54 protein-coding genes and 1 pseudogene (2 of these 55 cut by a window edge) are annotated in these 56,770 nt (G+C 58.1%); 33 read left to right on the top strand and 22 right to left on the bottom strand.

The features are described from left to right. From G3N95_RS12440 to G3N95_RS12410, 7 genes and pseudogenes are all read left to right on the top strand, one after another. Window positions 1–879: the 3' portion of a membrane dipeptidase gene (locus G3N95_RS12440; protein ID WP_205970282.1), read on the top strand. It extends 582 nt beyond the left edge of the window; 879 of the gene's 1,461 nt are visible here — the last part of the coding sequence; its start codon lies beyond the left edge, outside the window; it ends in the stop codon at window positions 877–879. A 193-nt stretch (window positions 880–1,072) separates the two neighbouring features. Next, window positions 1,073–1,456: a hypothetical protein gene (locus G3N95_RS12435; RefSeq protein ID WP_205970281.1), complete on the top strand. Its 384-nt coding sequence runs from the start codon at window positions 1,073–1,075 to the stop codon at window positions 1,454–1,456. A 207-nt stretch (window positions 1,457–1,663) separates the two neighbouring features. After that, window positions 1,664–2,057, top strand: a pseudogene (locus G3N95_RS12430) (aminotransferase class V-fold PLP-dependent enzyme); the annotation flags it as partial. A gap of 88 nt (window positions 2,058–2,145) precedes the next feature. After that, window positions 2,146–2,916, top strand: coding sequence for a ferredoxin--NADP reductase (locus G3N95_RS12425; RefSeq protein WP_205970280.1), 771 nt, complete (start codon window positions 2,146–2,148; stop codon window positions 2,914–2,916). A gap of 145 nt (window positions 2,917–3,061) precedes the next feature. Next, window positions 3,062–4,483, top strand: coding sequence for an MmgE/PrpD family protein (locus G3N95_RS12420; protein ID WP_205970279.1), 1,422 nt, complete (start codon window positions 3,062–3,064; stop codon window positions 4,481–4,483). A 68-nt stretch (window positions 4,484–4,551) separates the two neighbouring features. Next, window positions 4,552–4,914, top strand: a complete 363-nt coding sequence (locus G3N95_RS12415; protein WP_205970278.1) for a hypothetical protein — start codon at window positions 4,552–4,554, stop codon at window positions 4,912–4,914. 4 nt (window positions 4,915–4,918) lie between these two features. Continuing rightward, complete coding sequence (locus tag G3N95_RS12410; RefSeq protein WP_205970277.1) at window positions 4,919–5,665, top strand: SDR family oxidoreductase; 747 nt, start codon at window positions 4,919–4,921, stop codon at window positions 5,663–5,665. Between the two features lie 53 nt (window positions 5,666–5,718). Here G3N95_RS12410 and G3N95_RS12405 read toward each other — a convergent pair whose 3' ends face one another. The 3 genes from G3N95_RS12405 to G3N95_RS12395 form a co-directional block, all read right to left on the bottom strand. After that, window positions 5,719–6,048: a hypothetical protein gene (locus G3N95_RS12405; protein ID WP_205970276.1), complete on the bottom strand. Its 330-nt coding sequence runs from the start codon at window positions 6,046–6,048 to the stop codon at window positions 5,719–5,721. A gap of 172 nt (window positions 6,049–6,220) precedes the next feature. Continuing rightward, entirely contained in the window at window positions 6,221–6,532 is a 312-nt protein-coding gene (locus G3N95_RS12400; protein ID WP_205970275.1) for a hypothetical protein, read from the bottom strand. A gap of 151 nt (window positions 6,533–6,683) precedes the next feature. Further along, window positions 6,684–7,022 carry an H-NS family nucleoid-associated regulatory protein gene (locus G3N95_RS12395; RefSeq protein ID WP_205970274.1) on the bottom strand — a complete coding sequence of 113 codons (339 nt, stop codon included), beginning with the start codon at window positions 7,020–7,022 and terminating at the stop codon, window positions 6,684–6,686. A 172-nt stretch (window positions 7,023–7,194) separates the two neighbouring features. Here G3N95_RS12395 and G3N95_RS40870 point away from each other — a divergent pair, with 172 nt between their 5' ends. Beyond that, window positions 7,195–7,791 carry an H-NS family nucleoid-associated regulatory protein gene (locus tag G3N95_RS40870; protein WP_205970273.1) on the top strand — a complete coding sequence of 199 codons (597 nt, stop codon included), beginning with the start codon at window positions 7,195–7,197 and terminating at the stop codon, window positions 7,789–7,791. A gap of 104 nt (window positions 7,792–7,895) precedes the next feature. Continuing rightward, complete coding sequence (locus G3N95_RS12385; protein WP_205970272.1) at window positions 7,896–8,885, top strand: helix-turn-helix domain-containing protein; 990 nt, start codon at window positions 7,896–7,898, stop codon at window positions 8,883–8,885. Window positions 8,886–8,981: 96 nt separating this feature from the next. Here G3N95_RS12385 and G3N95_RS12380 read toward each other — a convergent pair whose 3' ends face one another. Continuing rightward, window positions 8,982–10,199: an FAD-dependent monooxygenase gene (locus G3N95_RS12380; protein ID WP_205970271.1), complete on the bottom strand. Its 1,218-nt coding sequence runs from the start codon at window positions 10,197–10,199 to the stop codon at window positions 8,982–8,984. Window positions 10,200–10,370: 171 nt separating this feature from the next. On the opposite strand from G3N95_RS12380, the gene G3N95_RS12375 reads away from it, so the two are divergent. Both G3N95_RS12375 and G3N95_RS12370 read left to right on the top strand, forming a co-directional pair. Further along, window positions 10,371–11,318: a LysR family transcriptional regulator gene (locus tag G3N95_RS12375; RefSeq protein ID WP_205970270.1), complete on the top strand. Its 948-nt coding sequence runs from the start codon at window positions 10,371–10,373 to the stop codon at window positions 11,316–11,318. A 142-nt stretch (window positions 11,319–11,460) separates the two neighbouring features. Continuing rightward, a complete protein-coding gene (locus tag G3N95_RS12370) occupies window positions 11,461–12,612 on the top strand; it encodes a branched-chain amino acid ABC transporter substrate-binding protein (protein WP_205970269.1) in 1,152 nt (383 codons plus the stop codon). A gap of 20 nt (window positions 12,613–12,632) precedes the next feature. Here G3N95_RS12370 and G3N95_RS12365 read toward each other — a convergent pair whose 3' ends face one another. Further along, entirely contained in the window at window positions 12,633–13,319 is a 687-nt protein-coding gene (locus G3N95_RS12365; RefSeq protein ID WP_205970268.1) for a TetR/AcrR family transcriptional regulator, read from the bottom strand. A gap of 181 nt (window positions 13,320–13,500) precedes the next feature. Here G3N95_RS12365 and G3N95_RS12360 point away from each other — a divergent pair, with 181 nt between their 5' ends. The 8 genes from G3N95_RS12360 to G3N95_RS12325 all read left to right on the top strand — a co-directional run bounded on the left by G3N95_RS12360 (window position 13,501) and on the right by G3N95_RS12325 (window position 20,705). After that, the gene (locus G3N95_RS12360) at window positions 13,501–15,015 is read left to right on the top strand and encodes a CoA-transferase (RefSeq protein ID WP_205970267.1); all 1,515 of its coding nucleotides are present in this window, start codon (window positions 13,501–13,503) and stop codon (window positions 15,013–15,015) included. Window positions 15,016–15,058: 43 nt separating this feature from the next. Then, complete coding sequence (locus G3N95_RS12355; protein ID WP_205970266.1) at window positions 15,059–15,835, top strand: enoyl-CoA hydratase/isomerase family protein; 777 nt, start codon at window positions 15,059–15,061, stop codon at window positions 15,833–15,835. Between the two features lie 23 nt (window positions 15,836–15,858). After that, window positions 15,859–16,527, top strand: coding sequence for an amino acid ABC transporter permease (locus G3N95_RS12350; RefSeq protein WP_205970265.1), 669 nt, complete (start codon window positions 15,859–15,861; stop codon window positions 16,525–16,527). Between the two features lie 7 nt (window positions 16,528–16,534). Continuing rightward, window positions 16,535–17,185: an amino acid ABC transporter permease gene (locus G3N95_RS12345; protein WP_205970264.1), complete on the top strand. Its 651-nt coding sequence runs from the start codon at window positions 16,535–16,537 to the stop codon at window positions 17,183–17,185. A 62-nt stretch (window positions 17,186–17,247) separates the two neighbouring features. After that, entirely contained in the window at window positions 17,248–18,084 is an 837-nt protein-coding gene (locus G3N95_RS12340) for a transporter substrate-binding domain-containing protein (protein ID WP_205970263.1), read from the top strand. A gap of 48 nt (window positions 18,085–18,132) precedes the next feature. Next, entirely contained in the window at window positions 18,133–18,870 is a 738-nt protein-coding gene (locus G3N95_RS12335; protein ID WP_205970338.1) for an amino acid ABC transporter ATP-binding protein, read from the top strand. 81 nt (window positions 18,871–18,951) lie between these two features. Next, window positions 18,952–19,389, top strand: a complete 438-nt coding sequence (locus tag G3N95_RS12330) for a MaoC/PaaZ C-terminal domain-containing protein (protein WP_205970262.1) — start codon at window positions 18,952–18,954, stop codon at window positions 19,387–19,389. Between the two features lie 182 nt (window positions 19,390–19,571). Beyond that, entirely contained in the window at window positions 19,572–20,705 is a 1,134-nt protein-coding gene (locus tag G3N95_RS12325) for a porin (protein ID WP_205970261.1), read from the top strand. Window positions 20,706–21,536: 831 nt separating this feature from the next. Here the strand turns inward: G3N95_RS12325 and G3N95_RS12320 are convergent. After that, window positions 21,537–22,286, bottom strand: a complete 750-nt coding sequence (locus G3N95_RS12320; protein WP_205970260.1) for an SDR family NAD(P)-dependent oxidoreductase — start codon at window positions 22,284–22,286, stop codon at window positions 21,537–21,539. Between the two features lie 89 nt (window positions 22,287–22,375). Next, window positions 22,376–22,579, bottom strand: coding sequence for a tautomerase family protein (locus tag G3N95_RS12315; RefSeq protein WP_205970259.1), 204 nt, complete (start codon window positions 22,577–22,579; stop codon window positions 22,376–22,378). A 500-nt stretch (window positions 22,580–23,079) separates the two neighbouring features. Here G3N95_RS12315 and G3N95_RS12310 point away from each other — a divergent pair, with 500 nt between their 5' ends. From G3N95_RS12310 to G3N95_RS12275, 8 genes are all read left to right on the top strand, one after another. Continuing rightward, window positions 23,080–23,907: a transporter substrate-binding domain-containing protein gene (locus G3N95_RS12310; RefSeq protein WP_241018428.1), complete on the top strand. Its 828-nt coding sequence runs from the start codon at window positions 23,080–23,082 to the stop codon at window positions 23,905–23,907. 142 nt (window positions 23,908–24,049) lie between these two features. Continuing rightward, window positions 24,050–24,883, top strand: coding sequence for an amino acid ABC transporter ATP-binding protein (locus G3N95_RS12305; protein WP_205970258.1), 834 nt, complete (start codon window positions 24,050–24,052; stop codon window positions 24,881–24,883). A gap of 10 nt (window positions 24,884–24,893) precedes the next feature. Next, complete coding sequence (locus G3N95_RS12300) at window positions 24,894–25,565, top strand: amino acid ABC transporter permease (RefSeq protein WP_205970257.1); 672 nt, start codon at window positions 24,894–24,896, stop codon at window positions 25,563–25,565. 10 nt (window positions 25,566–25,575) lie between these two features. After that, window positions 25,576–26,241 carry an amino acid ABC transporter permease gene (locus G3N95_RS12295; protein WP_205970256.1) on the top strand — a complete coding sequence of 222 codons (666 nt, stop codon included), beginning with the start codon at window positions 25,576–25,578 and terminating at the stop codon, window positions 26,239–26,241. Between the two features lie 140 nt (window positions 26,242–26,381). Further along, window positions 26,382–27,398 carry a 4-hydroxyproline epimerase gene (locus G3N95_RS12290; protein WP_205970255.1) on the top strand — a complete coding sequence of 339 codons (1,017 nt, stop codon included), beginning with the start codon at window positions 26,382–26,384 and terminating at the stop codon, window positions 27,396–27,398. Beyond that, complete coding sequence (locus G3N95_RS12285; protein WP_205970254.1) at window positions 27,395–28,678, top strand: FAD-dependent oxidoreductase; 1,284 nt, start codon at window positions 27,395–27,397, stop codon at window positions 28,676–28,678. Before G3N95_RS12290 ends, G3N95_RS12285 begins: the two co-directional genes overlap by 4 nt. Before the next feature lie 121 nt (window positions 28,679–28,799). Further along, window positions 28,800–29,831, top strand: coding sequence for a proline racemase family protein (locus tag G3N95_RS12280; protein ID WP_205970253.1), 1,032 nt, complete (start codon window positions 28,800–28,802; stop codon window positions 29,829–29,831). Between the two features lie 76 nt (window positions 29,832–29,907). Beyond that, complete coding sequence (locus G3N95_RS12275; RefSeq protein WP_205970252.1) at window positions 29,908–30,789, top strand: shikimate dehydrogenase; 882 nt, start codon at window positions 29,908–29,910, stop codon at window positions 30,787–30,789. A gap of 159 nt (window positions 30,790–30,948) precedes the next feature. Here the strand turns inward: G3N95_RS12275 and G3N95_RS12270 are convergent, their stop codons facing one another. The 10 genes from G3N95_RS12270 to G3N95_RS12225 form a co-directional block, all read right to left on the bottom strand. Next, window positions 30,949–31,692 carry a GntR family transcriptional regulator gene (locus tag G3N95_RS12270; protein WP_205970251.1) on the bottom strand — a complete coding sequence of 248 codons (744 nt, stop codon included), beginning with the start codon at window positions 31,690–31,692 and terminating at the stop codon, window positions 30,949–30,951. Between the two features lie 296 nt (window positions 31,693–31,988). Further along, window positions 31,989–33,716, bottom strand: coding sequence for a dihydroxy-acid dehydratase (locus G3N95_RS12265; protein ID WP_205970336.1), 1,728 nt, complete (start codon window positions 33,714–33,716; stop codon window positions 31,989–31,991). A 118-nt stretch (window positions 33,717–33,834) separates the two neighbouring features. Further along, window positions 33,835–35,166, bottom strand: coding sequence for an MFS transporter (locus tag G3N95_RS12260; protein ID WP_205970250.1), 1,332 nt, complete (start codon window positions 35,164–35,166; stop codon window positions 33,835–33,837). 229 nt (window positions 35,167–35,395) lie between these two features. After that, entirely contained in the window at window positions 35,396–36,514 is a 1,119-nt protein-coding gene (locus tag G3N95_RS12255; RefSeq protein WP_205970249.1) for a tyramine oxidase subunit B, read from the bottom strand. A 64-nt stretch (window positions 36,515–36,578) separates the two neighbouring features. Further along, window positions 36,579–37,853, bottom strand: coding sequence for an enolase C-terminal domain-like protein (locus G3N95_RS12250; protein ID WP_205970248.1), 1,275 nt, complete (start codon window positions 37,851–37,853; stop codon window positions 36,579–36,581). Between the two features lies 1 nt (window position 37,854). Continuing rightward, window positions 37,855–39,264 (bottom strand): DUF4147 domain-containing protein, encoded by a 1,410-nt coding sequence (locus G3N95_RS12245; RefSeq protein ID WP_205970247.1) that lies wholly within the window; start codon window positions 39,262–39,264, stop codon window positions 37,855–37,857. 118 nt (window positions 39,265–39,382) lie between these two features. Next, entirely contained in the window at window positions 39,383–39,859 is a 477-nt protein-coding gene (locus G3N95_RS12240) for a RidA family protein (RefSeq protein ID WP_241018427.1), read from the bottom strand. Next, window positions 39,856–40,710, bottom strand: a complete 855-nt coding sequence (locus tag G3N95_RS12235) for a sugar phosphate isomerase/epimerase family protein (protein ID WP_205970246.1) — start codon at window positions 40,708–40,710, stop codon at window positions 39,856–39,858. The genes G3N95_RS12240 and G3N95_RS12235 overlap by 4 nt, the downstream gene beginning before the upstream one ends. 11 nt (window positions 40,711–40,721) lie before the next feature. After that, on the bottom strand, window positions 40,722–42,443 hold the full coding sequence (locus tag G3N95_RS12230; protein ID WP_205970245.1) for a hydantoinase B/oxoprolinase family protein: 1,722 nt from the start codon (window positions 42,441–42,443) through the stop codon (window positions 40,722–40,724). Between the two features lie 18 nt (window positions 42,444–42,461). Beyond that, complete coding sequence (locus tag G3N95_RS12225; RefSeq protein ID WP_205970244.1) at window positions 42,462–44,543, bottom strand: hydantoinase/oxoprolinase family protein; 2,082 nt, start codon at window positions 44,541–44,543, stop codon at window positions 42,462–42,464. Between the two features lie 634 nt (window positions 44,544–45,177). Here G3N95_RS12225 and G3N95_RS12220 point away from each other — a divergent pair. From G3N95_RS12220 to G3N95_RS12210, 3 genes are all read left to right on the top strand, one after another. Continuing rightward, complete coding sequence (locus tag G3N95_RS12220; RefSeq protein WP_205970243.1) at window positions 45,178–45,960, top strand: SDR family oxidoreductase; 783 nt, start codon at window positions 45,178–45,180, stop codon at window positions 45,958–45,960. A 104-nt stretch (window positions 45,961–46,064) separates the two neighbouring features. After that, the gene (locus G3N95_RS12215; protein ID WP_205970242.1) at window positions 46,065–46,937 is read left to right on the top strand and encodes a shikimate dehydrogenase; all 873 of its coding nucleotides are present in this window, start codon (window positions 46,065–46,067) and stop codon (window positions 46,935–46,937) included. A 227-nt stretch (window positions 46,938–47,164) separates the two neighbouring features. Beyond that, the gene (locus G3N95_RS12210) at window positions 47,165–48,094 is read left to right on the top strand and encodes a DMT family transporter (protein ID WP_205970241.1); all 930 of its coding nucleotides are present in this window, start codon (window positions 47,165–47,167) and stop codon (window positions 48,092–48,094) included. Window positions 48,095–48,149: 55 nt separating this feature from the next. Here G3N95_RS12210 and G3N95_RS12205 read toward each other — a convergent pair whose 3' ends face one another. The 5 genes from G3N95_RS12205 to G3N95_RS12185 all read right to left on the bottom strand — a co-directional run bounded on the left by G3N95_RS12205 (window position 48,150) and on the right by G3N95_RS12185 (window position 53,257). Further along, a complete protein-coding gene (locus tag G3N95_RS12205) occupies window positions 48,150–48,647 on the bottom strand; it encodes a hypothetical protein (protein WP_205970240.1) in 498 nt (165 codons plus the stop codon). Then, complete coding sequence (locus G3N95_RS12200; protein WP_205970239.1) at window positions 48,644–49,570, bottom strand: hypothetical protein; 927 nt, start codon at window positions 49,568–49,570, stop codon at window positions 48,644–48,646. Before G3N95_RS12200 ends, G3N95_RS12205 begins: the two co-directional genes overlap by 4 nt. Before the next feature lie 246 nt (window positions 49,571–49,816). Beyond that, a complete protein-coding gene (locus G3N95_RS40535) occupies window positions 49,817–51,265 on the bottom strand; it encodes a gamma-glutamylcyclotransferase (RefSeq protein WP_241018426.1) in 1,449 nt (482 codons plus the stop codon). 34 nt (window positions 51,266–51,299) lie between these two features. Further along, window positions 51,300–52,097 (bottom strand): peptidoglycan-binding protein, encoded by a 798-nt coding sequence (locus tag G3N95_RS12190; protein ID WP_205970238.1) that lies wholly within the window; start codon window positions 52,095–52,097, stop codon window positions 51,300–51,302. A 173-nt stretch (window positions 52,098–52,270) separates the two neighbouring features. Beyond that, complete coding sequence (locus tag G3N95_RS12185) at window positions 52,271–53,257, bottom strand: hypothetical protein (RefSeq protein WP_205970237.1); 987 nt, start codon at window positions 53,255–53,257, stop codon at window positions 52,271–52,273. A gap of 618 nt (window positions 53,258–53,875) precedes the next feature. On the opposite strand from G3N95_RS12185, the gene G3N95_RS12180 reads away from it, so the two are divergent. The 3 genes in view from G3N95_RS12180 to G3N95_RS12170 are tightly spaced (at most 3 nt apart) and all read left to right on the top strand, a layout consistent with a single transcriptional unit that may run on beyond the window. Continuing rightward, the gene (locus G3N95_RS12180; RefSeq protein ID WP_205970236.1) at window positions 53,876–54,229 is read left to right on the top strand and encodes a hypothetical protein; all 354 of its coding nucleotides are present in this window, start codon (window positions 53,876–53,878) and stop codon (window positions 54,227–54,229) included. 3 nt (window positions 54,230–54,232) lie between these two features. Next, window positions 54,233–56,629 (top strand): caspase family protein, encoded by a 2,397-nt coding sequence (locus tag G3N95_RS12175; protein ID WP_205970235.1) that lies wholly within the window; start codon window positions 54,233–54,235, stop codon window positions 56,627–56,629. After that, window positions 56,626–56,770: the beginning of a hypothetical protein gene (locus tag G3N95_RS12170; RefSeq protein WP_205970234.1), read on the top strand. The gene runs 539 nt beyond the window's last position; the window shows 145 of its 684 coding nt (coding positions 1–145); its start codon is at window positions 56,626–56,628; the stop codon falls past the right edge of the window. The genes G3N95_RS12175 and G3N95_RS12170 overlap by 4 nt, the downstream gene beginning before the upstream one ends.

The raw sequence follows: 56,770 nt of genomic DNA, 5'->3' as shown, positions 1-56,770 counted from the left end.
AGCGCACCGATGCGCGCAGGCGGCATGAATGTGATCTGCCTCGCGATTGTGACGGATACGGTGGTGACGCGTGTGTCAGCCGACCGAAAGCGCTTTGAAGCGTGGCGCACGCCGCAACCCGGGGAACTGTATCAGCTGGGTCAGACCGAGTTTGTCCGCGCGAAAGAACTGGTCGATCGCGAGCAGTTGGAAATCGTGACGAGTGCCGCCATGCTCGCGTCGACCGATCGACAGAAACCACGCGCGATCGTCGCGGCAGAGGGCGCCGATTTTCTGGAGGGCCAACTGGACCGTGTTGACGAAGCACATTCGCTCCATCAGCTTCGGCATCTTCAATTGACGCATTATCGGGTCAATGAACTCGGCGACATCCAGACAGAACCGCCTGTTCATGGCGGACTGACTGACTTTGGTGCAGACGTCATTCGCCGCTGCAATGCGCTTGGAATCGTCGTGGACGTGGCCCACGGCACCTACGATCTCGTGAAACGGGCGGCGTCCGTGACGACGAAGCCGCTGGTGCTTTCCCATACGGCGCTGGCAGGGCATCCAGGTGCGCGCAGCCGGCTGATCACGGTCGACCATGCACGCATCATCGCGGAGACGGGCGGCGTTATCGGCGTCTGGCCGAGTTCGGGGTCGTTCCACAATCTGGATGAGATGGCGCACGGCTTCAGACGCATGGCGGATGCGGTCGGCGTCGAACACGTAGGACTGGGAACGGATATGCTCGGCTTCATCTCTCCTCCCGTTTTCCGCAGCTATGAACAGTTGCCGGCGCTCGGGGCAGCATTGCTTGCTGCGGGGTTCTCGCAGTCGGAGATTGAGCAGATTCTTGGGGGCAATTATCGGCGGGTGTTCGAGGTGTCGGTGGGTTGAGGGTGGATATCATGATGTGGATTCGACGCGGGCGCTGGAACCGGAATTTGCGCAGCAACCTGCGTCATAATCGACGTGGTTTCATCTCTGCACGCGGCTGGACAAGGTAGTCGAACTCGAGTCCACGCCGTTCAAACACCGATATGTCGGGCAGCTCAACTTCCAGCTCTCCGCCGTTTAAAGCACAAGCATCATGGAAACATACAATCCTGAGCGCGCACCCGAACCTTCTTCATGGCTGGAACTGGGCGAACAGGAACGCATTGCTCTGGTCGAAGCCTGGCATCGCGCCGCACATGTCAAACTTCCGAACGTCACACTGCACGCCGTGTTCCACGCCATCGTCGAAAACCAGATAGCGATGAATGTCGAACCAGTGGTCCGAGCCATGCATCGCCTTACAGGAGGAGGGTTGACGCGACACGACGCTGTTCACGCGATCGGCTCCGTGGTCGCTACCCATCTGTTCGATACGCCGAAGAAGGCTCGGAAGGATAGTGTCGAGGCTTCGCATGCGCAGTACTTTGCCGCAGTGGATCGCCTCACCGTCACGAGCTGGAATCAGGGAGCGAAGTAGTGGACGTGACCAAAACTGCGGCTCAGTGACGGCTTTGGATTCATAGGTCGTCAATACGGCCGCCCGCCATCCGACCGCACAAACGCACTTGAGCAAAACGCGCGGCGACTCGAACTAACGCCTCACGGCGTCAGCATGTTTCATCAACGCTTCTAGAAATCGAAACCGTGACCGCCATCCGCGCGCGATCGCATCCGTAGTCAACAACTGGCGGGACGTGCCACGGACGCCTACGAGAACGCACGCGAGATCGTGCATCGCTTCATCGGCACGGCATCGCCGGAAGAGATCGTGATCGTGCGAGGAACGACGGAGGCGATCAACCCGATCGCGAAGACGTGGGGCGTCGCCAACGTCGGCGTAGGTGACGAGATCATCGTGTCGCATCTCGAACATCACGCGAACATCGTGCCGTGGCAGCAACTGGTCGCGCAAACCGGTGCGAAGCTGCGCGTGATTCCCGTCGACGATTCGGGCGAGGTGCTGCTCGACCAGTACCGCAAAAGCCACCGTGCGTCCATCGCTGGCGTTCTACAACACCTGCGATGAGGTCGATGCAATGGTGTCCGTCATCAGGTCTCTTGCAACCCGGAGCGGCCGCTGATCGGGCGACGGAGCAGTTGGGCGTAAAATCCCGCCTGTTCCGTCGCTTTCGGCGCTAACCGTCACCTCCGCTACTTCGCACCGTAATGAGCAAATTCGACACCGCTATCGTCCAGTCTGTCCATCACTGGACCGAAACCCTCTTCAGTTTCACCTGTACCCGTGAACCGGGCATGCGCTTCCAGAACGGCGAGTTCACGATGGTCGGCCTCGAAGTCGATGGCAAGCCGCTGAGCCGCGCCTACAGCATCGTGAGTCCGAATTACGAAGACCATCTTGAGTTCTTCAGCATCAAGGTGCAGGACGGCCCTTTGACGTCGCGCCTGCAGCATCTGAACGTGGGCGACACGGTGCTGATCGGCAAGAAGCCGACCGGCACGCTGCTGGCCGATAACCTCTTGCCCGGCAAGACACTGTGGCTCCTGTCGACGGGGACGGGCCTCGCACCGTTCATGTCCATCATTCGCGATCCCGACATCTATGAGCGCTTTGGGCGGGTGATTCTGACCCACACGTGCCGTATGAAGGGCGAACTCGCCTACATGGACTACATCAAACACGATCTTCCGGGGCATGAATATCTGGGCGACGTCATCAAGGAAAAGCTCGTCTACTATCCGACCCTGACGCGCGAGGAATTCGAAAACGAAGGCCGGATCACCGACCTGATTGCATCCGGCAAGCTTTTCACGGATCTCGACGTACCGCCGTTCTCTCCCGAGAACGATCGCGTGATGTTGTGCGGCAGCACCGCGATGCTCAAGGATACGACCGTGTTGCTGAAGAACGCGGGGCTTGTCGAAGGCAAGAACAGCGCACCGGGACACTATGTGATCGAGCGCGCTTTCGTCGATTGACCTGACGGGCTTCTGGTCCGCTGGCCTGGGCTCAAAATAAAGTCAGCGGCAACCCGGACCCCGCCGAGGCACTACCTATAATGTGACAGCGACTCGTCCTGTTCCCCATTAGCCCGCGAAATGCGGTATTGGGAGGTAGTGTTTCATGGAGACGCCGACATACGACCCTGGTGCGCAGTCAACTGTGGCGCAGACATTCGCCCGATTCTGCGCCGGACTCGAATACGACGCGCTGTCACCCGTCGTGGTCGAACGGGCCAAGCATTTCTTCATCGACTACATCGCTATCGCGCTGCACGGTTCCACGCTGGATTCGAGCCGACCCGTGCGCATGCTGGCTGCCTCCCGGCCGATCCCGGGCGGCGCTACGCTGCTCGGCCGGTCCGACCCGGTGCACTCCGGCTGGGCCGCACTGGCCAACGGAATGGCCGCGCACAGCATGGAGCTGGATGACACCTATCTTCCCGGTTCGATTCATAACGAGTCATTCGTCTTTTCCCCCGCACTGGCGTTGGCGGAAGAACGGGGTGTCAGCGGAAAACGCTTCATCACCGCCGTCGTTGCTGGATTCGAAGTTGCCTGCCGTGTCGCCGCCGCCCTTAAGCCGGCAGTGACGAACGCGCGCGGCTTCCATCCAACGGGCACCACCGGCGCAGTGGGCGCCGCCGCTACCGCGGCCACGCTCCTCGGGCTGGATTCAGCGCAGACTACGAATGCGCTCGGGGTTGCGTGTAGCCAGGCGGCGGGGTTGCTCGAATTCGTCACCGACGGCGCCTGGACGAAGCGCTTTCACGGCGGCTGGGCCTCGCATGCCGGCATGGTCGCGGCGGAACTGGCGCAGCACGGGATCACAGCGCCGCCTACGTCCGTCGAAGGCAAGTATGGCTACCTGCATGCTTATTCCGGCGATCCGTTGATGCAGGCGCTGCCGGTTGGCGAAGGTGAGACGCTTGCCATTGCGCAGACGGCAATGAAGTACTACCCCTGCAACTACTATATCCAGTCGATCAACGATTCCGTGCTGCAGCTTGCTGTGCGCGCGAATCTGTCTGTTGAAGCAATCGAACGCATCGCCGTTTATACGGTGCGGGCGGCCATGCCACTGGTATGCGAACCAATCGGGCAGAAGCGCCGCCCGAAGCTGATGATCGACGCGCAGTTCAGCGTGCCGTTCAACGTTGCCCTCGGCCTGGTCAAGGGACGCGTCTCTTTCGTGGACTTCACTTCGGCGGAATTCACCAGCCCCGAGATCGAGCGCCTGATGGACAAGGTCACGTGCCACGTCGATCCGGCGCTGGATGCACAGTATCCGGACGCGTGGCCTGCACGTGTCGAAGTCGAACTTGCCGACGGTCGCACGCTTGTCGCGGCCACTCGATATGCCAAGGGCGATCCACGGAATCCGTTGAGCCAGGACGAGGTGATCGCCAAGCACCGCAGCATCGTCGCCGGCGTCGTCGACGAGCGTACCGACGATGAGATCCTCGACTTCATTCTAAGTCTTGAAACCAGAGCGGATTTTAGCGAGCTGACACGCATCTTGAAGAAGTTCGTCTTGCCCGGTTAGTTTCCGGCAGATCGTTGCGGGTGTCGCCGGGTCACAGATGTGTTCGTTTGCTAGCAGAAGGAGAAGCGATGGAATGCATCGAGATTTATACCGGCAGCGACGGACATTCGCACTTCAGACGGATCGAAGCGTTCGAAGTCAGCCCGGTGTCTTTCAACGGTGTTGACGTGTCGTTGTCTTCGCCGCAAGCGTGTGAGAGCGTATTGCTGCACGAGTTCGACAGCGACTATTTCCTCGGCTGGCACAATCCGCCGTCCAGGCAGTACGTATTCGTGCTTGCAGGGGAGCTTGAAATTGCGGTGGGGAATGGGGACGCTGCGCAACGCTTTGCGGCAGGCGCCGTTTTCATTGCAGGTGATTCGCATGGTAAAGGCCATACGACGCGCGCGATCCTTGCAGGCCGCGCATTAGTCGTCAACTTGCGAGGATGAGGCGATGCTACTCGAGCATGCTTTGGCCGTAGTGACGGGCGGCAGCAGCGGCATCGGCTTTGCCACCGCCGAACGATTCGTATCCGAAGGCGCACGCGTGGTCATCAGCGGGCGTCATGCGGACAAGCTCGGCCTGGCTGCGCAGAAGCTCGGCGCGAACGCTTTGGCTGTCGTTGCAGACGCCGCAAGCCCGAAAGACATGCAACGGCTATACGAGAGCGCAGTGGGCCATTTTAAGCGCGACGTGAACGTTGTGATTGCGAATGCCGGCATATCCCGGCAAACACCCGTGCGTGAGACGTCGTGGGAGCAATTTTCCGACGTGTTCAATGTCAATGTCGGCGGAGTCTATGCGACCGTGCGTGAGTCACTGCCGTTTCTCGCTCGACCTGCATCGATCATCCTCGTTGCGTCGCTTGCGGCCAATCAGGGCACGAAGAATTTTTCCGCGTATTGTGCGTCGAAGGCGGCGGTGGTTTCGCTTGCAAAGAGCTTTGCCGCCGAATTCGTCGAACACGATATACGCGTCAACAGCATCTCACCCGGGGTTGCGGAAACGCCGATCTTCGACACATTGGGAATATCCAACGCGCAACTGCTGCAATGGTCGAACGTCATTCCGATGAAGCGGCCGGCTCAGCCCGATGAAATTGCAGCCGCCATCCTGTTTCTCGCATCTGATGCGTCGCGGTATATGACAGGCGCCGATCTTGCCGTAGACGGAGGTATGTCAGGGATCAGCCCGTTTTGATGGTGCTCACGCGCGAACCCTCAAAGCGAGGCCGCGGCGAGCGCCATTTTCGATCAATATCCGTAGCCGCCCTGGCAAGGCACATAGGCGCGTCGATAGCTGTCGTAGCAAGCGGCCGGCGCCGGTTGCGCATAGACCTGTTGCGCATAAGCCGGCTGCTGATAGACCGGTTGCTGATAAGCCGGCTGCGCGTAGACAGGCTGTGCATTCACAACAGACGTCACGAGCGCGCCGAGCACGGCGCCGCCGATGAGCGCGCCGACAATCGCGCCGCCATCGTCGCCACCGCGACCATTACCCCAGCCACCGTGCCCATGCGCGGACGCCTGCTGGGCGACTGACAAACTACCGATTAGCAACAAGACGAGCGCAGTGCGTTTCATGAGACTTCTCCGTTTTCCCGTTTGACGGGTTCATGGAGAACATCGTAAGCAAGCGCTGATGAAATAACCTATGCAATTGGTAACGGCGCATTTCCATGCTTACAAAGTCATGGTTCGGGCCGGCCGCCTGAATGATGGGGGATATGCCGCTCGCGACAGAGCGGCCCGCCGGTCAGCTACGTTTCCCTTTGAGCGTGAAGGGCGCCAGCAAAGCTTCCATGTCGAGCGGATGCCCTTGCAGGAGAAGCAGGCGCGCATGGAGCACCGTGTTTTCCAGAACCAGCTTGGCGGTGCTCAGAAGATACAGCGCATGAACGTCGGAGACTGACATACCGGTCTCCACGGTGTGGTGACGTTCAACGAGCGAACTGACGATGAGGCGCCTGAGTTCCTGTTCTCCAAACGGCAGGTCTGCGTAGTCGATCGGGTCTTCGGCTTCAACTTCACGAAGCATGTCGACAAGCGTTTCCGTACTCACTTCCATGAGTCCTCCCCGGACGAAAGGTCAAGGTCAGCGTGGCCAACAGACATCATCTTGCGCCCACAGACTACGTATTCAATTCAATAAAGTCCAGTCGATATTTAATAACCACTGCCGGTACTTGAAGGAGCCAGGCAGTCAATGATTCCCGAATTTACAGATCGCGTTGCAAGGGCTGTACGGCGGCCAGCCGGCTGCCTGCAAACGGATCCTGACTCCAGTCCACATCCGGACGCGCAGCGGCCCGGGATTGGGTCGCGCCGCGCACGGCGAAGTGTTCCATTGACTGACCGGCACTGATAGCCTGCTTGAGCCATTGAGGCATTTCGCCGTCGCCTGACCAGATCTCGCCGCTGGCGCTGCGATACCGTGCGGACCCTTGCCGAAGCTCGTCTGCGGCAATCGCCGCAGCGAGATCGTCGAGTTCGATGCCGACCTCGGACATTCTGCGGCGCAGGTAGGCGACGATACTGTCGCGTTTTCGTTCATCCATGAATTCCCCGTTTACGAATTACGCCTTGAGGCGCGTCTTTGTCAGCGCAAGCGTCATGCCTTGAGATTAACATTATCGGCGCAATGCCACCTGAAAGATCTGTCGTTAAATGGTCGATATGCACGGTTATATGGCATAGTGCGGCCATTACTAACGACGGGGGGGAATATAAATGGCAACACTCGAAAAGCTTCACACACAGATTGCGAAGCTTCAGGCACGGGCGGAAGTGCTGGTTGCAAAACAGTCGTCCGGCGTCGTCGCGAAGATTCACAGCATCATGGAAAAGCACGGTTTGACGACGGCCGATATCGAAGCGCACATCGGCGGATCGAAGAAACGCGGACGCAAGCCGGGCATCAAGGCTGCCGTCAAAACTTCCACATCGGCTGCAAAATATCGCGACCCGAAAAGTGGCGCTACCTGGACAGGTCATGGCCGGGCGCCCGCATGGATTGCCAATGCGAAGAATCGCAACAGGTTTCTCATTGACGGCAATTCTGACGCTTCGACGCCTGCGGGCCGCAAGGTCGCCACGGTCGCCAAGGTCGGGAACTATGTTCGAGGCCCGCAGGCACCGAAGTACCGCGACCCCAAAACCGGTGCGACATGGAGTGGCCGTGGCCCCGCACCCGCATGGCTGGCGAGTGCAAACGACCGTACGAAATTTCTGATTGCCGGGGCGACGGAGAGTGCGACGCAGTCGAAGTCTCCCGCAGCGAAGAAAGCATCGGCACCGGCCAGGAAGGCTGCGAGAAAGAAAGGATAACCACCTCATCGATCACCCGGTAATGAGTCGCGCGAACGCCGCCGCCAGTCTCTCGTTACCGGGTTGCACGCTTGTCGCTTTACGTTGGCACAGGGTCACTGTTCATGCTCGCGAATGGCATCGCTTACAGCCGGTTCGATGTTGCCGGGCTGCCACCGCAACAGCAGCTTCTGGCTTATTGGGAGCAGCTTGGCCATATCATCGAATTAGTGCCGTCGCGTGAGCAAGTCCGACAGTCCTTTATTTGCGTCAACGACCGCTACGATATCGGCGAATTCCGTATGAGCGACACCTATACGGATCACGTTGTTATCGAGCGCACCATCGCCCGCATTTCGCGCGATACCGCGCGCGGCATCGGATTCACCATTTTCATGGATGGTGAAACTCACTCGGCAATGACGCACGCCACGAAGCGTGAGTACACCGTGTATGGGGGCAGCGTATTTGCGACGGACCTCGATCAACCCATACGCCTTCAACGTCAGGCGTGCCGATACATCACGCTTGTCGTACCCCGCAATCAACTGGGGCACGTGTTCCCGGATCCGGGAGCGATACACGGCCGCATGCTCGACCCGAACAAGCCTGGCACGCGGCTCGTCGTCCGGCGTGCCAGGAGCCTTGTCGAGAATTTCCGGTACGTGCCGCTCGAGGACGCTCGTCGCGGGGTCGCCGACCTCGTGCAACTGATCGTCGATGCATTCGGAGAGGACGCCGGCTTGAGCGGCAGCAAGCGAGCCGTCTCACGCGCGCTGATGTTCGAAAGCGCCCGACGACATGTCCGCGCCAATCTGCATGAATGCGGACTTTCACCTGAGAGCGTGATCGAATCGTTGAGGCTTCCGCGCAGCACGATTTATCGGCTGTTCGAGCATGAAGGCGGTCTTGGTGCCTACATCCGTCACCTCCGCTTGCGCGCCGCGGCAGACGATCTCGTTCGATTTCCGACGGTCTCGATCAAAGACATCGGCTATTCAGTCGGCTTCAAAAGCGCATCCGACTTTACGCGTGCTTTTCGGCGCGTCTATGAGACGACACCGCAGGAAATGCGTCTGAACGACTACCGATATCTCCCTGCTGAACAGCGGTAACCCGCCGTTTTGGCGGCTACCCGGAAGGCACGGCGGAAACGATGGCTGGTGTCACGTTCAGATCCGCCGTGCAGACGTCAACGAAAGACGCGCAGTTCAAAGCCAGGTGCCGCCCTGACGTTCGGTCGGTTCTTGGGCGAGGGCGTCGAAATCGTGAATCCAGTCAAGATGGTGCAGCAGGCTGTCGCGTGCGCGAAGGCGGGCGTTGCGCGCCTGCGCCTCGGGTCCGTCCGGCAGATGCAACACATCAGCCGTCGATATCGACGCGTATTGCACTTTGCGCGTGCGGCCCCGCCGCAGCCGTTCATAGGCCTCCTGCGCCTCGCGCCACCGACCCGGGCCCGCTTTGGCCAGTTGCGCGGCCAGTACGACGGCATCTTCGATCGACTGATTGGCGCCCTGGCCATGGTGCGGCACGAGCGCATGCGCGGCATCGCCGATGAGCGTCACGCGGCCCTTGCTCCAGCGCCCGAGCGGAGGACGATGGAACAGACCCCAACGCTGGCTGATCGGCACCGCCGAAATCATTTGCACCACCGCCGGATGCCAGTCCTTGAACAGACGTAGCTGCTCGCCCTCGCTCGCAGGTGCGACCCACTCGCGCGAGGGCCACGGCGAAGGATGGCGCTCGACGAGCAGGAAGTTCTGGTCGCCTTTGTCGCCGATCGGATAGTGAAGCAGATGGCCTTGTGGTCCGACCCAGAACTGGATGGCCTCGGGATCGGGCAGCAGATCCATGCGTTCGGCCGGCACCACGCCACGAAAACCTGAGCAACCCGAATACAGCGCGTCGTCGTAGCCGAGCATCCAGCGCCGCGTGATCGAGCGTGCCCCGTCCGCGCCGATGACCAGATCGGCGTCGATGCGCTGACCGTTTGCGAAACTCAGACTCACACGATCCGGATGCTGCACGAGATCGGTCAGCCGATGACTGAGATTGATGCGATCGAGGCCGACCGCGTTCGACAGCACGGCTTGCAGGTCCGCGCGGTGCACGCCCCAATAGGACCCGCCGAACTGCTGGCGATAGCTGGGTTCGCCACGATGCTGTCCAATCACTTCGCCGTTGCGCCCGTCCCGGTAGATCAGCGCGGGAATTTCGGCGCACACCGCATCGAAGGGTGCACGCAGTCCCATGCGCTCGTAAAACCGCGTTGCATTCGCCGACAGTGCGACTGCCGCTCCGACCTCGCGGAGTTCGTCGGTCTGCTCGTAGAGCTGCGCGTCGATACCGTGTTCTTGCAATGCGAGCGCGAGCGTGAGGCCTCCGATGCCTGCACCAATGATTGCAATCTTCAGATCAAGCCGTTCCATGCAGTGTCTCCAGTTTTCAGACTGTGTGTTTGAGCCGGCGCAGCACGCATACTCTGCTGAAGCGGGATGCGTGGGCCTTGTCTGAATTCTCGGCACTCGTTGTCCATTTCACAATAAAATGGGCTGAATCTGCATCATCACTGAAATCAATGAGCCCGGGATACCCGTGTCATGAATCTGAGTGAAGTCGATCTCAATCTGTTGCTGCTTTTCCAACGGTTGATGCAGGAGCGGCGAGTATCGACCGTGGCCGAGCAGATGAACATGAGTCAACCTGGCGTGAGCAACGCCCTCGCCAAACTGCGTCGACGGCTGGGAGACCCGCTGTTCGTGCGTGGGCCGGGCGGAGTCGTGCCCACGCCGTTCGCGTTGAGCCTGGCAGAGCCGGTTTCACAGGCGCTAGCAATCCTGCACGCCGCACTCAATCCCGAGACCGGTTTCGATCCATTGCGCGTCATGCGCACGATAACGATCGGCATGACCGATATCGGCGAGGTCGTCTTTCTGCCCGCACTTGTCGAACGGCTATCGCGCGAGGCGCCGGGTATTTCGCTCAATACCGTCCGCGACACGAGCGTCAATCTGAGCAACGAGATGGCAGAGGGTAGGGTCGATCTCGCCATCGGCTTGCTGCCGCAACTCAAGGGCGGGTTCTATCAGCGCCGCCTGTTCGATCAGCGGTATGTCTGCCTTTTCAGGCGTGGCCATGCGTTGGAAGATGCGCCGCTCACGCTCGCTGCCTGGCGTGAAGCCGAGCATCTGGTGGTGGTGGCCGCGGGCACCGGACACGGTCAGGTGGACGATTGGTTGAAGCAGCGGGGCGTGCAGCGCCGGGTGCGATTGACGGTGCCGCACTTCATGAGTGTCGGCTATATCCTGCAACGCACCGATCTGATTGCCACTGTGCCGGAGCGTTTAGCCTTGCAACTGGCGGCACCATTCTCACTGAGCCTGCGCGCCTTGCCCTCGACGTTGCCCGCCGCGCCGATCCATTTGCTCTGGCACGCGCGAGTCCATCACGACGAAGGCAATCGCTGGCTGCGTGAGATGGTGATCGACCTGTTCGCAGACTCGGCGACGCAAACGCGCAAAACGAAGACTGTGCAGAAGAGATCGTAGTTCGAAACAGGATCTTAGGTCGGGTGGCCGGATCGGGGCAGTCTGGGGCCACCGCGTGCAACCGATGGAAAGCATGTGTCTGGCTCGTTTTGTCAGGATTAAACTTCCTGGAATTGATTTAACAAGCTCACGGAGCGACTCGATGATTTTCCGCAGTTTGATGAAGCCGGTTTTCCTTCTGCTGTGGTGTCTGGCAGCTGCTGGCGCATATGCCGACGCTTCCAAAGTGGTCAAGATCGGCATCGTCGCGCCTTTGACAGGCTTCTCGGCATCGTATGGTAAAGATGAAGAGAATGGCGCCCGTCTTGCGTTTGAAGAAGCGAATCAGGCCGGTATCGTGATCGCCGGTCAGAAGGTCCGATTTGAAGTCGACGCTCAGGACGACGCGGCAGACCCGAAAACGGCGGTACTGATTGCGCAGCGGTTTGTCGACGAAGGAGTGAGCGGTGTAATTGGTCACCATAACTCTGGATGTTCCATCGCTGCGTCGTCCATCTATCAACGGGCTGGTATTCCGCAAATATCGCCAGGCTCCAGCTCTCCTCTGTACACCGCACGGGGTCTCAATACAACGTTCCGCACGATCAGCAACGACGACCAGATGGCTGTCGTCGCTGCGAACTATTCGGTCAGGCAACTTGGCGCGAAACGGATTGCGGTGATTGACGACAGCACGGACTACGGGACGAATCTCGTGACGGAGTATGTGAAAGCTGTCCAGAAAGCGGGCGGCGACATCGTTTCGTGGCAATACACGACGACGCGATCAATCGATTTCCGAGCGATTCTCACGACGATTAAAGGTTTTAGGCCCGACCTTATTTTTTACGTCGGCCAGGATGTGCAGGCCGCGGGCCTTGTACGACAGATTTACCAGCTTGGGATCAAGGCCAGGTTCATGGGCGAAGGCGGGTTCACCAACGAGAACTTTCTTCGGCTTGCAGGGAGCAGTGCGCAAGGCATGTATAGCTGGGAATACGGATTGCCACTCGAGCGGATGCCGCGTGCTGCCGAATTGGACCGGAAGATGAAGGCGCGGTTTGGTGTCGGCATTGTGCAGTACGCGCCGCTTGCATACGACGCGTCGTGGGCACTCATTCATGCAATGCAGAAAGCCAATTCGACAGACCCGAAGATCTACACCGACGCATTGCGGACCAATACGTTCGACGGCGTGACGGGCAGTATCGGCTTTACCCGAAGCGGAGATCTGAAAAATGCTTCGGCAACCTTGTATCAGGAGCAGGGTGGCAAGTGGGCAGTACTGGCGGTCGAGCATACCCACTCTAACTGACACGTCAGCCGTTTGAGCGACTACGGTGCAAGAAGACGCAATATCGTATCGATGTTGAACGCAAGCCGCTCCGCACGTCTGTCCTTGTCAACGAAGCTGAATCCGAAAATCACCTCATTCGTGTAGCGGTTGTTGAGGTAGTAGTAGGCGATCGCGGCCAGTGTGATATGAAGTTGGCGAGCATCCACGCCCGCACGAAACTCACCCGTCGCGACGCCGCGATCGAGGATGTCCTGCAGCATGTCGATGAAGCCGACATGCAGTTCCTTGAACCGTTCCGAATGGGCGACGTGGCGCGCATGATGAAGGTTCGCGCTATTCACCAATGACATGAAGTCCGGGTTCTTCAGATAGAAATCCCATGTGAATGTCATCAGCTTTTTGATGGCTTCAGTCGGGCTCAGATGTTTCAGATCGAGCTCCGCTTCAGCTTCCCGAATCCCTCCCCAGGCTTCTTCGAGAACCGACTGGAACAACTGGTCCTTGTTCTCGAAATATTCGTAGATCAGCCGCTTGTTGACCCCAGCCCTTTCGGCAATGGAGTCGACTCGCGCACCGCCCAGCCCCTCCGCAGAAAACTCTTCCTTGGCGGCGGCAAGAATCTTTTCCTTGGTGAGCGCGGGGTTACGGACCTGCTTGGCTCGCGGCTCGGCTTGCTCACCGGCAGCACGCAGTTTTCTGGCTCGTATCGCTGCGGAAGTAGACATCTCAGAGGTTCTATTTGGGGGAATGACCAGTTTAAGGGAGGTGGACGGAGTCAAACCTATCGTTTACCCCATCCCCGATATCTTCGCTTGACATGCATTTTCGACCAGAGCACGATAATTCACAAGTAACGATCCAGTTCGGTATTTAACCAAACACTGAGTAATCCTGCTAGGAGGTAGCGTGGCTCAATGGAAAAAAATCGAGGAGGCTGTCGCTGACATCCCCGACGGGGCAACCATCGCGATCACGGGTTCGGGTGGTGGGCTGCTCGAAGCGGATGCCGTGCTGGCCGCAATCGAAGCGCGTTTTTTGCGCACCGGACATCCGCGCAATCTCACGCTCGTGCATGCGCTGGGTATCGGCGACGGTAAAGGAAGTGGTGTCGGACGCTTTGCGCATCCGGGCCTGGTGAAGCGGGTAATCGGCGGTCACTGGAGCTGGTCTCGCACGATGCAAGACCTGGCGAAGGAAGACCGGATCGAAGCGTACAGTTTCCCGGCCGGCGTGATCGCCACGTTGTTCCGGGAAATCGGAGCTGGGCGTCCGGGCGTGATCACCCGAGTAGGGTTGCGTACGTTTGTCGATCCGCGTTTTGGCGGTGGCAAGATCAACCGGTCCGCAACGGAAGATCTGGTGGAAGTCATCGAACTGGATGGAGAAGAGTTCCTGCGCTTCAAGCCGTTCAAGATCGATTTCGCGATCGTCAAAGCCTCGTCGTCCGATACCCGAGGCAATCTCACGGTTCGTCATGAGCCGGCCGACCTCGACATCTATGCCGTATGTCTGGCGGCACACAACTCCGGCGGGAAGGTTATTGCGCAGGTCAAGAAGAGGACCGAGGGCCACGTCCCGGCTCGCCTGGTTCGCGTACCGGGCATTCTGGTCGACACGCTGGTTGAAGTCGCGTCCCAGCGTCAGTGCGCGATCACTGAATACGATCCGACGCTGAGCGGCGAACAGCCGACCACGGAAGGCCAAGGAGAATTCGAATCGCCCGAAGGTATTCGCCGGATCGTTGCCGAACGGGCGGCGCGCGAAATGCAAGCGGGGCAGTCAGTCAATTTCGGCTTCGGCTTTCCTGGCGCTATCCCGGCCATTCTGGCCGACCAGAACCTCCATGGTCGCTACTGGGGATCTGTCGAACAGGGCATCCACAACGGCGACATGCTCGATGGTGTGATGTTCGGCGCTGCACGCAATGCGGACGCGATCATCCCCAGCATCGATCAGTTCGATTTTTACAGCGGTGGCGGAATCGATGTGACCTTCCTGGGAATGGGTGAGCTGGACCGGGAAGGCAATGTGAACGTATCCAAGCTGGGCAGCACGGTAGTCGGACCCGGCGGCTTCATGGACATCACGCGCGGTTCGAAGAAGGTTGTGTTTTGCGGCGCTTTCGAAACGAAGGGGCTTCAGGTCGACCGTGGACAAGACGGCGATTTGCAGATTCTGAACCCGGGCCAGGTGCCGAAACTCGTCGAGAAGGTTGCGCATATTACGTTCAGTGGCCTGCAGGCGCTCCATGAGGGCAAGGAAGTGCTGTACATCACCGAACGTGCTGTGTTCAGGCTATCGGAGGACGGCGTCCACCTGGTCGAAGTCGCCAGGGGAGTCGATCTGCAACGCGACGTCCTGGACAGAATGGCCTTCATTCCAATCATGGATGAGCAATTCACGGGAATGTCGGCGCAATAGTTTGCGCATTTGATCTTCGAGTATTCCAGGGACGTCAATCGAAATGAATGCTGAAAATGCCGTGTTGTTTCACCGTACAGAAACAACAGCAATCCTAACTTTGAACCGGCCGGCGAGACTGAATGCGCTGACGCTGGAGATGCTGCAACACATCGACCAGATACTCGAGGAGGTCGAAACCAATAACGAGATCTCGGTACTCGTGCTCAGGTCAGCAAGCCAACGCTTCTTTTGCGCCGGCGCCGACGTGAATGAGTGGGGTGCAATCGATCCGGAAAAAATGGGCAGCAGGTTCATTCGCGCGGGTAACCGCGTGATGCGAAGAATCGCTGAACTGGACAAGCCGACTATCGCTGTTCTGAATGGAAGCGCTCTTGGCGGCGGTCTCGAACTGGCGCTCTCGTGCGACCTGCGATACGCGCTGTCGTCCATTCAGATTGGATTTCCGGAGGCGGCAGTTGGCGCGATCCCCGGCTGGATGGGCTGCCAGCGCCTGGCCAATCTCGTGGGCCCTGCACGTGCGAGGGAGATGATCCTGCTGGGTACGTCGATCCCGGCCGCAACGGCGCTGGATTGGGGCGTGGTCAACGGCGTCAGCGAGACACTCGAACAACTGGATGAGCAGGTACGTGATGTCTGTGCATTGCTCGGCAAGCGCTCGGGCGTATCGATGTCGGTCGCCAAGCGGCTGCTTCGGTTAATTGAACCGTCGGGAACTGAAGCAGCGCACGAGTTTGCCGCGTCTGTCTGCAAAGCGACTCCCGATGCGGAGGAAGGCGTCGCTGCCTTTCGCGAAAAGCGAGCGGCGATTTTTCGCTAACACACGGCAACTGAGGTTCTGTCATGCACTATCAATTCGACTTCAGTGCGATAGCACAATACCGGCAACTCCTGGTCGACGGGACGGTCGAGACGCTAAAGATGTCGCTGGTCTCGATGGGCCTCGCATTGGTCGCCGGAATCGTCGTGATGCTCGCAAAGAAGAGCACCGTTCCACCCATCAGGTGGTTCGGTACCGCGTTCATCGAGATCATCCGCAACACGCCGTTTCTGGTGCAACTGCTCTTCATCTACTTCGGTCTTGCGTCGCTCAACGTCAAGCTCAGCGTGACCGAGGCGGCAGTCACGGCGCTGACCGTCAATGCGGCGGCATATGTAGCGGAGATCGTGCGCGGCGGTGTCGAAGCCATCCATAAAGGACAGTTGGAAGCGGGCGCCGCGCTCGGTCTCAAACCCTACCAGATCTTCTGGAACGTCGTCTTGCGACCTTCGATCCGATCGGTGTATCCGGCGTTGTGTAGCCAGTTCATCCTGCTCGTGCTGAGTTCGAGCATTGTCTCGTCAATCTCGGCGCCCGAATTGACTTCGGCAGCTCAGCAGGTTGAATCCGCTTCGTTCAGAAGCTTCGAGGTCTACCTCGTCGTAACAGCTATCTATCTGATGCTGTCGATCATCCTGTCCAGCATCTTCAAGATGTTCGGCCGGGTCTACTTCGCTTATCCGACCAAGTGAGGCACGAATGATTCCGGAATTTGGCATCAGCGACGTCTTCCTGCTTTTGCAGGGGCTGAAATGGACGATCGCACTGGCTGCAATTGCAGTGATTGGTGGCGGAGTGATGGGGCTGGGCATCGCGCTTCTGCGTACGTCTGAATACCCGTTCGTCCGCTGGCTGACGACGGGCTATATCGAAGTGTTTCAAGGCACCCCGCTGTTGATGCAGCTGTTCGTCGTCTACTACGGTGTTTCGCTGCTGAATCTCGACATCAGTGCCTGGGCCGCGGCGGCACTGGGGCTGACGGCACATGCGAGTGCGTTCCTTGGCGAGATCTGGCGCGGCGGGATCGAGGCTGTCGCAAAAGGGCAAAGCGAGGCGAGCAAGGCTCTCGGCCTGAAGTATTTCGATCGTATGCAAGCGATTGTGTTGCCACAGGCATTCCGTGTTTCCTTACCCGCGACGGTGGGATTCATCGTTGGCCTGATCAAAGGCACGTCGCTGTGCGCCATTATCGGTTTCACGGAACTGACGCGGGCGGGACAGGTTGTTGCCAACACCACGTTTGAACCGTTCATGGTGTTCGGGATTGTCGGTGCACTCTATTTCGGTTTGTGCTGGCCGCTCTCGAATTTTGGAACCCGGATCGAGCGGAAGTTGGCTACGGGACGGTGAATCACTGTTGTTTTAACTGTTATTGACTTTACATGCCGCGAAGGCAGATTGGGGAACGCGAAATGAAGAGCTCATTGAAGGTAGACCGCCGTAAATGCATCAAGGCACTGTGTGCTGCTCTTGCCGGCGTCATGTTGCCGCTCGCGGCCGTACATGCTGGCGAGATCGACACGTTGAAGTCGAAAGGGAAAATGGTCTTTGGCATCGTCACCGACCAGAATCCGTTTGGCTTCATCAATAGCAGTGGCAACAATGACGGCTACGACATCGAACTGGCCCGCGACATGGCCAAGAAACTGGGCCTCACGGCCGAGTTCGTGCCCGTGACTGCGGCCAACCGCATTCCGCTGCTTCTGACGGGCAAGGTCGACGCGCTGATTTGCGTCCTGGGTATGTATCCGGACCGGGCCAAGGTCGTGCAGTACACGGAGCCGTATGCCGTCATCAACGCGTCGCTGTATGCGAAAAAGGACGACAAGATCTCCGCAGTCAATGATCTGTCCGGTCAAAGCATTGCCGTCGCACGCGCCAGTTCGATGGACAAGGCGATTTCAGAGGTGGCGCCGAAGACCGCGACGATCCGGCGCTATGACGACGATTCGTCGGCAATTCAGGCGCTGCTCTCTGGGCAGGCTCAGGTGCTTTCGGGCTACAGCCACTATTTTCCGGTCTTGAACAAGGCCGCGCCCAACCAGTACGAACAGAAGATCGTACTCAGTCAGGAGTTCCTTGGCATTGCCGTGCGACCTTCCGATAAGGATCTCGCGGTCTGGATCAATACGTATCTGGACAAATCCGAAAAGGATGGCAGCTGGAACACGCTGTACAAGAAGTGGTTTGGCGTCGAGAAGCCGTCGTTGCCGAAGTCGCTGCCCAACATTCCGATGGCATCTAACTGAACCCAATACTTGTTTGGCGATTCTGTTTTTCTTGGTTCCGGAGACATCATGGATGACGTAATCCAAATGGTAGGCGTGGAGAAATGGTATGACAAAGCGCATATCCTCAAGGGAGTGAATCTGACGGTAAAGCGCGGCGAACACCTGGTGCTCTGCGGACCGTCCGGATCGGGGAAGTCAACCCTGATCCGGTGCATCAACTACCTTGAAAAGACACAGGGCGGCAAGATCATGGTCAACGGCGTCGAACTCGGCACGCACGGAAAGGGTGCGGAGAAAGTCCGGAACGACGTGGGCATGGTTTTCCAGCAGTTCAACCTGTTTCCGCATCTGACGGTGCTCGAGAACTGTATGCTCGCGCCCCGGCGCGTGCAGAAGGTCAAAGCTAGCGAGGCGAAAGAACGGGCGATGAGGTATCTGTCGCGTGTGAAAGTAGCTGACCAGGCGCACAAGTACCCTGCACAACTCTCCGGCGGTCAGCAGCAACGTGTCGCGATTGCGCGTGCGCTGTGCATGGACCCGAAGATCATGCTTTTCGATGAGCCGACGTCGGCGCTCGACCCGGAAATGGTCAAGGAAGTACTGGACACGATGATCGGACTCGCTGACGACGGCATCACGATGATTTGCGTCACCCATGAAATGGGCTTCGCCAAATCGGTAGCGCATCGCGTTCTGTTCATGGACGGAGGTCAGATCATCGAAAGCAGCCCGCCGAAGGAGTTTTTCAGCGCGCCGAGTCACCCGCGCACACAGGCGTTTCTTGCGCAAATTCTCGCGCACTGAGCGGCCGCTATATGGTCTGGCGCAACGCCTCCGGGCCTTGGTTGGCCCTTGGCTGTTTTCAGCTTTCTCCACGGACACGCGATGGTCGATTTCCCGGTTAGCGCCGGCGAGCGCTTCGAATTCCGCAAGACGATTTCCGAATCGGATGTCTATCTGTTCGCGGGAATCACGGGCGATCTATCACCCAACCACGTCGATGAAGAACAGATGAAACGGTCCCGATACGGCGGGCGCATTGCACACGGAGGCCTGCTGGTGGGCTACATGTCCGCGTGCTCGACCATGGCATCCGAGCGTTTCCGCAACTGGAACGGCAAGGTCGCGGTATCCCTTGGATACGACCGTATCCGATTTTTGCAGGGCGTCAGGATTGGAGAAACGATCGCGGTACATTACGAAGTCACGAGCATTGATCGCTATCGTCTCCGGTCAACCGCTGATGTAAAGATCACCACGTCGGATGGATGTCTTGCAGCCGTTGCCCAGCACATTCTCAAATGGGTGAATGCTGAAGAATGACTCTGCGCGGATGACTCGGCGCATGGTGGTTACACAACTATACAGGCTTGACACTTGAGGGCTTCGAGTGCGCTGCCTTACGCAAGGTAGTGCAATTTCAACCAGACACGAAGTTGACTATCTGCATCTGCGATAGGTTGCAACATATAAATAGTATTACATATGAATGTTTGGAGAAAACAATGAAGAAAGTTGTAAAAACAGGAATCGCTTTGACAGTGACCTGCCTCGCATATCAGGCGCATGCTCAGAATACGGTCACCCTGTACGGCGTCGTCGACACGGGCCTGATGTACATCCATAACAGCGGTGGCCACTCCACGCAGGTCTTGATGACGAGCGGTTCCGAATCGGGATCCCGTTTTGGTCTCAAAGGTAGCGAAGACCTTGGCGGTGGACTGAGGGCAATTTTCCAGATCGAGAACGGATTCAATTCGACCAATGGCAAGCTGGGTCAGGGCAGCCGCATGTTCGGCCGTCAGGCGTATGTCGGGCTGACCGGTAACGGCTGGGGCACCGTGACGCTGGGCCGCCAGTACGACCCTGTGGTCGACCTCGTGCAGCCCATTCAGGGCGACAACTGGCTCGGCGGCTTTTTCACGAGCCCCGGTGACATCGACAACGCGGATAACAGCGTCCGTTTTAACAACGCCGTGAAATGGGCCAGTCCAAACTGGTCAGGCCTGCAACTGGAGGCGATGTACTCGTTCGGTGGCGTTGCAGGTTCGGTTGGCTCGGGCCAAACGTACAGCGGCGCGGCGTCATACAGCAACGGTGCGCTCTCACTGGCTGCGGGCTATCTGCATATCGACAACGGCAACACGTCGCTTTCGACTCGCGGGACGACATCCGCAGACTCGCTGTTCAACAGTTCGGTCAACAATGCGTACGCCTCGTCGCGCTCAATCAATATTGCACGCGCCGGCGGCAACTATGTGCTGGGAAGTGTGACGTTGGGTGGCTACTACAGCTTCTCGCAATACAACCCCGACGCGAGTTCGACATTCACGAAGGCGGAGAAATATCACAATGGCGAAGTGTATGCAGTGTGGCAGATTACGCCTGCGCTGCTGACACAGGCCGGCTACGACTATTTGAAGTCGTCAGGCGATTCGTCCGCCAAGCAGAATCAATTTTCGATTGGTGTGGACTATTTCCTGAGCAAGCGGACGGATGTGTACGGTGTTGCCGCTTACGCACTTGCCAGCGGCCAGAACGGTGCGGGCGCAGCTCAGGCGGTGATCGGCTCGAACGATGTCGATTCGGGGTCGAACAAGCAGGCGCTCATCACGGTTGGCTTAAGGCACAAGTTCTAAGTCCGAGTATTAACCGTACGGCGTGATACATCGCCAGACGACGCGATCTTTCACTCACAGCTGGATCTCCACGGGATGATGCCCGTTTCATCCCGTACCGTCACATACCCACGGTACGGGATTTTTTTCACGCGCGATATCAGACGGCGAACTTGCCGTCCGTTAGTCATCGGCGGACATAGAGGAATGCGATTGTGCGGATGGACGAGGTTGCGCGCCAGAATGCAGCGCCTGTCGATCATTCAGTTTGGCTGCGCGTATTCGCATGACGGACGCAGCATCTATTGCAATAGCGACTTGCTCGACGCTAGATCCCACGGAGAAAGAGAATTCAAGCTACGGCTTTCTTCGTGTAATGGGATGTTGCGCCGGACAACAAGCTTATCAGTGTCGTGGGCAGCGATACGCCCAGGTTTCGACAAACGTCACGTCATCACAGTCAGGCCGCTGAGGTAGGAACGGGCGCCGCCCGGGGGGCGTCTCGTCAGCGATGACGACCAGTTTTGCCGAAATCATTCGACTGGTTCTTAATATCCGCAGGATAGTTCCCGGTATCCACATTTCAGCGTAACGACGGATGAATTTGTTCCAGGCATATGACTGCATCGCTATCTCCGACTGAATCTAAAGGTAGAGCCGATTTCAAAAGAAAGGATATCTAATGGCGGGGAACCCATCGTGATAGAGACAGAATTGCGTGTCAATCTATAACGACGCCGACGCTCGCGTCGAATCGGGATGGGAACATATGGCTGACCGATCATGTTTAGAACATCCCGCGCAGCAGAACTGTCGATTGCGTTCTATGTGATTCCAATCTGACTTGAGATCTTAGATGAGGCCGCCGTTGACATGGAGTGATTGACCTGTGATGTAGCCGGCATCGCGGGACAGGAGGAACTCGATAGCCGCTGCAATCTCCGTCGGCTGTCCCAGCCGCTGCAGCGGAATCCGTGCAGCAGTCTCGGCCATCTGTTCGTCTGTGAGCCTGTGATCCGTGCCGGGATCTTTGTGCACAAACCCCGGCACAACACAGTTGATCGTGACGCCACTGCCGCCAAAATACAGGGCGAGACTCCGCACGGCCGTTTCAAGCGCACCTTTGGATGCTGCCGACAGCGGAGCCTGGAAAAGGTCGGTGCGAAAGACGTGAGCATTGATGCTTCCAACTGCGACCATGCGTCCGGCCGGTGATTGCACAAGCAGCGGTGCGGCGGTTCGCGCAAGCGCGAAGAAGCTGTACACGTTTCCCTTGAACGCGTAGTCGAGGTCAGCAAAGCTCCCCTCATCGAAGCTCTTCATCACCGGAAATCCAGCGTTTGCGACGATCGCATCGAGTCGGCCGAATTCCTCTCGTGCTGCACCGATCAACCGGTCGGGAAGCCTTTCGTCCGACAGATCGCCCAATACTGTAACGACCCTACACCCTGTCGAAGCTACGGCAGCGGCAACTTTCTCCAACTGATCGCGCGATTTCCGGGCGTGCAGGACAAGGCCCTGGTAAGCGCCCGCAAGTCGTAAGGCAGTCGCAGCACCAATGCCCGACGAGGCACCAGTGACTAGTACGGTTCTTTCGTCCATTCATCCGGTCCTGATCAAGTCTTGTCAACTTGCCCACGTCAGAACAAATACGTCCACGCGGACGAGGGGATTCCGTCAATGATGTTCTTTCACGACGTCGACTGTGCGACACCGTTTCCGACGATACGGCCGCCGACGGCCCAGTTGGTTGGCGCGACCTCGGCGAATACGATCTGCACGTCTTTTGGCGCGCATTCGGCAATACGAGCCGTTTCCCTCGTGAGGGCTTCGGCCAGTGCAACTTTCTGCTCGGGGGTTCTTCCCGAAAGCATTTCGAGTCGAATAATTGGCATTGAGTCTTCTCCTGCTGAACTCGTGGGTGATCTTTAACAGGCACCGCTGCGGCATAGGGCCGTTCGATTGTCGCAAGCAGCTAGCTGCAACCGTACGGAACGGTCACACCATCCGTCTCTCCGGCAATAGGACGACCTAATGTCGACAATCGTTGCATTTCAACGTGCATCATGTCAAGAAAATGGGTTGTCCTGGCTACCTGACGTTTACCCCTGGAATTGCTCGAACTCCCTTGTACACGGGCGATACGTCGAGACACGACGTCACCGATCATTTATTTTTGCGTTGACATTGTCGGCATTAGATCGACAAGATGCCGTACAACGAGTCGACGGAAATTTCTCGACAAAGTTGAGATCGTGTGCCACTTGGAGGCGAACAGGAAACCAGGTGTTACGCATTCCTGGCGGGGACGACGCCACACGAACAGCACGGCGATCTGGACGCCGATTTTTATCAACCGGAATTAGGTAACAGTGTGAGGTTCAAGATGATTCGGATGACTGAGCTGGTTCGTAATGCGCTTGTATGTGTTGCTGTATCAGGTTCGCTTCTTGTTGCCGCAACATCTGCTAACGCTCAGGATGCCAATACATGGCAGAGCGTCAAGAAGGCGGGTGTCTTGCGCTGCGGCGCCGCGGTTTCCCCGCCGTATGTCATGCGAAATCCGAGTACCGGTGAATACAGTGGAGCCTTTTCCGAGTTGTGTCGGAATTTCGGCGAGAAGGTGCTGAAGGTAAAGGTCGAGTTCGTCGATACGAACTGGGACAACATTGTCGCGGGATTGCAGTCCGACAAGTGGGATCTGTCTCTGGCTCTCAACGACACTCTGGAACGCCGGAAAGCCATTTCGTTTTCGACCGCTGTCACTCCATACAATGTGACGCTCGTCTACAACAAAAACAACCCGAAGGTGCCGAAGGACATTCACACCTATTCTGATTTCGACAAGCCGGGATTTACAGTGGCGGTAATGTCGGGGACCGCTCAGGACAAGGCCATCTCGGGGGTGCTGAAACAGTCGCAGATTCTGCGTTTGCCCGGTGTGGATGAAACGCGTCTTGCGCTGATGTCGAAACGTGCCGACATGGTGGCGGATGACGTCTCGACCAACATGCTCCTGACGACGGCACATCCAGATTGGGCGGTCGTCTTTCGTCCTAATCCGCCGCTTGCACAGCAACAGATCTGTTTTGGTGTCCACAAAGATATTTCGGCAGCCGATCTCGACGTCCTCAACAATTACATCAATCAGCAGGTCAAATCCGGCAACGTCGATCGCCTGATCGACACCTCGGTTAAAGCGGTACTTGCACAGAGCAAGTAGGCCATTACAGCGTGTGGAGAGGTGGCGGAAGCTAGCGCCATCTCCTGCCCGGTCCGCTTCAGCGACTGGGAAGTCGCCGGCATCCGGGCAGGGCATTGCAACCTTGAGCGCGCTCCCCACGCGCGTCGCGGGAGAAACGTTGATGTTATCGTCTCAGATCAAGATCGTTGAGTCATACACCGCACCGGATAATCGCCCGGCAGTTGGCACGGCGCCTTCCCACTTTGTCAGGTTGCGTGACGTTTATAAATCGTACGGTGAAAAACTTGTTGTGATGAACCGTATGAGTCTCGATATGCGCGCCGACGACCGTCTGGTCATTATCGGCCCGAGTGGCAGCGGCAAAAGCACGCTGCTTCGCGTCATGATGGGCCTGGAAAGCATCCAGGGCGGAGAGATCGGCTTTCTCGGCAAGCCGTACATTCACGGCACCGACTCGGCCAGAGCACGCAAGATCGACCTGAAACTGCAGAAGCAGATCGGGATGGTGTTCCAGCACTACACGCTATTTCCGCATCTGTCCGTGCTCAGCAACCTGATCCTCGCGCCTGTGAAGGTGGGGGGCCTTTCCCGGACGGAAGCGACGGAGCGCGCGAGGATGTATTTGGCGCGTCTTGGACTTGAAAGCAAGCTGCACGCGTATCCGAGCCAACTCTCGGGCGGGCAGAAGCAGCGCGTCGCCATTGCTCGAGCATTGATGCTGGAACCGAAGCTTATGCTCTTCGACGAGGTCACTTCGGCACTCGATCCGGAAATGGTCGTCGAAGTGCAAAACGTGATGCTTCAGCTTGCCGAGCAAAAAATGGCGATGATGATCGTCACGCATGATATGCATTTCGCCCGTGATATCGCTACGCGCGTCGTTTTCTGTGCCGACGGTAACGTCGTGGAAGAAGGCGCGCCCGCGGAAATGTTCAAATGCCCGAAGGAAACCCGGACACGCGATTTTCTGCAGAAAGTTCTTCACCTTGAGTGAGGTCGAAACCATGAACTATCACTTCGACTTCGACTTCCTCGCGGGCAGTGCCGGGAAACTCCTTGAGGGACTGCGTGTGACGCTGGAGCTCGCTGTTGCGGCGAATGCGATGGGCGTTGTGCTCGGCTTCCTCCTGTGCCTAGTCGTCATGAGCCGTTCGGCATTCCTGCGCTGGCCTGCGCAACTCTTCATTGAGTTCTTCCGCTGCACGCCGCAACTTTTGCAGATCGTCTGGTTCTTCTACTGCATCCCGATGATGGTCGACGTGTTTATCGATCCCATCACGCTAGGTGTACTGGCGCTTGGCCTGAACCTGACCGCGTTCAATGCGGAAGCCTATCGCGCCGGCGTGCAGGCCGTGCCGAAGGAGCATCTGGACGCATGTGTCGCGCTCGGGCTGAAATCATGGCAGCGCACTATCTACGTAGTACTTCCGCAAGCGCTGCGCAGTGCGATGCCCGTGATGATGACGAACGGCATCGGCACGCTACAGCAAAGTGCGCTTGTCGCGATCGTCGCTGTCGCGGACCTGATGTACGTTGGCAAGAGTCTCGCAACGGAGGCGTACCGGCCGCTCGAGACCTACACGGTGGTCGCGTTCATCTATTTTGCGCTGTCTTTGCCTATCGCGCGGCTGGTCCATATCATCGAGCGCCGGCAAGACACTGCAATGCAGCGCTAAGAGGAACATCATGCATCTCGATTTCTCGGTGGTTCTGCCTTACTGGCTGGTTCTCATTAAAGGGCTTGGACTCACGTTGGCCTTCACGTCAACCAGCGCGGTACTTGGCGGCGTGGGGGGCTTCGTGCTCAGTTTATTGCGAATGTCCCCTGGGCGTTTGATGACGCTGGCGACGACCTTATACGTAGAGTTCTACCGCGGCACGCCGCTACTGATCCAGTTGTTCTGGGTGTACTTCTGTTTTCCGATCGTGTTCAGAGTGAACATTCCGCCGTACGTTTGCGTGGTCATCGCTCTGGTGCTTTACATGACGGCGATTACCAGCGAGACATTTCGCGGGGCTCTCAAATCGATTTCGGCCGAGCAGCACGATGCCTGTATTGCGTTGAGTCTGACACCGCATGCGAAGATTCTCTACGTCATCTTTCCGCAGGCTCTGCTGCGGGCCATCCCGCCATTGCTCTCGAACATCGTGAGCCTGTTCAAAGAGAGCGCGCTTATTTCGTCGGTGGGCGTCGCCGACCTGATGTTTGTCGGCGAGAACATTTCGAACAGCACGGCGAGGCCAATCGAATTTCTGACCATTGTCGGCATTATCTATTTTCTCGTGGCCTTTCCATTGACCCGGCTGGTAGGCGTGGTCGAAACGCGCTTCCTGAGGCGGTTCGCCTATTGACGAAGCCTTGGCGTGCTTAGGTCACGCATTTCGCCGATCAGGATCGAAGCCGGCAACAGCCTGATGGATGATCGCCTGTCCATCGCGACATTCGCGTTAGACAGCAGGGTAAAACAGCTATTTCAAAGAGGTACATAAATATGTCCAGGTACACGTTCAAATGCATCGAGGGTCATACGGAAGGTATGCCGGTACGCATGGTGATTGAAGGCGGCCCGGAACTCCACGGCGCAACCATGAACGACAGACGCCTCTATTTCATTGAAAAGCATGACTGGGTCCGCCGTTCGCTGTCGCTTGAGCCGCGCGGTCATGGTCATATGTCGGGCACGATCTTTTATCCGCCGCTTACGGCCGATGCCGATTTCAGCCTGCTCTTTATCGAATCCTCCGGCAGCCTGCCGATGTGCGGACATGCAACGATCGGCTCGGTCTCGTTTGCACTGGAGACGGGGCTCATTGTTCCGAAGCAGCCCGGACAGGTCATAGTCGATGTCCCGGCGGGCAAGGTGAAAGCGAATTACACGATGGCGGACGGTCGGGTCACATCCGTTCGTTTCACGAATGTCGCCAGCTTCCTGCTTCATCGGGACATTGAAATCACGCACTCGCATTTTGGCAAGCTGCGGGTCGATATTGCGTATGGGGGCAACTTCTATCCGATCGTCGAAGTGCAGGACACGTACCCGGGATGCGAGCATTTTTCTCCGGACCAGTTGCTGAAGTGGGGGCGTGAGACGCAGCGACTCGTCAACAAAGCGCTGGATGTGGTTCATCCGGACAATCCGCTTATCCGTGGCGTTAAGCACTGCATGTGGACGGGAAAACCAGTGGCGGCCGATTCCGACGGTCGTTCGGTGGTCATTGCAGGCGACACGATCGTTGACCGCTCGCCGTGCGGCACGGGCACGTCTGCGCGCGTGGCGCAGCGATTCGCCCGCGGTCTGCTCGGAGAAAGCCAGCCGTTCAGGCATGAAAGCCTGATCTGCAGTCGGTTCACTGGCCGTGTCGAAGGACGGACGCGACTGGAGAGCGGGCTGGAGGCCGTGTTTCCGAGCATTGAAGGCCGCGCGTGGATCACGGGACGCGGCGAGCATTACGTCGAGGATGGCGAACCGTATGCACACGGCTTCAGCCTGCAGGAGTTCACGAAGTGAGCGCCGTACCTGTCCAGGGAGCGGTTTCCAACGCGGCCGTCGCGCGAACCGTTGTGATCGGCGGCGGCATTGTAGGGGTGTGTTGTGCGCTTTATCTCCAGCGAAATGGTTTTGCCGTCACGCTGGTCGATCCTGCGGCGCCCGGCGATAGCACGGCGAAGTGGAGTTGTGGGCAGATGGCGGTCAGTGAAATCATTCCGCTGTCGAAGCCTGGAATTCTGATGAAAGTGCCAGGGTGGCTCATGGATCAGAATGGCCCACTCGCCATGCGGCCGGGGGCGTTGCCCGGCATTTTGCCCTGGTTCTTTCGGTTCATGTCCTGCGCGCGGCAATCGAAGATCGTGGATATCGCGCAATCGCTGTCATCGCTCACGCGAAACATCTACGCCGACTACGCACCTCTGCTGAGTGAGTGCAGTGACAAGGCGCTGATGGGTGAGCGACCGATCATCGAGGTCTTCAACGACTCTGCCTACTTTGAGCGCGAACAGCCGCATCTCGAACTGCGCGCATCACTCGGATTCAAGGCACAGCGCCTCTCGCCCGCCGAGATCGGCGATCTGGAGCCTGCATTGAAAGGCCGCTTTGCGCATGGCCTGCTGTTTCCGGACTGGCGCTCGGTGGGCGACACAGAAGGCTTCGTTGCGGCGTTGACCGAGAGTTTTCTTGCGCGGGGTGGCCGTCGTATCCGCTCGGAGGCCAGGCGCATCGATGAGCAGGGTGGACGAGCGTGTGGCGTGACGCTCGGCGACGGCGACGCTGTTGCTGCCGATCACGTTGTGGTGGCTGCCGGCACCGGGTCGCGTCGCTTTTTCGATGCGCTTGGCGTACGCGTTCCGCTCGAAGGCATTGCAGGCTATCAGGCGCTTTTGCCGGATTCTGGTGTCGAGATCAGACATTCCATCATCTATGCCGATGGCGGGTTCTGTTTTACTCCCATGACGCGCGGACTGCAGATTGGCGGAACGATTGAAATCGCCGGCCGGGGAGCGCAGCCGAATTTCCGGCGTGCGGAAATCATCCTTGAGAAAGCGAGGCGGATCTTGCCGCAACTTCGTACCGATGGCGTCGAGTTTGGAGTGGGTTATCGCCCATTCCTGCCGGACACGAAGCCGATTATTGATCGTTCGCGACGACTCGAAAATGTCGTGATGGCCTTCGGACACGGGCAATTGGGTTTGACGCTCGGTGCGACCACGGGACGACTCGTCGCTGATCTGGTGAGTGCACGCACGCCGGAACTCAATATGACGCCGTTTAGCGCTTACCGTTATGCATGAAATTCGCGGTGGTGCCACGTCGCCATTTGCGCACTGAAATTCGCGGTCCTTCTCCGTCCGGCTTGACGAAATGACGGCGAGAGAAGAATCAGGTCTGGAAGGTCAATACAGGTAGGCAATCATGCGCTGGAAGAAGACGCTGCAACTCGTCGACGTACACTGCGAAGGTGAAATCGGCAAGGTCATCACAGGGGGTGTCATTGATATTCCCGGTAAGACGATGCTCGACAAGATGAACTATATCAACGAAGTCGACGACAGCTTGCGGCGACTGGTTGTCCTCGAGCCTCGGGGTTGTCTGCAGATGTCGGTGAACCTGCTGCTACCGCCGACCCGTCCCGAAGCGGATGCCGGTTTCTTCGTGTTGCAGTCGGACAAGGCGCATCCGATGTCAGGCAGCAATTCGATCTGCGTCGTTACCGCGCTGCTGGAACTGGGCATGGTGCAGATGCAGGAGCCGCAGACGACGGTGGTGCTCGACACGCCCGCGGGACTCGTGACGGCTCGGGCGACGTGCCGCGACGGACGCTGCATCAGCGTTTCGCTGGACATGGTCCCGGCATTCGTCGAATACCTCGATTTCGAGGTCGACACGCCGGAGTTCGGGAGAATTCGCGCAGACATTGCATTCGGCGGGGTTTATTACGCCCTTGTCGACGTCGACCAGGTTGGGTTGACCATTGCGCCAGAAAACGCACGACAACTGGCCGAGCGTGGCGTGCAATTGAAGGACATCATCAACGGGCAGGTCCATATCGAACATCCGCTGTATCCGCAGATCAACGAGATTGCGTACGTGATGTTCCGTAATCGCGTCAGCGACGATATCTACCAGACCTGCACGACACTGCCGCCGGGCCGCGTGGACCGCTCCCCGTGCGGTACCGGCAGCTCGGCAAACCTGGCCACGCTCGCAGCTCGTGGTCAGGTACGCGTCGGAAGCGTCTTGACTTCGCGATCGACAATCGGCGGGGAGTTCCAGGTCGAGATGCTCGGCACGACCGAAGTCGGCGCTAAAGCGGCAGTCTTGCCGCGCGTTCAGGGACGAGCCTGGATCTATGGCATTCAGCAACTGGGCGTCGACCCGGATGATCCCCTCGCGGCGGGATTCATGCTCAGCGATACATGGGGCGAAGGAATCGGCTCGAAGTGAGAGGTTACCGGGGTTTATATGACATCTCATCGACGGGGTGTCGGAACGACGTATGAAATTTTGGAGTACAAACGATATGACTATCACTGGAAAGACTCGCGTTTTCTATACGATTGCTGATCCAATCTCGCAGGTTCGTACGCCTGAAGTATTCAACGAGGTACTGCCTTTGTGCGGTATCGACGCCGTCATGGTGCCGCTGCAGGTCGCGGCATCGGACCTGTCGGACGTTGTGCGAGCGCTGTTCCGTTCGCCGACTACGGCCGGAATCGTGCTGTCGATCCCGCACAAGCCGGGTGCAGCGGCGCTTGTCGATCATTGTTCAAAGGCTGCGGCAACCGCGAATGCTGTCAACGCGATTCGCAAAAATGCCGCCGGGGAACTCGAGGGCGATCTGTTCGATGGGCTGGGCTTCGTCAAGTCCCTTGAGCGGTATGCGATGACATATCGCGGCAAGCGAATTCTGCTGATCGGCGCGGGCGGCGCCGCCTCGGCTATTGCGACTGCGCTCGCCTCTGCGGGGCCGTCGGTGCTGGCTATGTTCGATCCAGATACGACCAGGGCCGACCAACTCGCTCATTCAATCGAGGCACAGTATGGCGTCCAGACGATGGTGCCGCCTTCCAACGATCCCGCCGGTTTCGACCTGGTGATCAACGCCTCTCCGTTGGGACTGAAGTCAGACGATCCCCTGCCCGTGCCGCCCGAACGGCTTGATCGTTCTGCGCAGGTTTGCGACATCCTGATGAAGAATCAGCCCACCCCATTGCTACGCGCTGCAATGGCAAGGGGTAACGCGGTCCAGCCGGGCTTCGACATGCTGATCCTCCAGACGCCTTTCTTTTTCGATTTCTTCGGCTTTCCGGAGGCTGGCAACATGTTGCGTCGCGACGATTCCGTCGTGCGAACGCTGCTCTTCCCCGATGAGGTGCTTGAGATGATGAAGCCCGCGGCCTGAAAGGCCAGTCGCGATGCATGTCTCAGGTAGTCAGAGATGCGACCAGGGTGGGCATGTTTTCTCGCGCTGGTTGCGTAGAGTGGGCAGCGGACAGGCAAGTGTGTGCGGTCATGCTGCCTGCACAATATCGTGCGGTTGCGGATACAGAGGCTGTGTCGCCTATTCGGTCTCAGCCAACTGAATGTTCAAGGGCATTCCAGCAGTCAGATTGCGATTCAGGAAATTCATAAAGCGCCCTCGAAACTGCATCGCATGGTCATGGGCGTATTCCTCTGCACGGTCTGCATCGCGCGCCTCAATCGCGTTGACGATATCGGCGTGACCGGCCGCCATCTTTTCTACGCTCAACTCTGAACCCAGCGCTTCGTACTCAAAGTGAAGATGAAGCATTCGTCTTCCTTCATCCAGCAGTCGACGATACAGATCGGCAAAGTAAATGTTGCGCCCCGCCTTGGCGATGGCCATATGAAACTCATAATTTTTGTCGATCATCGATAGACTGTCGTACGTCTTGATACTGGCGGCGACTGCCTTCTCGTATGCCTTCTGCTTTTCACGTATCACTGCGAGATCCGAGGCCGTCCGGTGTAAAGCCGCGAGGCGCGTAGTCACCCGTTGGAGCAGATCGAGGGCATCGAGAAACTCCGGGATACGCCGGTAATCCATGGGCGTCACTACCGTGCTCCGATTCGGCAGGATCTGAACCAGACCATCGCCCGAGAGGCGCACCAGCGCTTCCCGTATCGGCGAGCGGGAGAGGTTGAACCTTTCCGCGAGACCAATTTCATCGAGCGGCGTGCCCGGAGCGAGCTGCATTCTAAGAATCTCGTCGCGCAGTATTCCGTAGACACGGACCGCGCCCGTTTCTTTCACCGGCTGAGTTTCAGTTGATGCCTTTGCCATGGTTCGTCCCAATCATTTCGTGCGGTACTGGCAAAAGTTCATGCCTTCCCGGTTCCGGTTATTTATTGTCGACGATATGCCGACAATGTCAATGCCAACGCTGAAAGGGCTGCATCAATTCCGCGCCCTCACGTTGACTGACGGCGTTCAACGGGCGTGCCAATGCCGACATGATGCCTTGAACCATTCTACATGTTGCTTTAGTGTGACGATTTCCAATCGCTGGAGCTGATCATGCCGTTTCCGCTGCGATCGGGGCCGGTCGCTGCCTTGTTCGGCGCCTAGCAGCATGTGCGCTAGAACGGACGTCGCAGCGGCGCGGCGTTACCGCTGCTGCCCACGAGAAAGTCGAAGTCGAGCCCCTTGTCCGCCTGCAGCACGTGCTCAATGAACAGCCTTTCATAACCGCGAGCGCTGGATGCCGGCGACAGTCGGAGTTCAGTGCGCCGGCGCTCCAGTTCCTGATCCGGAACCTGCAACTCCACGACACCGTGTTCGACGTCGAGGGAAATCAAGTCACCGTCCTGGACGAGCGCAAGCGGTCCGCCGATGGACGATTCGGGCGAAACGTGCAACACGACAGTTCCATAAGCCGTTCCGCTCATTCGTCCATCCGAAATTCGCACCATATCGGTGACACCCGCAGCTAGCAATTTAGCCGGCAGCCGGATATTGCCCAGTTCGGGCATGCCGGGATAGCCCCGCGGCCCGATTCCCTTCAGTACGAGGACGCTGTCGGCGTCGACGTCGAGGTTCGGATCGTCGATCCGCGCATCCAGATCTTCGACGTCGTTGAAAACAACCGCACGTCCCGTATGCTTGAGCAGCCGTGGGCTGGCCGCGGATGGCTTGATCACCGCGCCACCCGGCGCGAGATTGCCGCGCAGAATGCGCAATGCGTTTTGTGGCTTGACCGGCTCGTCGAGGCGTGAGATCACAGCCGTATCAGTCGACTGGATGCCTTCGAGGTTTTCGCCAACGGTCGTTCCCGAGACAGTGAATGCGTCGAGGTGCAGTTTGCTTCGCAGTTCGCCCATGAGTGCACGTACGCCGCCAGCGCCGTAAAATTCCTCCGCGAGAAACTTGCCGTTCGGCAGCACGTTCGCCATCAGCGGAATGCCGGCGCAGTTCTTTTCGAAATCATCGAGCGTCAGTTCGATGCCGACGCGTCCGGCGAGCGCGATCAGGTGAATGATCGCGTTTGTGCTCCCGCCGAGCGCGGCGTTGACGCGGATCGCGTTTTCGAGTGCGCGACGGTCGACGACTTTTGAAAAGGTCAAATCCTCGCGGACCATTTCGACAATCCGGCGGCCGGCCAGTTGCGAAGAGCTGTAGCGCCGGCTGTCTACAGCCGGAATAGCCGCAGTACCGGTCAGACTGAGGCCAAGGGCTTCGGCAATCGAACCCATCGTCGATGCCGTACCCATCGTGTTGCAGTGTCCATTGCTGCGCGACATGCCGTATTCGGCGTCGAGAAACGCTGCCTTAGACATCCTGCCGCCGCGATAGTCGGCATGCATTCTGAAGATGTCGGTACCGGAACCCACGGTCCGGGCTCCGACGCGTCCGCTGATCATCGCGCCGCCATGCACGAGAATGGTCGGCAGGTCGATGCTGGCAGCACCCATCATGTAGGCCGGCGCCGTGTTGTCACATCCGGACAGTAAGACCACGGCGTCTAGCGGATTTGCGCGAAGTGTTGCCTCGAGTTCCATGCTCATCAGGTTTCGGAAGAGCATGCCGCTTGGCCGCATCAACATGTCACCGATGGACATGGTCGGAAATACCAACGGATATCCTCCCGCCTCGAGCACGCCCTTGACGACCGCGTCGGCGATGCCCGTTAGATGTGCGTTGCATGGAACCAGATCAGACGCTGAATTGGCGATCCCAATGACGGGACGCCCTTCGAACATGTCGGGAGGGGCACCGCGGGCCTTCAAATGAGTTCGGTGTTCGAAGCCCGTGTTATCGATGCGTTTGAACCATGCTTCACTGCGAAGCGACCGCACTATGCTAGTCATGCTGACCTCATCAAATATCGGAAACAACGGGGCGAACAGCGCCCTGTACCCAAGAAGAAAATCCCGTGAATAAGATGAAAGAACTCATTCGCTCGTCTGGATGCGTATTCGCACCGGATCAGGCTGGCTCGCGAAGCGATGATTCGACCTTGTCTGCCGGATACGAAAGGGCCAGGATGCATCCGATCAGCATGCACACTCCGAACCCGTAAAGCCCCGCACTCTGGGAGTGAAACTGGTCTCTCAGCCAACCGAGAACAGAGGTGCCGATAAATCCGCCCAGGTTTGCGAGCGAGGTGATCATGGCGATGCCCGCGGCTGCCCCGGTTCCCTTGAGAAAGGTCGGCGGTAGCGTCCAGATCACCGGTATAGTCGCAGCGGCACCCGCGTTGATCAGCGAGAACAGTAGTACCGTCATACCCGTGGTGTGCGGCATGACTGCCGCCAGAAACAGCCCGCAGCCTGCCACGAGGCACGGAACGGCCATATGCCATCGACGCTCGCTCGCGCGATCGGAACTCCATCCACAGAGCAGCATGCTGATCACGGCCGCCGCGTTGGGAATTCCCATCCACAGGCCGATCTCGAATGGATCACGTACGCCTGTATCGCGAAGTATCGACGGTAGCCAGAAGCTGGTGGCGTATACGCCGATCATGATGCATACGTCGATAAGGCCGAGGATCCATAGCCTTTTGTCAGTGAACACGTGGGGCAACGACGACAGTCTCTCTCCGCCCACGTGGTCATCGAGGCTTGCAAGCAGCGTTTGTTTCTCGCCGGTATCGAGCCATGGGGTTTTTTCAATGCTGTTTGGAAGCCACCAGAGGACGAATCCGCCGAGCACTACCGGGGGCAGCGCTTCCAGAAGGAATAGCCACTGCCAGCCACCGAGTCCGCGCACGCCATCCATGACATTCATGAGCCAGCCGGAGATCGGGTTGCCGATCAGGCTCGACAGCGGAATCCCGATCATGAACAAGGCCACGACGCGAGCCCGTCGATTGTAGGGAAACCACTGTGAGAGATACAGCAGGACACCCGGGACAAATCCCGCCTCGGCGACACCGAGCAGGAAGCGGACGACGTAAAACTGGACCGGCGTTTTCACCAGCATCGTCGCGCCCGACAGGATTCCCCATGTGATCATCACGCGCGCGATCCAGACTTTGGCGCCGACCTTTTGCAGGATCAGATTGCTCGGTATCTCGAACGCAATGTATCCAGCGAAAAAGAGTCCCGCTCCAAGGCCGTAGATGCTGTCGCTGAAGCCAAGCGCGTCAAGCATCTGAAGCTTTGCCAGACCTATGTTGATCCGGTCCAGATAGGCGGCAAAGTAGCAGAGAAAGAACAGGGTGATCAGGCGTACGGTGACCTTTCGATACAGACCATCGTGATTGGCCTCGCCGAGCGCGAACGTGCCTGTCTGATTTGCGTGGTCGATTGACATGGAGTGGATGCGATAAGGATAGCGGTCGTTAGTGAGTCGAAACGTGATGGGTAGTGGTCCTGCTGCGACTTCCGTTTCGACTGAAGCAGCCGCAATCCGCGCAGGACCGACCGCGCGGATTGCGGGCTGCGTTAGCAGACACATGCAGGCAAACCAATCGAGACGACGCGCGGCCAGATCCGAGAAAGTGAGCCCACGGTAAGCCCGCACGTCATCTCGGCGAGTTCCATCACATGCTGGGCTTTTCCCACAGATTCAACGACTGGCCGATGCCCTTCTGTTGCGCGATCTGGTACATCTCGAAGCCCCAGCTGATATCGAAGACAGCCATCCCGCAGGCAATGAAGATCACGCGCTCTTTCGCGTTTTCACGGCCCGGCTTGTCACCGTTCACGACGTCACCCAGACCGGTCGAATCCGTCAGTGCCGGCAGTTTCCCTGCGTCGATCAGGCGGTAGAACGGGCCGCCGATCACCCCGCCGTAGTACGCGTCCTTGTTGCCGGACGCGATAGCGTCTTCAACATACGCTTCTTGCAAAGGCGTGTGATCGAAGACGATCTTGCAGTTCGTCAGGAAGGACTCGTCGGTATTGAACGGACCGGACACCAGTAGCGTGGCGCCTTCCTTGATCCATTCGTCCTTGAAGTAAAGCGGCTTCAGGCGTGACGCTGCGATCGTGATGACGTCCGCATCGCGGAAGCCCTTTTCGGCCTCATCGACGCCGATGGCCTGGATGCCGTACGTTTTCTCGACCCAGCCGGCGAATTCATTCGCCTTGTCGAGGAAGACGTCGAAGCAGATGACCTTCTTCACCGAGCCGAGCTGGGTCATGATCGCAGTGAAACACGCCTTGTTGATCGGACCACAACCGATGACCGAAACGGTTTGCGCATCCCTGTTCGCGAGGTGCTTCGCGGCGACGCCCGGCACCGCGCCCGTGCGTGCGGCGCTCAGGAGATTGGCCGACATCAGGGCCAGCGGTGCGCCTGTGTCTTTGTCGTTGAGCATCATGGTCAGGATCGAACGCGGCAATCCCTTCTCCGCATTGGCGTGGTTCGATCCGTACCATTTGTTTCCGCAGATATCGAACCGCCCGCCCAGATATCCCGGCATGGCCGCAAAGCGGCGGTCCGGGCCCGCCACGGGCATGTTGGGGAATCGGGTTTCTTTCGGGAAGACGATATTCATGCCGTGGTTGTTGTGATTGGGCCCCCCCATCAGATAATCGCCTTTGCCGAGAAGGCTAAAGGTTTCCTCGCAGACGGACACGCAACGCGCGGCATCCAGCACACCGGCTTCGATCATGTCGGGCTCTGAAAGATAGACGAAGTCAATTTTCGGGTACATATGGCTAACCTTTCTTCAAAAGGAGAGTGAGTGATAGACAGTGCGTCTGCGCGGATTCGCCGCTTCAGAATCTGAGAAGTGGAGCGATGTCGTAAAGGCGGCAACCTGGGCTTCGAGCGTTTGCCCGCATCAGGAAATTGAGCTTTTCAATGCGCTCTCCTGAGCGCGGCGCGCCGTTCTTCTGGAACGGAACCTCCAGACCCACCGAGAAATCCATCACGACATCGTCGACCACGCCACCCGAGCGGCCCGACGGGACCGCAATCATTCCGTGAGCGGTGGCATAGCGGTAGGCATCCATTGCTTCGGTGATCGTCCCCACCTGATTGGGCTTGAGGATGAAGCCATCGACGGCGCGCGTTTCGTGTGCTTTACGGAGGAGTTCGCGGTTAGTCACCGTGAGGTCGTCGCCCAGAACGATGGTGCGGGTAAGCTGCTTTACCGCTTTGATGTAACCCGTCCAGTCGTTTTCATCGAGCAGATCCTCGATGAAAACCAGATCGAACTTTTCAGTCAGGAGTTGCGCATAGTCGATCAGTTCGTCGGATGACACCTGCTTACCCTTCAACAGGTAGGTGCGTGATTCCTTGTCGTACATCTCGCTTGAAGCACAGTCGAGCGCGAAGGCGATCTTGCCGGTATAACCACAGTCATCGATCGCTTTCTGCATCAGCGTCAGAACGACCTCGGGATCGTCGGATGGCGCGGCATAGCCATAGGAACTGGCCACCTGTGGCTTGTGTCCCAGATACGCGGTCAGTACGTCGGCGAGTTTCTGGAACACCGCGACGGCCATTTCGATCGATGTATCGACACTACCGGTTCCGTACGGCACGATCAGAAACTCGTTGAACGCCTGAGTGAACCCCTCGTATCGTCCGCCGTTGACGACGTTGAAGCAGGGAACAGGTACCGTCCAGATGTCGCGACCTGCAATGTGCTTGTAAAGAGGAATCGAAAGCGCATCCGCTGCCGCCCGAAACGCCGCAATGGATACCGAATAGATCGTGTTGCCGCCCAAGCGTCGCTTGTCCGGCGTGCCATCCAGAGCAATCATCTTGTCATCGATGGCGCGCTGATCGAACACGTTCATGCCGATCAGTGCCGGTCCGATGACATTCACCGCGTTGTCGACGGCCTTGTGAACACTGAGCCCCTTGTATGTGGACGGGTTGCCGTCGCGCAGGACGAACGACTCGTGCATGCCTACCGATGTACCCGTGGGCGCCGCGCCGAGACCGATTGCACCGCCTTCGGTGCGAATCTCCACTTCCACAGCTGGGCGGCACTTGCAGTCTATGATCTGCTGTGCCCGAACCGATGCGATCCGGTCTTCCATGTTACTCACCCTCCTTCAATGCCGGAACGTAAAGGATGTTCAGGTCACACAGATTGGTGCCTGTGTTACCCGTAAAGACGGTAGAGCGGATCGCTTCGAGCGCTTCAAAGCAGCTGTGCTCGCGCAGGGCCTGATACAGGCTGATGCCTTTGTCCGACGCGGCCTTCAGACTGGTGGAATCGGTGATGCCGCCCGCAACTTTGGCGGTGCCGTCCGTGCCTTCGCTGTCGATGGACAACAGGCACGCACCTTTGGTCTTCGCCGCCGTGATGGCGAAACTGACGGCCATTTCCTGGCCAGGACCGCCGTGCCCGCGGATCACGCTGTTGTCCTCGATAAGCGTCGTTACCTCGCCGGAACTGAGCAACACACACGGGGCCTTGACCGGATTTCCATAGGTCTGGATTTCTCGCGCGATCGATGCGAAAAAGGTGCCGGCGTCACGGCTTTCACCTTCGAGGAAGGACGACACGATCACTGCGGGAATGCCCATCTCTTCACACACGTGCTTCGCGTAAATGCACGAGTCGGGCAGCGTGTTGAGAAGGAAGTATGTGTTGTCGGGAAACGCTTTGGGCGTCTCTGACTCAGGTCCGGCGTTCATCAGATAGTCGACAACGCTTTTCGGCAGCCGATCGGCGACGTTGCGATTGATGATCGTCGCGCGAGCGTCGTCCAGCGTCGTCATGTCGGGGCCGATCGGTGTGCTCTTGTAAGCTGAATAGGGCACGGCGATATCGCCGGTGGCGGGCGAGCCTACGGCATCGCTGATACCGAAGCCGATCAGTTCGGCGCCCACGGCCTGGATGCGCTTTGCCAGCATCCCGCCGTTCAAGGCCGAGATATGGCGGCGCACCGCATTGATTTCGTAAATGCCCGCACCCGATTTAAGCAGCACGTCCGTCGTATCGATCTCATCCTGCAGACTGATGCCGTCGATAGGACACGACATGAGCGCCGAACTGCCGCCGCTGATCACCGCGATGAACAGATCCTCGGGTCCGGCCTGGTCGACGATCTCGATGATCCTCTTCGATGCCCGATGGCCTTCTTCGTTTGGTAGAGGATGCCCGCCAACGTACACTTCCGTCCTGTTGAACCGGTCTGATTCTTCGTGGATCTTCACGATGGCGATGCCCTGGGTCAGGCGGTCGCCCAGCACGTGATCCACCGCCATCGCCATATGATTGCAAGCCTTGCCGGCACCGATCAGGTAGACGTTGCGCTTGCGCGATAGATCCCATGAGCGCGTCCCGATGTGCAACACGCTGCCTTCCATGCGCATGATGTTCCGGATCCGCTGATAGCTGTCGAGCTTCTCCAGTGTCCGGTCTGCGATCTCAAGCACAACGCGCCTTGAGTCCAGGTCGCCTTGTGAGAGGACTTCATCTGAATTTCGGATTTTCTTCATGGCACTCGATGTGTTTCTTTGAAAATCAACGTCGTACTACTAACCGATAGATATACCGCTTGCTTCATTCGCTACGGTGAGAGTGGAGCCGGATTGAACCCGCTCCACTCGCTGCACGCTATCGGGTAGACAGTTCGAAAATGGCGTCGACCTCTACGGCTACGTTACGCGGCAGGGAATTGCATCCGACTGCCGCACGCGTGTGACGGCCTGCGTCACCGAGGATTGCAATCATCAGATCCGACGCACCGTTGAGAACCTTCGGATGGTCCTTGAATTCAGGTGCGGCATTGACGAATCCGCCAAGCCTGACGCAACCGACAACCTGATCAAAGTCTCCGCCGACCGCCTGATTTACCTGAGTCAGAATGTTGACCGCGCATAACTTTGCAGCAGCCTGCCCGTCCTCAAGAGAAAGATCCGTACCAAGCTTGCCGACGTATCGATCAACCCCTCCGGAGACGGGAACCTGACCCGATACATAGAGCAGGTTTCCAACGCGCTTTGTCGCAGAGAAATTCGCGCCCGGTGTCACGGGAGGCGGAAGCTCGATACCGGCTTCGCGCAACCGTTGCTCAAGACTTGCACCCATCATGCACCTCCACGTGAACGGGAACCCAGCGTCTGAACGTACGGGCCGCATCGCTCGACAGCGACACGCGTCGTCTCCTCGGGCGGGCGTTCCCACCAGTCGAGTTCGGAAAAGATCTCAAGCTCGAACGGGCCCGTGTAGCCGATGTCATCGAGCCATCCCTTGATTCGCGGAATATCGACGACACCATCGCCGACCATGCCGCGATCGCGCAGATTGCGCGTCGGTACCAGCCAGTCGCAGTAGTGGAACGTGAGGATCCGTTCGGGGCCTGCACGTCTCAACTCGGCCTCGAATACAGGATCCCACCAGCAGTGGTACACGTCGGGCACCAGGCCGGCTGCGTCGCCGAGTTCATCGCACAGGTCGTTCGCGACCCTGATCGAATTGAGGACGCTGCGATCGCCCGCGTACATCGGGTGCAGGGGTTCGAGACCGAGCTTGACGCCGACTTCCCGTGCGTGTGGCGCGAGTGCGAAGAGCGCATCGCGAACTCGCGCGCGCTGGCCTGCGATGTCCTTGCTGTCGAGCGGCATCCCGCCGACGACCATCATCAGGCAGCCCGCGCCGATTTCGGCAGCTGCGTCGAGCAATCGACGGTTGGTGTCGATCGCTCCGTTCATATTGCTGTGAACCGAAACGTTCAGCCATTCGCTCGTGCACAAAGACGGTACCCACATTTCCGCTTCGCGGAGATGCTTGCGGGTCTGCGCGACGCCATAGTCTTCAAGGAATTGCCGCCACACGGCGATGCCGTTCACACCCTGTTGCCTGTACCCTTCGATGGCCTGAGGCATCGACCATTTTGGTGTCGTGATCTGGTTGATCGCGAATCGCGAAAGATCATAGTTCATGTCAGTCCCCGTCATACCTGAGTGCCGCGTAGTTTCGCGGACGCGTCGCGATCGAGCTGCTCGCCCTTGAAAGCAACCTTGTGGAAGGCCTGGGCGTAGTCGCGTGTGATCTTTCCATTGGCAAGGTCCGCCTCGATCAGATCGAGTGAGCGCTTCACCGGATCGCCGTAGCCACCACCGCCGGCCTGTTCATGACGGACGGTCGCGCCTCGATGCAGCGTCATCGTGAACTTGCTCGGCAGCGGCTTGGTTTCTCCGTCGGTCTTCAGATAGTTCGACGACGGTGCGCCCGCGCATCCACCAAAAAGACCATAAGGGGCATGGTCGCTGCGATCGGAACGAACCTGCGCGACGACTTCTTCGGCGAGAATCCGGTATTCGCGCACGAGGCCGAGACCGCCGCGATATTCGCCTGCTCCGCCCGAGTCCTGAGCGAAGCCATACGCTTCCATGACGATCGGGTAGCGCGCTTCGAGCGTCTCGATCGGCATGTTCGACATGTTCTGGGATGGATTGGTCACACCCTCGATACCGTCCTTGTTGAAGCGTCCACCCCACGCGCCGTTGATCATGTCCACCAGAATGAACGGCTCGCTGGCCTCCTTGTCATAGCCGCTCAATGCGATCACCGTGTTGCCGCCTTCTCCGGCGGCCATGACCTTGGTAGGCGCGATTTGCGCAAGCGCGCCGAACACGGTGTCGACCACACGGTAGCCAGTGAGCGCGCGAGCAGCGACGGGAGCGGGCAGGCGCGGATTGAGAATGGAGCCTTCGGGCGCCGTGATGTCGATGCATCGATAGACGCCGGCGTTGTTCGGGACATCCGCTTCGAGAACGCAGCGGATCGCCAGGTAGGTCGCCGACTTCACGAACGACAGCGTCGAGTTGATCGCACCTCGCACCTGCGGCGAAGAGCCGGCAAAGTCGACGGACACGCCCGAACCCTTCACCGTGATCGCACATTTGATCGGGATGGCATCCGCGGTAAAGCCGTCGTTGTCGATATAGTCCGTGAACTCGTAGACGCCGTCGGGCCATGCCGCGATCGCCTGACGGGTCAGACGCTCACCATAGTCCAGCAGCTCGTCGAAATACTCGCGAAGTTCTTCCTCGCCGTAGCGGCGGATCATCTTCACGAGCTCGCGCTCGCCGATGTTGCACGTGGCCAGTTGCGCGTCCAGGTCGCCCATGACGAGGTCAGGCAGACGGACATTCTTCTTGATGATGTTCACCAGGGTCTCGTTTGCTTCGCCTCGCGTGTACAGCTTCGTCGGCGGAATACGCAGGCCTTCCTGGAAAATTTCGGTGGAATCGGCAGCGTTGGAGCCCGGAACGCGGCCGCCCACATCGCAATGGTGTGCAATGACGACGGAGAAGCCCTGCAGCCTGTCTTCGAAGAAGATCGGCTTGAACATGAAGATGTCCGGCAAGTGCATGCCGCCTTCGTACGGATCATTGAAGATGATCACGTCGCCGGGTTGGACATTGTTCGAATACTTTTTGATGACGACATCGACGGCGTCCGGCACCGCACCGAGGTGCAGTGCGACGGTCTTGGCCTGGGCGAGGATGCGGCCGGCCGCGTCGCACATCGTCACGGAATAGTCGAGGACGTCGCGGATGATCGGTGAGCGTGCAGTACGCATCACGGCAAATGCCATGTCGTCGACGATCGTATCGAGCGCGTTCTTGACGACAGCAAAGGTAATGGGATCGACTTTACGTTGTGCCATGTTCTACTCCGTTGGGTTTCAGTCAAGCGACGCGATGACGCTGCCGACCTTGTCAGTGCTGACGCGCCAGCCTGGCGGAATGACGATCGTCGTATCCGAGCTTTCGAGAATGACGGGACCGACGATTTCCTTGTCCAGCAGAGCGCGCGGGACGATCGGCGTATCGACCCAGCCGGATTCGCGGTTGAAATAGACCTGTCGATTGCTTCGCTTGTGGACTTCCGTCGAGTTAGCGGCGCTACGAATGTCGCGGAAATCAAGCGTTTTGGTTGCAATGCCGCGTGCGAGCAGTCGAACGTTCGCGCATTCGATCGCATCATTCGATGCATAGCCATAGATCGCCGTGTAGGCTTCCCGGAAGCCTTTCCGCAACGACTCGCGGCCTGCTTCGTCCAGCGTGTCGGGAATCGCGACGGGGATTTCATAGTCCTGGCCGCGGAACCTCATATCGAGTTCGAACACGTACTGGATACGGTCGGCCGTATAGCCTTCACCCGCAAGAGCCGCGGCGGCATCGTCACGCATGGACGTGATGTGCTGGGCAAGGGCGTCGAGGTCGAACGTGTCGAGAGGATGGAGGAACGGGCGGACAAAGTATCGCTCCACTGCGCCTGCGAGCATCCCCATGGCCGTGAAGACGCCGGGCGCCGCAGGGAACACGACACGCTTCATTTCCAGCGTACGGGCAAGATCGCAGGCGTGAACGGGACCCGAACCGCCGAACGCCATCAGCGTGAAGTCGCGTGGATCGACTCCGCGTTCCACCGTCACCGCCTTGATGGTGCGCGCCATGTTCACGTTGACGACTTCGCGGATGCCGACCGCGGCCTGTTCGATCGAGATCCCGAGCGGCTTGGCGAGCGTTTCTTCAATTGCGCCGCGAGCAGCCTTCAGATTGAGTTCCATTGTGCCGCCGGCAAGCTTCTGCGGCAGGAACCCAAGTACGGCGTTCGCGTCGGTCACGGTCGGGCGTTCGCCGCCGATGCCGTAACAGACGGGACCAGGATAGGCGCCAGCCGAAATCGGACCCACGTTGAGCAGACCCCCTGCGTCGATCCATGCAATCGAGCCCGCACCGCTGCCCACCTCGGCGACGTCGATCGTCGGGACGCGCATCATGTAACCGCCGGCCTTGATGAAGCGGCTCGGCGTCGAGATACCTGCGCGGAACTCGTATTCATTCGTGCGTGCCAGCTGCCCGTCATGAATCAGGGATGCCGAGGCCGTGGTGCCGCCCATGTCGAACACGACGAGGTCGGTATCGTGGCGCGCTTCGCCGAGGCGTCCGGCGCCGACGACACCAGCAGACCGGCCGGACGAGATGAAGAAGACGGGTGTGTCTTGCGCGATGCGAGCGCTGGAAAGACCACCGTTCGAATTGCTGACGAGGAGCGGTGCGTTCACGCCGATACGCTTGAGGCCGCTTTCAAGACGCTGGAGATAGGTGCGCAATGCTGGCAGGACATAGGCATTGACGACGGTCGTCGACGTACGCTCATACTCGCGAAGTTCCGGCAGCACCTGGATGGACGCAGTGACGCTGATCTCCGGAAACTTGTCCTGGAAGGCGGCGAGGGCGGCGGCCTCGTTCTCCGCGTTCTTGTATGAGTTGATGAAGCAGATCGCCACGGACTCTACGCCTTCGCTCCTGAAAAACTCGCCGGCTTTGAGCACCTCATCGATCGGCGTTGGGCGATGTACTTCGCCGGATGCCAGTGTGCGTTCGTCGACTTCGAGCCGATAGCGGCGTTCGACGAGGGGAACAGGTTTATCCCATGTCAGATCGAACATGGTCGGCGTGCGAACGCGGCCAATTTCGAGCACGTCGCGAAATCCCTTCGTGGTGATCAGACCGGACTTCGCTCCGACTTTCTGGAGCATGGTGTTCGATCCGACTGTGGTGCCGTGCAGAACTTCGGTGACATCGTCGGTCTTGAGACCCGCCTGCTTCAGGATGCGTTCGACCCCTGTCAGTACCGCTTCCTCAGGTGCAGCGGGAGTTGAAGAAACCTTTGTGAAGGTAACTTGACCTTTGTCGTCGAGAAGCACGAGGTCAGTGAAAGTGCCGCCGATATCGACGCCGATGCGTGCGCTTGCCATAGTTTCATCCGTCCAATATTTGCCGAATTGATGCCTTTGGTGACCGGTATCCGCGTCAGGAGGTCAAGGTGAAATTCCCCTGAATGCGTCGTCGGCCACCGCCGCGTTTCGCGATTACCTCGAGAGATTCACTGCCACGTACGACTGCGCAACGCCAAGCCGCGGCGCCTTGCCATGTGTTGCCATGGCCAACCGGTAGCCGGGCGTGTAGGGCGGGGCGAACTCGGTGTGCCCCTCATCAGCGAGCGCTGCGGCAAGTGCGGTAAGAATCCACTTAAAAAACTTCACGACGGTCCTCCATGCGTTAGTCATCGCTGTGGACTTATTGTCGATCAAATGCCGACAATGTCAACCTGTCAGAAATCGGAAAGCATGGGGATATCTGCTGGAAGGCTTGTGTGGTAAGGGATTGAAGGCGAAATAGTGGAAAACACCAGGGCTTTTTTCTCGTTAATTCACCAAATCGTTACTTGACTTTTGATGGTTCGAGTGGAACGATTGTCGACATGTAGTCGACGTGTGATCGGCAAATTTTCCGAAGCAAAGCGGCTGCTGCGCTATCGATCGAAGGCATCGATGGCAGCCTGCACCAGCCCGTTTGAAAGCGGTGACAACCATTAATTGAGGTTCAGACATGGCAACGAATTCGAAGCTGGTCGTTGTAACGGGTGGCGCGAGTGGAATCGGTGAGGCGACGGCACGCCGCTTCGCAGCTTCTGGCGCGAAGGTCGTCATTGGCGATCTCAACGCGGAGCGAGGCAAGAAGGTCGCTGCAGATCTGTGTGAGTCGGGAATGAAGGCCGCTTTTTACCCGTTGGATCTCGGCGTCGATGAATCGATCCAGCTGTTTGCGGAGAATGTCCTCAGAACTCACGGCGTTCCCGATGCGCTGGTCAACTCGGGCGGCATTCTTCAAAACGCGGTGCGTTTGCTTGAGATGAACGTCGCTGAATTCGATCGGCTCTTCGACGTCAATGTGCGAGGCACTTTGATGATGTCGCGGGCATTTGGCGCGGCGATGTGCGATGCGGGAGCGGGCACGATCATCAACCTGTGTTCGTTGACGACATTCAGGGCATCGGCGCAGATCGGCTACGCGGTCGGGAAAGCGGGCCTGAAAATGCTGACGGAAGTCATGGCGGCCGAATGGGGTCCTAAGGGCGTTCGCGTCAATGCAGTGGCGCCTGGCTACACATTGACGCCTGCAATGCAGGCTCGAATTGATTCGGGAGAACGTGATCCGGACGCCGTCGTGCAAAAGTCCGCGCTGCGGCGATTCGTCCGCCCGGACGAAGTTGCGGAAACGATCTTTTTTCTGTGCTCCGAGAACGCGTCCGCGATTACAGGCGTGACGCTTCCCATCGATTGCGGCTGGCTTGTCACGACCGCTTACTCGTCGTACGCCGCACAGCCATAGACGAGCGAGGGAAGTATTGCTCGGACTCTCTCTCGAAGCAGTTCTTCTGGCGACGTTGGACGTTGGACGTCGGCGTCTAAGGCAATTTCTGGAGTAGTTGAAAGATGACCATAACGGGACACACGCGCGTCTTCTACACCATTGCGGATCCGATTACACAAGTGCGCACGCCAGAGGTATTCAATGCAGTTCTGCCGCTTTGTAATATCGATGCAGTGATGGTCCCACTTCACGTCGGTGTAGAAGACCTCGATATAGTGGTTCGATCGCTGTTTCGTTCCCCGACTACGGGCGGAATCATTCTGTCGATTCCTCACAAGCCGGCAGCGGCGGCACTGGTGGACCACTGCTCCAAAGCAGCAGCCACCGCAAATGCGGTGAATGCGATCAGGAGAAATGCGTCGGGTCAACTCGAGGGAGAGTTGTTTGATGGGCTTGGGTTTCTTAAGTCTCTCGACCGCCACGGAATGAAGTATCGCGGCCAGCATATTCTGCTGATCGGCGCGGGCGGAGCGGCGTCGGCGATAGCGACCGCTCTCGCCGTTGAAGAGCCAGCTCGACTGGCGTTATTCGACCCGGATACAAGCAAAGCGGAACAGCTCGCGCATTCGATTGAAACTCAATATGGAGTCGACACAACGGTTCAGTCCTGTAACGACCCGGCCGGCTTCGATCTGGTGATAAACGCTTCCCCGCTCGGGTTGAAACCCGACGACCCTCTACCCGTGCCGGTGGATCGACTCGAACCATCCGCCCAGGTCTGCGACATTCTGATGAAGAATCAGCCGACTCCACTGCTTCGCGCGGCCATGGCGCGAGACATCGCGGTGCAGCCTGGCTTTGACATGTTGATCCTGCAGACGCCGTTCTTCTTCGACTTCTTCGGCCTCACGGAAGCCGCTGCGCTGCTGCGCCAGGACGATTCCGTCGTGCGCAATCTTCTCTTCCCCACGAACAGCACACCGGCGGCGGTTTGAACGGATGAGATCATCGAAGCGCGCCATCGGCATGGGCGTCATGTCTTCGACAGCCTGAAATTTTCCCTAGGTTGTGCCACGAACCCGTCGGCGCGGCGATAATTCGTCTCGCTGGTTTTCCTGCGCCGCCGGTGACCTCGACAGGTCGCCGGGTCTGGTATGGCGTAGAAGAATCAGAGCTGGGAGCCTTGCTCCGCAACGCGTTCAATATAAGGATCGTGAACCTGATGGCAACCTTGGATGACAACGCGGGCGGTCGGATAAACACCGACAGCACCGGCGCAGGCATCGCGATCATGATCGGCATGACGGCACTATTTGCAGCAAGCGATTCGACCGTCAAAGTCATCGGTGCAGCGGTCCCGCTGCTGGCTTTGCTCTGGGTGCGTTATCTGTTTCAGATGATCGTGCTGGGCGTCTGGCAAGCGCGCCGCGACGCGTCGCGCCTATTGCGCACCGGCAGCATAAAGCTGCAGATTGCCCGCGCTGTACTGTTACTCACCAATTCCGCTTGCACATTCGCGGGGCTAAGGCATTTGCCGCTTCCTGTCAGCACTTCACTCGCGATGCTCGCACCACTTATTTCCACGTTGCTCGCGGCGCTCGTGCTCAAGGACGATGTGCCGATGAGCAAATGGGCGATGGTCGTGCTCGGCTTCATTGGCATGTTGCTGGTCGTTCGTCCGGGTGGCAGCCAGTTCACCTGGACAGTCGTCTTCCCGATAGGCTCGGCCGCGACCTTCGCGTGTTATCAGGTCGTGTCGAGTCATCTGTCGAAGATCGATGACGTCAATACGACCAACTTCCTGACTGCATTCGGGGCGACAGTCGTGCTTTGCGTGCTTGTGTGGATGGATCAGGCGGAGACGCTTCCGGCACTTGCTAGTGTGCAACTGCGGAGCTGGCTGCTTGTTGTATTTATGGCGACCATGGCGACTCTTGGTCATTTGCTGATGCTTCAGGCACTCAAGCGCGCGCCGTTATCGTTACTCACGCCATTCGCTTATGCGCAGCTAGCGTTCGCAGCACTGTTTAGCTGGCTGTTGTTTGGTCAGGTACCTGATATGTGGACGACCATAGGCATGTGCGTGATAGCGGCGAGCGGTATTGGTACAGTGCTCATGCACAATAGAAAGCTTCAGGTGGGCGGGGGCTGACGTTTTATGGGCGCTCCACTAAACACATGATTCCATGGCATCGGACTGTCACACGCTACGCTTTCCGACGGCTCAGGACGGTGCCCAGCGTGTCGATCGCCTTTTCTGCGGTATCGAGCGAACTTAGCAAGTCCTTGTCCGCTCCGCTGCCGAAGTCTCTTCTCAGCTGTTGAATCGACTGCACGCTCTGATTCAGCGCGGAGAGCGCCTGTGACAGCTCCGTGAGGCTCAGTTTTTTCGCGGTGTCGTTCGCCTGCATCGCCGCCGCGTCGAACTGTTTGCTCGCTTTCGCGAGTGCCACGTTGCACGCGGCGATGTCCTGCAAACATTGGTCGATGTTTTGCCGGAGCAGCGCAATCGCCGCCTGTCCCGCAATCTCGTCCAGACCTTGAATGAACTCGTTGTTCGGACTCGACGAGCTGATGAAGTCTCTCAGCGAAAGGCTCGCTGCGCTGCGCTTGTCCGCGTCGCCATTCTGCGCCGCATCTTGGGCGGTGCTCAGCAGTGCCTTGAGCGTGTCTGCGCAGCCTTCCGGATCCTGATCATTGGTCATGATGCCCTCGCTTTTTCGATAAGCGCGCGCAGTTCGACAATCGACTCGTTCAGCGCCGCGAGATCCAGGGTGCCGCCGCTCTGCACCGCGGCCTGCAGGTCGCGATGCGCCTGTGCCCAGTTCGAAACAGCCTGTTTCGCGGTGTTGATGAGTTCCCGGCGGGTCTGGAGCCGCGTATTGCGCAAGTCGTATTTCTGCTGTCGTTCAGCGAGCACAGGTGCGATCACCTGTTCACGGTGAACGATCTCGTCAAGTTGCCGGGTCGTGTCCGTCGTAAGCGCTTTTTGATAAAGAGCTTGTCTGTTTTTGGTTAGTGTCTGCTCGTAATCGACTTCGGCTTTGTAGCTGAGCCTGAGTTTCGTGTCGACAATGCCGTCCGCGTTGCGCAGAATGTCGCCAGCGGCATCGAGTTCACGGTTCATCACTATCGCGACATTATCGACGGCAGGCTGCATGCGCGAGAGCGCATCCTCCAGCGAGCGAGCAGCGACGACGTTCGCGACCTCGCGATCGATGGTCTTGAGCAGAGCGAGCACTTCGCCCGCGGCGAGCGCTGGCGGCACGGCGATGCCGAGGCTATCGGCGAGCTTCGTGCCCGCGTCGAACACCTGCTGCACCGCTTCGTCGCCGTTATGGGTCGCCTGCACGATGTTTGCGAGCGCGTTGCCATAGCGCATCATTGCGAGCGTGCATTGATCGGGTACCTGCCACAGCGTCGAAAAGCTCTGCGCCTCATTGGCGAGTTCCGCCTCGTTCAGTCCGCTCGTGACGACGATGCCCGCCGACATCACTGCCGAATGGAGTTGTGATCCGGCGACAGCGAACGGGCTCGCGTCCGGCACGCTCTTGCACGCAGCGAACATCGAAAGGACAGCCGCCGCGATCATGCCGCGCGCGACCGCATGCTTGATCAAAAGTCTCATGTCAAACGCCTCGGTAAATCGCACAGGACCGTTCCCGGCTACGGTTATCGGCTTCAAGGCACCGTTCCACGTCAGATCCTTGCCCGCGTCGTGCCTCGGCCGTAGTGGCAGGCACGCTCCTCCATCGCAGCGCGTCGAGATCGCGAAACACACGCTGCGATCGACGCTTCAGGGGATCTATGGTTCTGCCGCTCAATGCTGTCTCTCTTCATCTAATCTGCCGCGAAGCAGCTCGAGCACGGACCATCATGTAGCTCTGCCGGCTGGCGTTGCTCCGCTTTGTGACGATATCTTGTCAACAATCGTAGGCACGAGTCGCTCTGAGAAACCGGCTGCGAAGCCAATCACCAAAATAACTTGCCATCCCATCGCCGGGCCCACGAGCGTCGCATTCCCGAAGTTCGCGAGTGGAGTGATTCCGCTTTGCAAAAGACAGAGCAGCGCACCCGCACCGATAGCGCCAACAGTAATTCGCAGCGCAGCATCGGCGATGTTGTCGCGCGTAAGCAAGTCGGTCAGAACCTTTCGCTGCTGGATGTTCATGGCAATCGAAAAGAAGGCGCCTATCGTTCCAGCTCGCGCAGCGAGCCAGAGCGCTGCTGTCGGATGCGTGGGGCCGAACAGATACGCCTTGATGATCCAAAAGGCAACGCAAAACAACGCGGCGACAGCGAGCGCGGACAGCAGATAAAGAAAACGTCCCCACGACGCACGCTCCGCGACAATCTCGTCGCGGACCTCGGTGAGCGCCTGCATCGGACTCGTCGAGTCGCCTTCGAGACATTGGTTCAAAGCGGCCGCCACGCGTGCGTTATAACGCCGTGCGCGCTCTGCTATGCGCGGCTTCCTGCTCTTCTCCCAGCCGTCGATAAGTCCCGTGATCTGACTGCGTAGAGGATTCAGGCACGCCATCTTCGCGCGCTGCACGTCGGCAAGCGGCGCGTTGGATGGATCCATTACGCGGTCGTCCGCATATTGCACGATCACTCGCTCCGAACTACGGTAAATCGCATAGCGCGGTGGCGCCTTATAGTAGATCTCGCAGATCACTCGCTCCGATAGATCCTCCTTGCCTCGCTCGACATCGTTAATCGCGCCGCCACGACGTGGCATCAGGCGAAGCAATATCGGGGAAGGTGCCTCATGCGAGAGATAGTAACCAAGCAGCTTACGAAGCAGCGGCTCATCGAGAGATGTCAGTGGCGCGTCGTGGTTCCTGGCGACAAGGCAGCTTGCCTGAATCGTCTGGTCGACACAGCCTGCGACATCGAACGTCGCGTTCGCTGCTCCTGTCAGAGGTTTGACGATTCGCACATCACGAATCACGCATGTTCGCGCGATATCGAAGTGCTGGCAAAGCGCTCGGAGCGTGTTGTCGGAGACTTCGAACAGCACGCCCCAGGTATGCCCGCTCGCCTCCTCGAGCAAGTCCGGAATGGGACTTCCCACGCGTTCGGTGCGCTCGCGAAACACCATCATGGCGCCTTCGATGTATCCCGATGCAATGGGTTGCCGCGTCGCGTACTCGTCATAGGATTCGTTGGGGGTATCCGCGCTCGCATTTTCCGCTTGGGCGCCGGCGCCTTCGCCGTGGAGGGCTTCAGTCATGCGAGGCGCAACTGTCTTGCTGGTCAGTGCGCGCGCAAGGAGGCTTGCACGGTCGAGTTCGGTGCCGTAAGCGAAGAAGAAAGCCATGATGTGTCCTCGCTCAAGCAATGTCGCTCGCATGCTAAGCGTGTGAGTAGTCCAAAAAGCCCGTCAACACGGAATCCGACGGCTTGCGCCGCTGTAAGCGAAACACCCCGACGCCGTTGCGAGAGCCGTCCGTGTTGGTGTTCCCCTCGATCGTCTGGAGCGCTCCACCCGGAAGCACCGATTCAACGATTCCCGTATGTCCCATCCCGCCACCGAAGTCGAGGATGAAGATGAGTCCGGGCTGGATCAGGCTCCGGGTATCAAGGGCTTGCTGCTGCGTGATTCGTTTGACGTTCGGAAGGTTCGCCGCCGCGACCCAATGCTGATGACAGCTCGCCGTCTTCGGCAGAGGTGTTGTCCGGTTCAGGTGTTGCGCGGCCTGTAAAAACACCCAGTACATGAAGCACATGCACCACGGTCTCGAGTTAGGACTGCCTTGGGTAGGATCGATACCGGTCGCGCGCAGATACTCATCGACCATCGGCCCTCGGTTCGAGCCAGGCGGCACTTCCATTTGATGATCCTGCGATGTAGCCACGGCAAGCGCCTGCGCCAATAGTTGCGCGATGGGCTGGACGACCGTGGGTACCACGCCGAACAACGCGGTCCAGGTATGGAACCCGACCTCGCCATCAATCTTCAGCGGCAGCCCGCTGTCATCCGAGTGTTGAGCCTGGAACAGCTTCACGACAGACTCTGTCTGCGCGTCGAAGATTCCGCTCTCAGGCGCGGCATAGCCCAATTCGCGAAGCCTATTCTGCACCAGTGTGACTTTTTCGGATGCGTTGGAGCCCAATTTAAGAATCACGCCATCGAACGGTTTGATATCCATGTTCATACCCTCGCTGAAGTGAGGACTTCGTGATCGTGGATTCGCTCACATCGCAAGACGATGCAGGAATTCGCTATTTGAAATGCATTCAGCCGTTGAGATTTTGTTTTTTGTCTTAGGACAACGTAGTTACGTACTAAGACTACGAATTCGGAAAATCATGTGTGAAATGCTTAGGGACTACGCACGCCAATAAGTGGCGCCTCATTGGCTAAGTGGCGATACAGATTGATACTCCGCACAATGAAGCCGAAGCGGCGACGAGCGGTTTCCCCGCCGTTCATCTTCGCATATGCGTCGATTTCGCGTTGTATCCGCTTTGTCGGTGTATCGGTGTCTCTTGATTCCGCGAGCGCTTCATCGGCCAGGACGGGCGACGAGTTACGAACACGAGCATTGGCCAACGCTTGGTCGATTGAACCCCGTGTGCTCAACACCTTCTCTACCGACTTCATCCAGGTTCTGTCGAGCCAGCTGTTGAAAATCCATTCTTGACCCGACTCGGTGCGTAATGCCTTGCGAACATAGGTTCGAAACAATTGCCAGTCGGCGGGACCGAACTGACTATTGTTCCAGTCCGCGCAGTTTTTGTCGGAAACGCCACCATGTCCATTCTCAGCGAACGGCACTCCCATGAGGTCTTCGTGAAGGGTGGGCGTCTGGCACAGACCCGAAGCGCGGATCTGATCGAACTGGATTCGCGAGTGGCGATACGAGGCGGGATTGGCTAACACGAGAAAGCGCTCACGATGAGCGTCTTGATCGATGAAACGCTTTGCGACGAACTCGATGAAGCGGCCAAGCTCGTCTGAGTCGACATGAGATATACCGACGCCGCCAAGGTCATAGCTCATCACGTGCTTGCCCTGTTTCGGCCCGCTATTGCTCTTCCAGTCATCTTGCCTCGGATCGTCCGGCAGGTCGTCGCCGCTCACCCCCCATTCGCTGACGCCGACCGTGAGCGCTAGCAGTCCGAGGTTGCGCAGCGCCACGGCGTCGTCGGGATCGGCGAGATGCGCTCGCACCAGCGCCTTGTAAAACGACGACGGCACGGTTTCGTTCGTGGCGTTGTCATCGGCCGTTCTCGACCATTGAGCGAAGCGCATCAGTTCGCCCAGTACCGGGTTGGTCCAGCTCATACCGTTATCGCTTTCACTCATTTCAGGACTCCCTGACGAATGAGACCGATTGCCCTGGCATTCTGATGGTCCGATCCTGGACGATCGGCAGGCGTTCTGCTAGTTGAATAGAAGGTGACGGAAGGGATTTTGTAAACCAGCAGCGAGAACTTATGTTGTCTACCACACATAGATATCGATCTAGTCGACCGTGATTTCGGTACGTTCGCATTCTGAGTTCGCAATCGAGGTCATGGTCGACCCCACCCTTGCATGGTTGTCTGCCGTCAATAATCGAATGTCAGTTTGGTGCGCGCCAACCTCGACATGAGGCTTCTCCGATCTTCAATGCTCGTCGAGTCGAGTGTATCAAGGACTTAAGCAATTGACGGCGTCGCTTCGGTATCTCTATCTGAGAGAACTTGACGGTCCACCAGAGATCTAATGGAGTACATAGATCGTACGCTGTGTATCTGGATCGATTCGTCCTGAAGTTCCTCTGAGGAGGCAGTAGTACTTTGGACGCAAACGACCAGAACGAAACACTCGTCATATTTGTTTCATTTTTTTGCTCACATTGCTTTTACCGCTAACGTGACTGGAAGTAGACACAATGCAGTGAAGGGGCTAGCGTATCCAGATCACAATGGAGGAAACATAATGGAAACGCCGGAAAAGCAAGAATTCTTGATTCGCTTCGAGGAACTATCGCCTGCAGAAGCAGGGGCGCAAGCGCAGATTCTAAAAGATGCTCTCTTGGATACCACGCCGCACGTTGAAGCAAGGATAGAACGTGATCGCACCGAATCGATGGACCTTGGTGCGACGTTGGTTCTGGTTTTAGGAACTCCGGCGGTTATAGCCATAGCGAAAGGACTCGCGGCTTTCATGGCCCGTGAGCGGGAGGCCACGTTAGTGATTGAATGTGACGGCAGAGTTATATTTAAAGGAAACTCCAGTGATGCAGCAAAAATCGCTAAAGCACTGCAGTCAAGTGACCATCCTGGCCGGTAACACATGAACACTGAGCGGCCAGTCCCCGAGCGCACTCTGGTAGTGATCCTCGGAGCAAGCGTTTATCCGGACAATGATGCGTTGTCGAATGAACGCTTCAAGAACTCGGCCGAAGAGATCAGGCGATACCTTTTGGATGCGTCGAAATTCAATCTGCCGCAAGGCAATCTTTTGTGGTTATTTGACGATGATCGTCGTCCAACAGACCTCAATGATCAACTTGAATTATTTCTTCAGTCCGCCATGCGGAAACCGGAGGATTGCCGTCCCCTTGATGTTATCGTCTACTACGTAGGCCATGGTTTCTTCGGGGACAGGAGAGATTACTACCTCGCCCTACGTAGTCTGAAACCGGACGCGCCTGAGTATTCGTATCGATTCCAGGCACTTCAGCGAACGGTCAAAAAGATTGCTCGATTTGCTCGTAAGTTCTACATAATCGATGCGTGCTTCTCAGCGGCTGCCGCAAAGGAATTAATGGCCGTTGAGGCGGTTGTGACCCGCGTTATCTCCGAGATCGAACTCGAGGCACGGGACGATTTGCCCGCGCGCGGGACCGCGGTTCTGTGTGCGGCGGGCCCTGACGACTACGCGGAGGCCCCGAGCGTCGAAACATATACGATGTTCACGGGCGCATTGCTCGATGTATTGAACAATCCTTCAGAGTCGCCCAGTGTTTTGTCTCTGAGGCAGGTTCACGGCCTCGCTGATCATGTAATTCGGCAACGGTTCGGCGACACCGGCGTGCGACCGCAAATCCATGTTCCAGAGCAAAAAGAGGGGGACATCGGGTCTATCCCTATGTTCCCGGTTTGCGCTGGAGACGATCAAAGGGATGAGGCCGCGGCATCAGTTCTGACAGTGGAACATGGTGCACTGGATCCAATCTCGTTCGGCGATCAAGGAGCGATACATGCGCTTATCGTTGGCCGCCTGGTTGAACTGTCCAGTACGCAATCGCCATTGACCGACGAGGTCCGGATCGCATGGGAAAATTTCAGTCCGCAAATAATGGCAGCGGCGAATAACTACCGAGCCAGCCGTGGCCTCCCTCAAGTATCAGCGGAGAGGCCAGATGGGGGCTTCATACAGTCGAACTTGGTCGTTGACCGGGCGTTCAAGTCCGAGGCGTCGTTGTGCCAAGCGGTGTTAGCCCTTTGCCGGGCTGAGGTCGCGGTTTTTGACCTAACCGACTGGGACCCCGGAACGATGATGTTGCTTGGTATTCGAGCTGTTGCGCGTCGCGGACTAACTATCGCCAGCATTGGCGGTGACTTCACGATCGGTGCTGACCTGGCGGTACCGTTTAATCTGCAATTGCTGAACCTGGCGTCGCATTCTGAAGCCCAACAAGAGAAAGGGGTAGGACGGCGACCGTGGGAACTGATCGGGGGGAAGATCGTCACCGGATTCCGCGACCTCGCAAATCTCCCTCACTACCTCGATCTACCAGCATTTGACTCGGTGCGTCAGCTCGGAGTGGAATCGGCAGCGTATCGCCCGGTTCAGTACAGCGAGCGGATCCTGGTGCTCTGCCCGTTCGGGCACGAGTACACGAAAAGCAACTGGCGGCGGTTAGAAAAGGAATTGCCGGGTAAGGTCATGCAGAGGGTGCTGAAGGCCACTGGTCGTGCGAGTGAAAGCCCCGCTCTTGTTCGTCTATTGGATTTGAAAACTCCCCGACTTGTTGCTCAGACACTTTTTGAATCGATCCGTACTGTCGACATGTGTTTGGTCGATTGGACAAATCTTCGTGCTAACGTCTCGTTCGAGGCCGGTGTCAGAATGGCTACCAATCCTCTTGGTGCCGTGCATGTAATGGATTCCAAAGCCAATTCGCTTCAAAACTCTGAGAGCTTGCCTTCCCATGTACGTGACATGCTGAAACTTTTCAATCCCGTGATGTACAACCCGATTCCCGGCAACACGTCTGTCTACGACGAGATGATTACTCGTTTTGAGACGAGCTTGGAATTGAACCGTAAAGGTAGCACCAACTTCATCTATGCTGCCGTGGGCTCTGAGTTGGACTATCACGCACAGCCGGCCGCGCTGCCATTGGTTGATGAGCTTGTTCGAAGCGCCAACATTCTGGAAAGCGACGATCAGGAGAGTACCGGTATCTCTCCAGTGCTTTTCCATGAAGTCAATCCCGACCTGGTTGTAGCGGCTCGCGAGGCTGCTGCAGACCGGCGTCTGGCTGCGTGGTTATATATTTCGCGGCGATGGCGTCCTGAGGAAATTGTGGAAAACACGCGATTGCTGGACCAGTTCGAGCTTTTGTCATCGCAGGTTCGACGTTGGGCACGTAAAGTCAAGCGTGACGATTTGTTAGAGGAGATCAAGGCGACGTCAAAGATGGTGAAGGATTTGGCGGCAGCTAAGAAGGCACTACCATGAGCGAGTTAAACACCGAGATTGAGATCGCACGGCTGGTGGGGCGTGCGAAGCTTCGCAAAGAAGAAGCGAAGGATAGTCGGGACGAAGGCGACATTGAAAGTGCTATTGAGTTCTTGCAAGACGCAATCGCCGTCATGGATG

Source organism: Paraburkholderia sp. Tr-20389, from assembly GCF_017104565.1.
Classification (GTDB): Bacteria; Pseudomonadota; Gammaproteobacteria; order Burkholderiales; family Burkholderiaceae; genus Paraburkholderia.
Note: the sequence above shows the minus strand (reverse complement) of the source record. Positions and strands in the feature narration are given on the sequence as shown.

What these genes read in the sequence shown, in the direction of transcription:
- G3N95_RS12180 (WP_205970236.1), top strand. Translation starts at nt 53,876, where the DNA reads ATGGAAACGCCGGAAAAGCAAGAATTCTTGATTCGCTTCGAGGAACTA.
- G3N95_RS12260 (WP_205970250.1), bottom strand. Translation starts at nt 35,166, where the DNA reads ATGTCAATCGACCACGCAAATCAGACAGGCACGTTCGCGCTCGGCGAG.
- G3N95_RS12225 (WP_205970244.1), bottom strand. Translation starts at nt 44,543, where the DNA reads ATGGCAAGCGCACGCATCGGCGTCGATATCGGCGGCACTTTCACTGAC.
- G3N95_RS12410 (WP_205970277.1), top strand. Translation starts at nt 4,919, where the DNA reads ATGCTACTCGAGCATGCTTTGGCCGTAGTGACGGGCGGCAGCAGCGGC.
- G3N95_RS12310 (WP_241018428.1), top strand. Translation starts at nt 23,080, where the DNA reads ATGACTGAGCTGGTTCGTAATGCGCTTGTATGTGTTGCTGTATCAGGT.
- G3N95_RS12375 (WP_205970270.1), top strand. Translation starts at nt 10,371, where the DNA reads ATGAATCTGAGTGAAGTCGATCTCAATCTGTTGCTGCTTTTCCAACGG.
- G3N95_RS12200 (WP_205970239.1), bottom strand. Translation starts at nt 49,570, where the DNA reads ATGAGACTTTTGATCAAGCATGCGGTCGCGCGCGGCATGATCGCGGCG.
- G3N95_RS12265 (WP_205970336.1), bottom strand. Translation starts at nt 33,716, where the DNA reads ATGACTAGCATAGTGCGGTCGCTTCGCAGTGAAGCATGGTTCAAACGC.
- G3N95_RS12210 (WP_205970241.1), top strand. Translation starts at nt 47,165, where the DNA reads ATGGCAACCTTGGATGACAACGCGGGCGGTCGGATAAACACCGACAGC.
- G3N95_RS12270 (WP_205970251.1), bottom strand. Translation starts at nt 31,692, where the DNA reads ATGGCAAAGGCATCAACTGAAACTCAGCCGGTGAAAGAAACGGGCGCG.
- G3N95_RS12320 (WP_205970260.1), bottom strand. Translation starts at nt 22,286, where the DNA reads ATGGACGAAAGAACCGTACTAGTCACTGGTGCCTCGTCGGGCATTGGT.
- G3N95_RS12235 (WP_205970246.1), bottom strand. Translation starts at nt 40,710, where the DNA reads ATGAACTATGATCTTTCGCGATTCGCGATCAACCAGATCACGACACCA.
- G3N95_RS12395 (WP_205970274.1), bottom strand. Translation starts at nt 7,022, where the DNA reads ATGGATGAACGAAAACGCGACAGTATCGTCGCCTACCTGCGCCGCAGA.
- G3N95_RS40870 (WP_205970273.1), top strand. Translation starts at nt 7,195, where the DNA reads ATGGCAACACTCGAAAAGCTTCACACACAGATTGCGAAGCTTCAGGCA.
- G3N95_RS12175 (WP_205970235.1), top strand. Translation starts at nt 54,233, where the DNA reads ATGAACACTGAGCGGCCAGTCCCCGAGCGCACTCTGGTAGTGATCCTC.
- G3N95_RS12425 (WP_205970280.1), top strand. Translation starts at nt 2,146, where the DNA reads ATGAGCAAATTCGACACCGCTATCGTCCAGTCTGTCCATCACTGGACC.
- G3N95_RS12400 (WP_205970275.1), bottom strand. Translation starts at nt 6,532, where the DNA reads ATGGAAGTGAGTACGGAAACGCTTGTCGACATGCTTCGTGAAGTTGAA.
- G3N95_RS12275 (WP_205970252.1), top strand. Translation starts at nt 29,908, where the DNA reads ATGACTATCACTGGAAAGACTCGCGTTTTCTATACGATTGCTGATCCA.
- G3N95_RS12255 (WP_205970249.1), bottom strand. Translation starts at nt 36,514, where the DNA reads ATGTACCCGAAAATTGACTTCGTCTATCTTTCAGAGCCCGACATGATC.
- G3N95_RS12290 (WP_205970255.1), top strand. Translation starts at nt 26,382, where the DNA reads ATGTCCAGGTACACGTTCAAATGCATCGAGGGTCATACGGAAGGTATG.
- G3N95_RS12205 (WP_205970240.1), bottom strand. Translation starts at nt 48,647, where the DNA reads ATGACCAATGATCAGGATCCGGAAGGCTGCGCAGACACGCTCAAGGCA.
- G3N95_RS12365 (WP_205970268.1), bottom strand. Translation starts at nt 13,319, where the DNA reads ATGTCTACTTCCGCAGCGATACGAGCCAGAAAACTGCGTGCTGCCGGT.
- G3N95_RS12300 (WP_205970257.1), top strand. Translation starts at nt 24,894, where the DNA reads ATGAACTATCACTTCGACTTCGACTTCCTCGCGGGCAGTGCCGGGAAA.
- G3N95_RS12190 (WP_205970238.1), bottom strand. Translation starts at nt 52,097, where the DNA reads ATGGATATCAAACCGTTCGATGGCGTGATTCTTAAATTGGGCTCCAAC.
- G3N95_RS12215 (WP_205970242.1), top strand. Translation starts at nt 46,065, where the DNA reads ATGACCATAACGGGACACACGCGCGTCTTCTACACCATTGCGGATCCG.
- G3N95_RS12380 (WP_205970271.1), bottom strand. Translation starts at nt 10,199, where the DNA reads ATGGAACGGCTTGATCTGAAGATTGCAATCATTGGTGCAGGCATCGGA.
- G3N95_RS12405 (WP_205970276.1), bottom strand. Translation starts at nt 6,048, where the DNA reads ATGAAACGCACTGCGCTCGTCTTGTTGCTAATCGGTAGTTTGTCAGTC.
- G3N95_RS12330 (WP_205970262.1), top strand. Translation starts at nt 18,952, where the DNA reads ATGGTCGATTTCCCGGTTAGCGCCGGCGAGCGCTTCGAATTCCGCAAG.
- G3N95_RS12295 (WP_205970256.1), top strand. Translation starts at nt 25,576, where the DNA reads ATGCATCTCGATTTCTCGGTGGTTCTGCCTTACTGGCTGGTTCTCATT.
- G3N95_RS12370 (WP_205970269.1), top strand. Translation starts at nt 11,461, where the DNA reads ATGATTTTCCGCAGTTTGATGAAGCCGGTTTTCCTTCTGCTGTGGTGT.
- G3N95_RS12435 (WP_205970281.1), top strand. Translation starts at nt 1,073, where the DNA reads ATGGAAACATACAATCCTGAGCGCGCACCCGAACCTTCTTCATGGCTG.
- G3N95_RS12305 (WP_205970258.1), top strand. Translation starts at nt 24,050, where the DNA reads ATGTTATCGTCTCAGATCAAGATCGTTGAGTCATACACCGCACCGGAT.
- G3N95_RS12340 (WP_205970263.1), top strand. Translation starts at nt 17,248, where the DNA reads ATGAAGAGCTCATTGAAGGTAGACCGCCGTAAATGCATCAAGGCACTG.
- G3N95_RS12185 (WP_205970237.1), bottom strand. Translation starts at nt 53,257, where the DNA reads ATGAGTGAAAGCGATAACGGTATGAGCTGGACCAACCCGGTACTGGGC.
- G3N95_RS12345 (WP_205970264.1), top strand. Translation starts at nt 16,535, where the DNA reads ATGATTCCGGAATTTGGCATCAGCGACGTCTTCCTGCTTTTGCAGGGG.
- G3N95_RS12385 (WP_205970272.1), top strand. Translation starts at nt 7,896, where the DNA reads ATGCTCGCGAATGGCATCGCTTACAGCCGGTTCGATGTTGCCGGGCTG.
- G3N95_RS40535 (WP_241018426.1), bottom strand. Translation starts at nt 51,265, where the DNA reads ATGGCTTTCTTCTTCGCTTACGGCACCGAACTCGACCGTGCAAGCCTC.
- G3N95_RS12335 (WP_205970338.1), top strand. Translation starts at nt 18,133, where the DNA reads ATGGATGACGTAATCCAAATGGTAGGCGTGGAGAAATGGTATGACAAA.
- G3N95_RS12240 (WP_241018427.1), bottom strand. Translation starts at nt 39,859, where the DNA reads ATGATGGGTGCAAGTCTTGAGCAACGGTTGCGCGAAGCCGGTATCGAG.
- G3N95_RS12230 (WP_205970245.1), bottom strand. Translation starts at nt 42,443, where the DNA reads ATGGCACAACGTAAAGTCGATCCCATTACCTTTGCTGTCGTCAAGAAC.
- G3N95_RS12325 (WP_205970261.1), top strand. Translation starts at nt 19,572, where the DNA reads ATGAAGAAAGTTGTAAAAACAGGAATCGCTTTGACAGTGACCTGCCTC.
- G3N95_RS12250 (WP_205970248.1), bottom strand. Translation starts at nt 37,853, where the DNA reads ATGGAAGACCGGATCGCATCGGTTCGGGCACAGCAGATCATAGACTGC.
- G3N95_RS12420 (WP_205970279.1), top strand. Translation starts at nt 3,062, where the DNA reads ATGGAGACGCCGACATACGACCCTGGTGCGCAGTCAACTGTGGCGCAG.
- G3N95_RS12350 (WP_205970265.1), top strand. Translation starts at nt 15,859, where the DNA reads ATGCACTATCAATTCGACTTCAGTGCGATAGCACAATACCGGCAACTC.
- G3N95_RS12415 (WP_205970278.1), top strand. Translation starts at nt 4,552, where the DNA reads ATGGAATGCATCGAGATTTATACCGGCAGCGACGGACATTCGCACTTC.
- G3N95_RS12245 (WP_205970247.1), bottom strand. Translation starts at nt 39,264, where the DNA reads ATGAAGAAAATCCGAAATTCAGATGAAGTCCTCTCACAAGGCGACCTG.
- G3N95_RS12315 (WP_205970259.1), bottom strand. Translation starts at nt 22,579, where the DNA reads ATGCCAATTATTCGACTCGAAATGCTTTCGGGAAGAACCCCCGAGCAG.
- G3N95_RS12220 (WP_205970243.1), top strand. Translation starts at nt 45,178, where the DNA reads ATGGCAACGAATTCGAAGCTGGTCGTTGTAACGGGTGGCGCGAGTGGA.
- G3N95_RS12280 (WP_205970253.1), top strand. Translation starts at nt 28,800, where the DNA reads ATGCGCTGGAAGAAGACGCTGCAACTCGTCGACGTACACTGCGAAGGT.
- G3N95_RS12355 (WP_205970266.1), top strand. Translation starts at nt 15,059, where the DNA reads ATGAATGCTGAAAATGCCGTGTTGTTTCACCGTACAGAAACAACAGCA.